58 protein-coding genes and 1 pseudogene are annotated in these 55,443 nt (G+C 66.8%); 46 read left to right on the top strand and 13 right to left on the bottom strand.

The genetic code is table 11. From position 1 onward, the window contains the following. From OV207_RS32520 to OV207_RS32500, 5 genes and pseudogenes are all read right to left on the bottom strand, one after another. Positions 1 to 514, bottom strand: a pseudogene (locus OV207_RS32520) (hypothetical protein); the annotation flags it as partial. A 26-nt stretch (positions 515 to 540) separates the two neighbouring features. Next, on the bottom strand, positions 541 to 2,058 hold the full coding sequence (locus OV207_RS32515; RefSeq protein ID WP_267558925.1) for a DEAD/DEAH box helicase: 1,518 nt from the start codon (positions 2,056 to 2,058) through the stop codon (positions 541 to 543). A gap of 91 nt (positions 2,059 to 2,149) precedes the next feature. Next, on the bottom strand, positions 2,150 to 2,887 hold the full coding sequence (locus tag OV207_RS32510) for a hypothetical protein (protein ID WP_267558923.1): 738 nt from the start codon (positions 2,885 to 2,887) through the stop codon (positions 2,150 to 2,152). A gap of 6 nt (positions 2,888 to 2,893) precedes the next feature. Then, complete coding sequence (locus OV207_RS32505; RefSeq protein WP_120582197.1) at positions 2,894 to 3,235, bottom strand: hypothetical protein; 342 nt, start codon at positions 3,233 to 3,235, stop codon at positions 2,894 to 2,896. Between the two features lie 205 nt (positions 3,236 to 3,440). Beyond that, a complete protein-coding gene (locus OV207_RS32500) occupies positions 3,441 to 4,199 on the bottom strand; it encodes a sigma-70 family RNA polymerase sigma factor (protein WP_267558920.1) in 759 nt (252 codons plus the stop codon). A gap of 1,449 nt (positions 4,200 to 5,648) precedes the next feature. Between OV207_RS32500 and OV207_RS32495 the strand changes: the two genes are divergently transcribed. The 7 genes from OV207_RS32495 to OV207_RS32465 all read left to right on the top strand — a co-directional run bounded on the left by OV207_RS32495 (position 5,649) and on the right by OV207_RS32465 (position 11,458). Next, on the top strand, positions 5,649 to 6,257 hold the full coding sequence (locus tag OV207_RS32495) for a hypothetical protein (protein WP_267558918.1): 609 nt from the start codon (positions 5,649 to 5,651) through the stop codon (positions 6,255 to 6,257). 130 nt (positions 6,258 to 6,387) lie between these two features. Continuing rightward, a complete protein-coding gene (locus tag OV207_RS32490) occupies positions 6,388 to 7,563 on the top strand; it encodes a RecB family exonuclease (RefSeq protein ID WP_267558916.1) in 1,176 nt (391 codons plus the stop codon). Further along, the gene (locus OV207_RS32485) at positions 7,563 to 8,219 is read left to right on the top strand and encodes a 3'-5' exonuclease (protein WP_267558915.1); all 657 of its coding nucleotides are present in this window, start codon (positions 7,563 to 7,565) and stop codon (positions 8,217 to 8,219) included. Before OV207_RS32490 ends, OV207_RS32485 begins: the two co-directional genes overlap by 1 nt. Beyond that, on the top strand, positions 8,216 to 8,554 hold the full coding sequence (locus OV207_RS32480) for a hypothetical protein (RefSeq protein ID WP_267558913.1): 339 nt from the start codon (positions 8,216 to 8,218) through the stop codon (positions 8,552 to 8,554). Before OV207_RS32485 ends, OV207_RS32480 begins: the two co-directional genes overlap by 4 nt. Further along, on the top strand, positions 8,530 to 9,360 hold the full coding sequence (locus OV207_RS32475) for a hypothetical protein (protein WP_324291583.1): 831 nt from the start codon (positions 8,530 to 8,532) through the stop codon (positions 9,358 to 9,360). Before OV207_RS32480 ends, OV207_RS32475 begins: the two co-directional genes overlap by 25 nt. Before the next feature lie 8 nt (positions 9,361 to 9,368). After that, entirely contained in the window at positions 9,369 to 10,262 is an 894-nt protein-coding gene (locus OV207_RS32470; protein ID WP_267558910.1) for an AT hook motif domain protein, read from the top strand. Between the two features lie 140 nt (positions 10,263 to 10,402). Next, a complete protein-coding gene (locus OV207_RS32465; protein ID WP_267558909.1) occupies positions 10,403 to 11,458 on the top strand; it encodes a hypothetical protein in 1,056 nt (351 codons plus the stop codon). A 1,206-nt stretch (positions 11,459 to 12,664) separates the two neighbouring features. On the opposite strand, the gene OV207_RS32460 is transcribed toward OV207_RS32465, so the two are convergent. Next, the gene (locus OV207_RS32460; RefSeq protein ID WP_267558908.1) at positions 12,665 to 13,279 is read right to left on the bottom strand and encodes a tyrosine-type recombinase/integrase; all 615 of its coding nucleotides are present in this window, start codon (positions 13,277 to 13,279) and stop codon (positions 12,665 to 12,667) included. A gap of 80 nt (positions 13,280 to 13,359) precedes the next feature. Between OV207_RS32460 and OV207_RS32455 the strand changes: the two genes are divergently transcribed. From OV207_RS32455 to OV207_RS32445, 3 genes are all read left to right on the top strand, one after another. After that, complete coding sequence (locus OV207_RS32455) at positions 13,360 to 14,394, top strand: terminase large subunit domain-containing protein (RefSeq protein ID WP_267558906.1); 1,035 nt, start codon at positions 13,360 to 13,362, stop codon at positions 14,392 to 14,394. Then, positions 14,276 to 14,794 (top strand): terminase, encoded by a 519-nt coding sequence (locus OV207_RS32450; RefSeq protein ID WP_267558929.1) that lies wholly within the window; start codon positions 14,276 to 14,278, stop codon positions 14,792 to 14,794. Before OV207_RS32455 ends, OV207_RS32450 begins: the two co-directional genes overlap by 119 nt. 447 nt (positions 14,795 to 15,241) lie before the next feature. Continuing rightward, positions 15,242 to 17,251: a DUF4365 domain-containing protein gene (locus tag OV207_RS32445; RefSeq protein ID WP_324291584.1), complete on the top strand. Its 2,010-nt coding sequence runs from the start codon at positions 15,242 to 15,244 to the stop codon at positions 17,249 to 17,251. Between the two features lie 12 nt (positions 17,252 to 17,263). On the opposite strand, the gene OV207_RS32440 is transcribed toward OV207_RS32445, so the two are convergent. From OV207_RS32440 to OV207_RS32425, 4 genes are all read right to left on the bottom strand, one after another. Further along, positions 17,264 to 18,139, bottom strand: coding sequence for a hypothetical protein (locus OV207_RS32440; RefSeq protein WP_267558905.1), 876 nt, complete (start codon positions 18,137 to 18,139; stop codon positions 17,264 to 17,266). A gap of 134 nt (positions 18,140 to 18,273) precedes the next feature. Next, positions 18,274 to 18,480 carry a hypothetical protein gene (locus tag OV207_RS32435; protein WP_267558904.1) on the bottom strand — a complete coding sequence of 69 codons (207 nt, stop codon included), beginning with the start codon at positions 18,478 to 18,480 and terminating at the stop codon, positions 18,274 to 18,276. 397 nt (positions 18,481 to 18,877) lie between these two features. Beyond that, positions 18,878 to 21,265, bottom strand: coding sequence for a hypothetical protein (locus OV207_RS32430; protein ID WP_267558902.1), 2,388 nt, complete (start codon positions 21,263 to 21,265; stop codon positions 18,878 to 18,880). A gap of 302 nt (positions 21,266 to 21,567) precedes the next feature. Continuing rightward, complete coding sequence (locus tag OV207_RS32425) at positions 21,568 to 22,182, bottom strand: hypothetical protein (RefSeq protein ID WP_267558901.1); 615 nt, start codon at positions 22,180 to 22,182, stop codon at positions 21,568 to 21,570. Between the two features lie 246 nt (positions 22,183 to 22,428). Here OV207_RS32425 and OV207_RS32420 point away from each other — a divergent pair, with 246 nt between their 5' ends. The 30 genes from OV207_RS32420 (at position 22,429) to OV207_RS32275 (ending at position 47,391) form a co-directional block, all read left to right on the top strand. Beyond that, positions 22,429 to 22,629 (top strand): hypothetical protein, encoded by a 201-nt coding sequence (locus OV207_RS32420; RefSeq protein WP_267558900.1) that lies wholly within the window; start codon positions 22,429 to 22,431, stop codon positions 22,627 to 22,629. Next, positions 22,626 to 24,425 carry a phage portal protein gene (locus OV207_RS32415; RefSeq protein WP_267558899.1) on the top strand — a complete coding sequence of 600 codons (1,800 nt, stop codon included), beginning with the start codon at positions 22,626 to 22,628 and terminating at the stop codon, positions 24,423 to 24,425. Before OV207_RS32420 ends, OV207_RS32415 begins: the two co-directional genes overlap by 4 nt. Then, positions 24,422 to 24,703 carry a hypothetical protein gene (locus tag OV207_RS32410; RefSeq protein ID WP_267558898.1) on the top strand — a complete coding sequence of 94 codons (282 nt, stop codon included), beginning with the start codon at positions 24,422 to 24,424 and terminating at the stop codon, positions 24,701 to 24,703. Before OV207_RS32415 ends, OV207_RS32410 begins: the two co-directional genes overlap by 4 nt. Continuing rightward, positions 24,684 to 25,772 carry a head morphogenesis protein gene (locus tag OV207_RS32405; protein ID WP_267558897.1) on the top strand — a complete coding sequence of 363 codons (1,089 nt, stop codon included), beginning with the start codon at positions 24,684 to 24,686 and terminating at the stop codon, positions 25,770 to 25,772. The genes OV207_RS32410 and OV207_RS32405 overlap by 20 nt, the downstream gene beginning before the upstream one ends. A gap of 275 nt (positions 25,773 to 26,047) precedes the next feature. Then, positions 26,048 to 27,331 carry a putative sensor domain DACNV-containing protein gene (locus OV207_RS32400; RefSeq protein ID WP_267558895.1) on the top strand — a complete coding sequence of 428 codons (1,284 nt, stop codon included), beginning with the start codon at positions 26,048 to 26,050 and terminating at the stop codon, positions 27,329 to 27,331. A gap of 642 nt (positions 27,332 to 27,973) precedes the next feature. Then, positions 27,974 to 29,329: an XkdF-like putative serine protease domain-containing protein gene (locus OV207_RS32395; RefSeq protein WP_267558892.1), complete on the top strand. Its 1,356-nt coding sequence runs from the start codon at positions 27,974 to 27,976 to the stop codon at positions 29,327 to 29,329. After that, entirely contained in the window at positions 29,326 to 30,018 is a 693-nt protein-coding gene (locus tag OV207_RS32390; protein WP_267558891.1) for a hypothetical protein, read from the top strand. Before OV207_RS32395 ends, OV207_RS32390 begins: the two co-directional genes overlap by 4 nt. 44 nt (positions 30,019 to 30,062) lie before the next feature. Next, positions 30,063 to 30,674: a phage major capsid protein gene (locus OV207_RS32385; RefSeq protein ID WP_267558890.1), complete on the top strand. Its 612-nt coding sequence runs from the start codon at positions 30,063 to 30,065 to the stop codon at positions 30,672 to 30,674. 101 nt (positions 30,675 to 30,775) lie between these two features. Next, positions 30,776 to 31,003 (top strand): hypothetical protein, encoded by a 228-nt coding sequence (locus OV207_RS32380; protein WP_121755093.1) that lies wholly within the window; start codon positions 30,776 to 30,778, stop codon positions 31,001 to 31,003. A gap of 8 nt (positions 31,004 to 31,011) precedes the next feature. Next, complete coding sequence (locus OV207_RS32375) at positions 31,012 to 31,389, top strand: hypothetical protein (protein WP_121755092.1); 378 nt, start codon at positions 31,012 to 31,014, stop codon at positions 31,387 to 31,389. Position 31,390: 1 nt separating this feature from the next. Continuing rightward, complete coding sequence (locus OV207_RS32370; RefSeq protein ID WP_267558889.1) at positions 31,391 to 32,029, top strand: hypothetical protein; 639 nt, start codon at positions 31,391 to 31,393, stop codon at positions 32,027 to 32,029. Further along, positions 32,029 to 32,553 (top strand): hypothetical protein, encoded by a 525-nt coding sequence (locus OV207_RS32365; RefSeq protein ID WP_267558888.1) that lies wholly within the window; start codon positions 32,029 to 32,031, stop codon positions 32,551 to 32,553. Before OV207_RS32370 ends, OV207_RS32365 begins: the two co-directional genes overlap by 1 nt. Next, positions 32,550 to 32,843 carry a hypothetical protein gene (locus OV207_RS32360; protein WP_267558887.1) on the top strand — a complete coding sequence of 98 codons (294 nt, stop codon included), beginning with the start codon at positions 32,550 to 32,552 and terminating at the stop codon, positions 32,841 to 32,843. The genes OV207_RS32365 and OV207_RS32360 overlap by 4 nt, the downstream gene beginning before the upstream one ends. After that, a complete protein-coding gene (locus OV207_RS32355) occupies positions 32,840 to 33,484 on the top strand; it encodes a hypothetical protein (protein ID WP_121755088.1) in 645 nt (214 codons plus the stop codon). The genes OV207_RS32360 and OV207_RS32355 overlap by 4 nt, the downstream gene beginning before the upstream one ends. Before the next feature lie 7 nt (positions 33,485 to 33,491). Further along, on the top strand, positions 33,492 to 34,088 hold the full coding sequence (locus OV207_RS32350) for a hypothetical protein (protein WP_267558886.1): 597 nt from the start codon (positions 33,492 to 33,494) through the stop codon (positions 34,086 to 34,088). Next, complete coding sequence (locus tag OV207_RS32345) at positions 34,088 to 34,990, top strand: IPT/TIG domain-containing protein (RefSeq protein WP_267558885.1); 903 nt, start codon at positions 34,088 to 34,090, stop codon at positions 34,988 to 34,990. The genes OV207_RS32350 and OV207_RS32345 overlap by 1 nt, the downstream gene beginning before the upstream one ends. Beyond that, entirely contained in the window at positions 34,987 to 35,316 is a 330-nt protein-coding gene (locus OV207_RS32340) for a hypothetical protein (protein ID WP_267558884.1), read from the top strand. Before OV207_RS32345 ends, OV207_RS32340 begins: the two co-directional genes overlap by 4 nt. Continuing rightward, the gene (locus tag OV207_RS32335) at positions 35,313 to 36,848 is read left to right on the top strand and encodes a phage tail sheath protein (RefSeq protein WP_267558882.1); all 1,536 of its coding nucleotides are present in this window, start codon (positions 35,313 to 35,315) and stop codon (positions 36,846 to 36,848) included. Before OV207_RS32340 ends, OV207_RS32335 begins: the two co-directional genes overlap by 4 nt. After that, on the top strand, positions 36,739 to 37,530 hold the full coding sequence (locus tag OV207_RS32330) for a phage tail sheath family protein (RefSeq protein ID WP_267558880.1): 792 nt from the start codon (positions 36,739 to 36,741) through the stop codon (positions 37,528 to 37,530). Before OV207_RS32335 ends, OV207_RS32330 begins: the two co-directional genes overlap by 110 nt. An 11-nt stretch (positions 37,531 to 37,541) precedes the next feature. Beyond that, entirely contained in the window at positions 37,542 to 38,003 is a 462-nt protein-coding gene (locus OV207_RS32325; RefSeq protein ID WP_267558879.1) for a phage tail protein, read from the top strand. Between the two features lie 46 nt (positions 38,004 to 38,049). Further along, complete coding sequence (locus OV207_RS32320; protein ID WP_267558876.1) at positions 38,050 to 38,982, top strand: serine/threonine protein kinase; 933 nt, start codon at positions 38,050 to 38,052, stop codon at positions 38,980 to 38,982. A gap of 90 nt (positions 38,983 to 39,072) precedes the next feature. Further along, a protein-coding gene (locus OV207_RS32315) for an IS5 family transposase (RefSeq protein WP_267558874.1) occupies positions 39,073 to 39,848 on the top strand; the annotation gives its coding sequence in 2 pieces (ribosomal slippage) (positions 39,073 to 39,415 and positions 39,415 to 39,848; 777 coding nt in all). A 73-nt stretch (positions 39,849 to 39,921) separates the two neighbouring features. Continuing rightward, the gene (locus OV207_RS32310) at positions 39,922 to 40,695 is read left to right on the top strand and encodes a hypothetical protein (protein ID WP_267558873.1); all 774 of its coding nucleotides are present in this window, start codon (positions 39,922 to 39,924) and stop codon (positions 40,693 to 40,695) included. Between the two features lie 191 nt (positions 40,696 to 40,886). Then, positions 40,887 to 43,580 carry a phage tail tape measure protein gene (locus OV207_RS32305; RefSeq protein ID WP_267558872.1) on the top strand — a complete coding sequence of 898 codons (2,694 nt, stop codon included), beginning with the start codon at positions 40,887 to 40,889 and terminating at the stop codon, positions 43,578 to 43,580. A 15-nt stretch (positions 43,581 to 43,595) separates the two neighbouring features. Continuing rightward, a complete protein-coding gene (locus OV207_RS32300) occupies positions 43,596 to 44,108 on the top strand; it encodes a peptidoglycan-binding protein (protein ID WP_267558871.1) in 513 nt (170 codons plus the stop codon). Further along, entirely contained in the window at positions 44,108 to 44,449 is a 342-nt protein-coding gene (locus OV207_RS32295) for a hypothetical protein (RefSeq protein WP_267558870.1), read from the top strand. The genes OV207_RS32300 and OV207_RS32295 overlap by 1 nt, the downstream gene beginning before the upstream one ends. Next, positions 44,446 to 45,729, top strand: coding sequence for a phage late control D family protein (locus OV207_RS32290; protein ID WP_267558869.1), 1,284 nt, complete (start codon positions 44,446 to 44,448; stop codon positions 45,727 to 45,729). The genes OV207_RS32295 and OV207_RS32290 overlap by 4 nt, the downstream gene beginning before the upstream one ends. Positions 45,730 to 45,739: 10 nt before the next feature. After that, positions 45,740 to 46,318, top strand: coding sequence for a phage baseplate assembly protein V (locus tag OV207_RS32285; protein WP_267558868.1), 579 nt, complete (start codon positions 45,740 to 45,742; stop codon positions 46,316 to 46,318). Between the two features lie 7 nt (positions 46,319 to 46,325). After that, positions 46,326 to 47,000, top strand: coding sequence for a hypothetical protein (locus tag OV207_RS32280; protein WP_267558867.1), 675 nt, complete (start codon positions 46,326 to 46,328; stop codon positions 46,998 to 47,000). A gap of 10 nt (positions 47,001 to 47,010) precedes the next feature. Further along, the gene (locus OV207_RS32275; RefSeq protein WP_267558866.1) at positions 47,011 to 47,391 is read left to right on the top strand and encodes a GPW/gp25 family protein; all 381 of its coding nucleotides are present in this window, start codon (positions 47,011 to 47,013) and stop codon (positions 47,389 to 47,391) included. A gap of 210 nt (positions 47,392 to 47,601) precedes the next feature. Here the strand turns inward: OV207_RS32275 and OV207_RS32270 are convergent, their stop codons facing one another. From OV207_RS32270 to OV207_RS32260, 3 genes are all read right to left on the bottom strand, one after another. Beyond that, positions 47,602 to 47,904 carry an HNH endonuclease gene (locus tag OV207_RS32270; protein ID WP_267558865.1) on the bottom strand — a complete coding sequence of 101 codons (303 nt, stop codon included), beginning with the start codon at positions 47,902 to 47,904 and terminating at the stop codon, positions 47,602 to 47,604. A gap of 23 nt (positions 47,905 to 47,927) precedes the next feature. Further along, positions 47,928 to 48,236, bottom strand: coding sequence for an HNH endonuclease (locus OV207_RS32265; protein WP_267558863.1), 309 nt, complete (start codon positions 48,234 to 48,236; stop codon positions 47,928 to 47,930). Between the two features lie 209 nt (positions 48,237 to 48,445). Then, complete coding sequence (locus OV207_RS32260) at positions 48,446 to 48,859, bottom strand: helix-turn-helix domain-containing protein (RefSeq protein WP_267558861.1); 414 nt, start codon at positions 48,857 to 48,859, stop codon at positions 48,446 to 48,448. Between the two features lie 251 nt (positions 48,860 to 49,110). Between OV207_RS32260 and OV207_RS32255 the strand changes: the two genes are divergently transcribed. From OV207_RS32255 to OV207_RS32230, 6 genes are all read left to right on the top strand, one after another. Next, positions 49,111 to 50,640 carry a baseplate J/gp47 family protein gene (locus OV207_RS32255; RefSeq protein ID WP_324291582.1) on the top strand — a complete coding sequence of 510 codons (1,530 nt, stop codon included), beginning with the start codon at positions 49,111 to 49,113 and terminating at the stop codon, positions 50,638 to 50,640. Between the two features lies 1 nt (position 50,641). Beyond that, positions 50,642 to 51,172, top strand: coding sequence for a hypothetical protein (locus OV207_RS32250; protein WP_267558858.1), 531 nt, complete (start codon positions 50,642 to 50,644; stop codon positions 51,170 to 51,172). 7 nt (positions 51,173 to 51,179) lie between these two features. Beyond that, the gene (locus tag OV207_RS32245) at positions 51,180 to 51,875 is read left to right on the top strand and encodes a hypothetical protein (protein ID WP_267558856.1); all 696 of its coding nucleotides are present in this window, start codon (positions 51,180 to 51,182) and stop codon (positions 51,873 to 51,875) included. Positions 51,876 to 51,879: 4 nt separating this feature from the next. Continuing rightward, positions 51,880 to 52,275 (top strand): hypothetical protein, encoded by a 396-nt coding sequence (locus OV207_RS32240; RefSeq protein WP_267558855.1) that lies wholly within the window; start codon positions 51,880 to 51,882, stop codon positions 52,273 to 52,275. A 9-nt stretch (positions 52,276 to 52,284) separates the two neighbouring features. Next, a complete protein-coding gene (locus OV207_RS32235) occupies positions 52,285 to 53,622 on the top strand; it encodes an Ig-like domain-containing protein (RefSeq protein WP_267558853.1) in 1,338 nt (445 codons plus the stop codon). A 64-nt stretch (positions 53,623 to 53,686) separates the two neighbouring features. Further along, on the top strand, positions 53,687 to 55,443 hold a 1,757-nt coding region (locus OV207_RS32230; protein ID WP_267558851.1), incomplete at its 3' end, for a hypothetical protein.

The raw sequence follows: 55,443 nt of genomic DNA, 5'->3' as shown, positions 1-55,443 counted from the left end.
CGCGCTCGTGGCGATCGCCCTCCAGGGACTGCGGCGGCAGGGCGAACCACAGCTGCGCCCCGTTGCCGCTCATCATCAGCCGCGGGCGGACAAGCCCCTGCGCTTCGCACCAAGCCGCGGCGGCTTCCGCCACCTGGAGCGTCAGCGAGAGCTCGTCCTCGGTGCTGGCCGTGTCCTTGGGACGCACGGGGTCCAGGTCCACCACCGTGGCCGTCACGACCTCGATGTCCTTGCTCCCCGCCCCAGTCCGCAAGGAGCGCAGGACGTTGGGGGCGAGCTCCAGCAGGCGCCGAGGCCGCGGCTGAATGCCCACGTACACGTTGCCATCGGCATTGGCCGCCGCGCAGGCCGCGACGAAGGCCTCCTCGTCGTCGAAGAAGCCCAGGCCGACGATGCCCCCGCCGCCTGGGCGGATGACGCGGACTTCGCTTACGCCGTGCTGTGCGTGCGCCAGCCACCGCCAGGTGGCGCGGATGGCGTCGGGGTCTGGAGTGGTGTCAGAAGGTGTCGTCATCGAAGGTGCTCACTCCCTGTGGTGGTTCAATGCACGTCGGCGTTGGCCGTCACTCCCAGCACCGTGGCGTACTGCTGGCGGCGCTCCGCATGGTGGCGCCGCAAGAGCGGCACCTTCCCGTCGACGAAGTCGATGAGGACGGCGCTCTTCTTCTCCGGGTGGGGACGCATGAGGCGTCCGAGACGCTGGACGGTGCGTCCACGCGCGCGGCCGGGGTACGCCAGGAAGACGCGAGAGAGGCGCGGCAAGTCGAGCCCCTCATCCGCCAGGCTGGTGGCCACCAGGACACGGACGCGCCCGGCGCGAGCCTGGTCCAGGAGTGCCTTGCGCACCTCGCGCGGCACTTCGCTCGTCAACGCCGCGGCCGACAGGCCCGTGGCCGATAGTCGCTGCGCCAGCAGCTCGCAGTGGTCCACACGCCCCGTGAGGACAAGGCACAGGTGGCCTGCCCACGCTTCGCTGGCCACAGCGCCGAGAACGAGGTCATTGCGCGCCTTGTTCTCCGCCAGCGCCTCCAGCATGGGCGCGTAGTCCGCAGCGCGGCAGTACGGGTAGTCGAAGGCCGTCTCCACGGCGCGCACCTCCGGCACCACCAGCACTCCGCGCGCGACGAGGTCCTCGTGCTTCACCACGGCCAGAGGCGCGCCCAGGTAGAAGCGCAGGAGAGGCGTCAGCCCGTCCTCCCGTTCGGGCGTGGCCGTCAGCCCCAGCCGGTAGCGCGCCGGGCAGCGGTCAACGATTCGATGGAAGGCGCTGGCGGCAATGTGGTGGGCCTCGTCGAGGACGAGCAGACCGAAGTGATGGAGGAAGGCGTCGAGCTTCGCCTCGTCCCATCGAGAGAGGGACTGGACGACGGCGACGGTGACGGGCCGCACCTCCTCTTCCCCGGCGCCCACGAGGCCGGCCACCAAGCCCAGGCGCTCGCGGATGTGCTCTCGCCACTGCTCCGCCAAGTCCAAGGTGTGGACGAGGATGAGCGTCGGCGTGCGCAGGCGGGCAATGGCCCCCACGGCGAGGACGCTCTTGCCGGCGCCACAGGGGAGCACCGCGGTCCCCTGGGTGGCCTTCGCCAGCCGCTCCACGGCCGCGGCCTGGTAGTCGCGCAGCGGCACCTCTGGCAGCTTCGCCAGGCGCTTGGGCGGCAGCACCCGCGCGTCCTCGAAGGACAGCGTCAGGCCCGCCTCGTCCGCGGCCCGGCGCAACAGGTGAATGGCCCCGCGCGGCAGCACCAGCTCCCGCTCCTGCTGGCGGAAGAAGTACAGCGTCTGAGGCTCCGCCCCCGGGCGCTTGCGCAGCCGTACCAGCTTCCAATAGGCGGGGTTGGGGAGGGCGAGGACCTGGCAGAGGCCCTCCATCATCTTCGGCGGCACGTCGCCCGCCGCGAGCCTCAGCCCAGCGTCCACGCGCACGCGCAGCGTCTGCTTGCCTGTGGTCGTGGCCGCGTTGTCCGCAGGCGCAGACGGAGCCGTCCCTATGTTGGAGTCCTGGAGGCGAGAGACAACACGTCCCCCGTCCCCGCGCATTTCGGAGAAGTCTTCCACCATTCTTGTTGTCCTCAGTGAGGCGCGTCGGGGGCACGCAACAGGCCCCCCCCCTTCGCGCAGGGCTACGGCAACCGACTTCAGCGGGGCGTGCTCACGGCCCGAAGGGGTCCACGTCCGCGACACTCTCCGCGGAGTACTCGGCCACGAGTGAGTCGACGAAGGCGCGCGCCAGCTCTCCCTTCGAAGCGGGCAGGTCGCGAATGCGCTGCACGCCGAACTTCTGGAGGAACCTGTCTACCGCCTCACGCGGCAGCGCCTTCAACGCCGTAGCCATTGCCTGAGCGAGCTTGACGTCGACGGGCTCCCCCGCCTTCGGACTGGAAGGGGCTGCGGGCGACGTGCCGCTCGCCGCCGCTGCCGCCTCGGCCGCATATAGCTTCGGCAAGTCATGCAGACGCAGCGCCTGGAAGTCCGTCACCTCCGCCGGGGACAACTGCTTCTCCGGCAGGAGGGAGTACGTCGTCTTGGGGTCCTTCGCCGCACCATGGCGCTTCACCTCGAAGGCCCACGTCTCCAAGCCGTACTTCGCCCGCACCTGGAGCAGGTTGGTGAAGAAGGTGGAGGCCTGCTCCATCACCTTCACCTCGCGCGTCCCGTAGACGGCGACGTTGAGGGCCACGCGCAACGAGGGCTTGTGCCCCTGGGCCTTCAGCTTCTCGTCGAAGGGGACGAACTTGTTGTCGAGGAAAACCACCTCGCGCGGGTGCGGCTCCCCAAGGAAGACGACGACGGCGATGTCCCCGTCGTTCGCCAACTTCAGCCAGGCGCCGCCCTGCTGCTCATGCTGCTTGGCCATCGCGGCCGTCTGCTCCCACATGTTGCTGGCCATGGTGCTTCACTCCTCCTTCTGGCGGTGCGTAGTGGGGGAGGGGCGCTCGCGCCGGTACACCGAGAACAGCTCAGTGCCGTCATCCGTGGAGCCCGCCGCCTCGATGTTGAAGTCCGCATCGGTGTCCACCACGTGCTGAATTTCCCAGCGACGGAAGAGTCCCGGCAGGCGGATGTAGTCATGGGCCTGAGCCTCGTCGCACTCGCAGCAGAGGCACGCGCTGCGCACCTCCGCTTTCGGCTCTGAGTCACCCCGGCTCACCACCCGGAGGCGGTGTCCGTCAATGCGAGCGACGAAGCGCACGAATGTTTCATCGTGCTCGAAGTTGTTTCGCGCGGCTGTTTTCATTCAACCCCTCCAAGTTGTAGGCAATACAGTAGCGTTGCTGTCCGCCGGGACGGACAGGGCGTCTCGAAGCAAGATTGGATTGGGGCGCGAGGCGGCCCCTCTACTCCCTCAAAGCCAGGTGGCGCGAGCCGGGGACACGCGATTCGCGCATCCCGTCAGTCGTCCCCACCCGCTGCCCTCTCGGCTGTTTCGGAATCCACAAACTCTAAAAAGCACCCCCACCCGCCGATTTGGGACAAGGAATCTTTTCTGGGCATTTTTTCTTCATTTTCCGCAGACGCCCCAGGGCCCGCTGGACGCGCTTGCGCGCCGTTTCGGGCGACAGCCCACGGCTCGCTGCCACCTCGACATAGTCCTCTTCGCGAAGAAGGACGGACACCACCAGGTCGGTGTCCTCGCCCGTCAGCGGGAGGAGCCACGCACGCAGCTCCTCCACCTCGGCGTTGAAGGAGCGGGCTCGAGAGGCAGAGGGGGTGAGCCACGGCACCAAGAGCGCCCCGCCGTCCGCGTCCGCCAGTAACTGAAGGCGCGCGCGGTGGCGTTGCTCCACCAGCTCCTTGTGCCAGGCCTTGAGGACGTCGCGCTCCGTCCCACGCACGAGTGTCCCAGCCACGCGCTGGACACCGGCCAAGCTGACGCGCGCCACGAGACTCATGAAGGACGCGACAATCGAGGAAACCACTTCCGCGGGCGGGTGGCCCGTTCGCCTGAGACATCGGCGATACACGCCGTCCAACCCCGGCCACAGGCCCAGCCACAACAGGGCCACGAAGAAGCGGGCCGAGGCTCCCATCTGCACCAACGTGACGAGGCCCGCGAGCAGCCCATCCTTGACGTGAGAGTCGCCTTCGCGCGCCGTGAGAAATGAAACAAGGGCCTCCGGCTCCTCGAAGTCGGAGAGTGCCTCCCAGTTGCGCCGCACCAAGCGGTAGGCGCGCCTCGCCTCAGCCGTCCGGATGGCCACGCCAAGCTCTTGATGAAGAGCATTCCAGCTACGACTCACAGATGAATGCCGCCCCGGCCCTGCGCTCGGCGCACAGAGAAAGCCAGGTGAGTGGGTAGAGAAGGCCGAGCCCCGGTGGAGGAAATGACGCCAGCGCCTCCGCGGTGTCCCTCCTTTGGCGGGGGACTCGAGGCTGCGGCGAGCCAATCGAAGGAAGAGAGGACGCCACCTGCGCGTCCAAGCCCCTCCGAAACCTCCGTTACGGTAACGGACGAGCGCCCTTCCGACTGGGGGCCCGGCAACGGGAAAGTGGTGTCCCCAAGAAGACGGGGGTGCCACCTCCACACAGGCCGCGCCCAGGTCGAACGACGCCCCCGCCCGCCGACACCACCGGCAGGGCCAGGCTAATCACAACAAATCTGCACACCCTCTCAATTCTGAAATTCAAGCAACTTCCTCACAGCCCAAGGGCGACACATCACTGAGACATGCCCTCACGCAAGACGCACGACACGCTCCAACAGCGGAGGCATCAAAAGTCGGGTGGCGTGAAGTCGGGGACACAGCACCGCGCGTCTTGCGACTTTCATGCCTGGGGCGTTGCCACTCGGGCTCCGCCTTCACGAGAGGGACTGAGCCGTCCACACATCCGGACGTGCACCGAGTGAAACATTTTCTCTCTCCGTATCATCGCCCATCGTTCCACAGGAGCGCACCCGGCAGCAGTCGCATCCTGCGCACCTCACACCGGGGAGCGACGGCGTTGGAAGGCCGCAGGTGACGCGGAAAACGTCACCCCCAGCCCTGGGGGCGGCTACCACCCCTTCCACGAGCCTGGAGGCCGTTTCCGGCCGTCCTGTGGGCATTCACAGGCCATGGCATGGACGTGCGCCCCCCTCGACAAGCGCCCGCTCGCATGCGCCTTCACAACCAGCCACAGCGACTTCACTTGACGTCTCAATAGTGGCAGTCGGTGGCAGGCCGTGGCAGCCCTATCTGCCACCCTCTTCTTCTATAAATTCAATATCTTATCTTGAAGTGGCAGAGGTGGCAGTGTTTCAAAAAATACCCCTACGTAGCGGGCGCGCGCATATTTGAATGACACTATTCAATAGGGGGTCAAGAGGACACTCTCCCTAAGCGGCATTACCCCAGAAAACACTGCCACCACCGCCACCTCCGCCACTCCTGCGATTTCACTAGGGAATTTCGTGGCAGCCTTTTGAGTCGAGCCTGCCACGGCTGCCACCCTCCGGCTCCGCGTTGGCCTTCCAGGTGCGCGAGCGAAATAAGCGTCGATGCAGGTGTCCCCGAAATCACGCCGAAGGCCTTTGCTCTGCCTTACGCCCGCATGTCATTCGCTCGGGGAAAATCAAAAATAAATTTGGGCGAAATGATTTCTTGTCCCAAATCAAAGGGATGGGGTGCTTTTAGGGTGTATCGGCAAACACGCGCCGCCGACATCCGCGCATGGCCCTTACCCACCACCTCCAGCCCACCCCCGCCACACAACGTCCGCCTGGCGTAACGTGCGAAGCGTATGTCCGCGGCGAGGGCAAGCACTGCCTGCACTACCGTCCTGGTGGTGGCTGCACCCTGCCCGGCGTGGGCACCTGCACCGAGTGGCTGAAGGTGAATCGGCAGGCCCGGCCTCATCGTGACGTGGCCGCGCCGCCCGCCCCCGTGCCTCCGGCGAAGTCCGCTCTGGTTGCGGTGGATCTCTTCGGCCATCCGCTGAGCGAGGCTGGCTCGAAGAAGATCGCCCCAGCCCCCGCCTCCAAGCCCGCGCCACCAGATGCGTCTCCCGATGTGAAGAAGCTGGACGCGGAGGCCCCGCTCTCCGGCCTGCGCGGCCTCACCGACGAGGACATCGCCAGCTTCAAGGCCCTCAACGCCGAGGTGTGCTTCCGCTCCGAAACCTACGGCGAAGTGTGGCTCGTCCCGGCCTACACCGGCCAGGCCCGGAAGGAACTCACCCCGGAGCACGCCGCCACCCTGGTGCGCGTCCTGTCTGCCTTCCCAGGCTCTCGCGTCATGTCCCTCGAGAAGCGGCCGGCCTCCGCGGAGGTGTCGCCATGAGCGTGCCCCGCGTCTGTGAAATAGACACACGGGGCCGCTCCCTGCACCCGCTTCGACTTGATGTCTCGCTCGGAAAGAGCGTGATGACTGTCTCGCGACACGCCACTGCATCGGCCCGGAGGCCCACGCCATGAGCGGACTGCGAAACGAACACCTCTCGTTCAGCCGACTGAGCCGCTTCGATGCCTGCCCGCTGTCCTACAGGCTCCACTACCTCGACAAGCGCACCGCCGAGCCCGGCGTCCCCCTGAGCTTCGGCAAGGCACTGCACGCCGTCCTCGAGCGACTCCTCCAGGAAGTCGTCGACACCGAGTACGTGGGCCCGCTCTCCGAGGAGCGCGCCCTCCAGCTCTACCGTGAAGAGTGGGCCGCCTCGGGCCTCTCCGGCCTGGACCTCTTCCAGCAGGGCCTCGGCATCCTCCAGGACTTCGTCCGCCAGCAGGGTCGCGTGGACTCCCGCGACATCCTCGCCATCGAGAAGGAGTTCCGCCTGCCGGTGGGGCCCTTCACCGTCCTGGGCTTCATCGACCGCGTCGACTGGGTGGACGACGAGACAGTCCACGTCATGGACTACAAGTCCAACCACCAGCTCTTCACCCGCGAGGAGCTGGACTCCAGTCTCCAGCTCAGCCTCTACGCCCTTGCCGCGCGCCGCATGTGGCCCTGGGCGAAGAAGGTGCGCCTGTCCATGTGGATGCTGCGCCACGGCGTGCGGCAGGAGACGACGCGCACCGAGGAGCAGCTGGAAGCCGCCCTCGCGTACGTCGAGACGCTGGGCCAGCAGATGGAGACGGCGGAGGCCTTCCCCGCCCGCCTCAACCCCAACTGCGCGTACTGCGACCACCGGCGCGACTGCCCCACCTACGCCCGCGCGCTGACGGGCCAGCGTGAAGTCGTCTGCAGGGACATGTCCGACTTGGAGTCCGTCGCTCGCGAGCGTGAAGAAGTCGCCCAGCTCGCGAAGATTCTCGGCGCGCGCAAGGCGGAGCTGGAGGGCGTCCTCCGAGCCCACCTCGCTGAGCAGGACGAGCTCGTCCTCGCCGGCACGCGCTACCGCATGTTCAACACCACCAGCCTCGATTACCCGCTGGAGCCCACCGTTGCCGTGTTGGCCCAGGCCACCGGCCTCCCTCGTGAGGAGCTGGTGCAGCGCCTCGCCAGCGTCGAGAAGAAGGCCCTCGACGCGCTGCTGAAGGACGCGGGCAAGCGCCTGGGCACCGCACACGTCGCGCTGCTGAAGGCCGAGCTGGACTCCCTCGCCACCAAACACCACTCGCCCCGCTTCTGGGCCAAGGAGGTCGCATAGTGCTCGCTCATCCTGCTTCCGACACCACCCCTGTCTCCGCTCTCCCCCCGCCGCTCTTCCCCAGCCTCCCGCCGCACCTGCGGACGCTCGCCTTCATTGACTTGGAGACGACGGGGCTGGATGCCTCCCATCACGAGGTGCTGGAGGTGGCCGTCCTCCGCGTCGACGCCCGCAGCCTCAAGGTGCTGGCGGAGTACGAGGCCCGCGTGCAGCCCACCCGGCTGGCCGACGCCCACCCCGAAGCCCTGGCCGTGTGCGGCTACTCCGACGAGGAGTGGCGGGACGCCCTGCCTCTGCAGGAGGTCCTCGCCACCGTAACGCCTCTCCTGGCGGGCACCCTCGTGGCCGGCCACAACACCAGCTTTGACTGGGGCTTCCTCGTCGAGGGCTACCGCCGCACCGAGCTGACCCTGCCCAGCGTCGACTACCACCGCCTCGACACCGCCAGCCTCGCGTGGCCGCTGCTCGCCACGGGCGAGGTGGAGTCCCTCTCTCTCAACGCCCTGGCCAAGCGCTTCGGCCTCCACCGGCCCACGCCCCACCGAGCCATGGCGGACGCCCGCTGCGCGCTGGAGTTGGCCCGCTGCCTCGCCGTGCGCATGGCCCGGGGCGGGCACATGGAGCGGCTGCTGGAGGAGTCGGGAGGTGTCTCGTGAGTGGAGCTTCCTCTCGTCGCAAGGGCGCTGACTTCGAGCGCGCCCTCGTCCATCGCTTCCGCGAGGCCATGCCCGAAGCGCTCATCCGCCGCGGCCTCCAGTATCGCACCGGCCAGGAAGTGTCGGACGTCGAGGTGCCGTGCTTCTGGGTGGAGTCGAAGGCCCACCAGCGCACCAACGTCCGCGAGGCCCTGCGCCAGGCCGTGGAGACGTGCCCGGCGGGCCGCTGGCCCCTGGCCGTGTGCAAGGACGACGGGCAGACGCCCCTCGTCACCATGCAGTTGGACGACTTCTTGGAGCTGGTGCGCGAGTGGTGGGAGGCCCGTCCTCAGTGAGTGACTTCTTTGGCCACCTCCTGGGCCTGCTGCGTGTGGAGGCGCTCGCCCCTCGGCACCAGGCCGTCTTCGCGGCTGCACGCACTCAGCGGCCGGCATTCGCGCGTCATGCCACGCTCGAATCGGTGCTGGCCGCCATGGCTGACGCGCGCGAGGAGACGTACCCGGAGCGGGAAGCCCTCACCCGGGCCCTGGTGGCCGAAATGCAGGCTTCCTCCAGCCCCGCGTGGACGGCTGCCCTCGCCACCGCCTACGCCCCCATGTTGCGTCGCCTGCGCCGCCGCCTCCTCGGTAACGCGGTGCCCAGAGAGGACCTGGACCAGCTCGTCCTCGCCACCTTCCTCTCCGTCGCGCGCGCCTTCCCCCTCTCGCGCTGGGGTGACTGGACTGCCGTCCGCCTGCGCCAGCAGACGGCGCGCGAGGTGTTCCGTTACCTGCGCAAGGAGCGCGCGGAGCAGCACGAGACGTACACCCAGGAGCAACTCGCCGAGTGGCTGCCTGACGTGCGGTCCGTCACTCCGGTGGAGAGCCCCAGGCGGCCCAGTGTCCGCCGCAGCTTCGTGAAGCGTGACGCAGTGCTGGTGCATCTGGCCCAGGCCACCCTGCCTCGCAGCGACGTCGAAGTCCTCATGGCGACGGTCGTCCGGCGCGAGAAGCTGCGCGCCTACGTCAGCCGCCTCGTCGAGGGCGACGCCGCCGAGGCCGAGAGGACGTACCAGCGACTGAAGCGCCAGCGCACGCGGCTGATGCAGCGCCTGCGCACCCAGGCCGTGGACGCGGTGCCGCAGCCCTCCGGAGGCTGCTGAGGGAAGGCATGGCCCAGAAGAAGCCCCTCAAGAAGCTGGGGCGCCCCACCAAGGCCGAAGGCCCTCGGCTGCCCCATGCCGAGGTGGACAAGCTCCTCGTGGAAGGCGAGGAGGTGCCCACCACGCGGGGCCGTGTGAAGCGCCGCTTCCCCTCCCTCCGCGAGGTGGCCCAGCGCTTCGGTGTCGCCCACAGCTCCGTCGCCAAGTACGCCCAGCAGCATGACTGCCTCGGCCGCCGCAAGCGCCTCCTCGCGGGGCAACCTCCACCCGAGGTTGTGGAGCCTCCCGAGACGCCACCGGCTCCACCGCCCGCGAAGCGCAAGATGGGTCGCCCCCGCAAGTCCGAGGAGCCCGCGCTCCCGCGCCAGGAGCTGGACAAGGCCCTCGTCTTCGGCGACGTGAAGGCGCTCCCCGACGGCTCCACCATGACGTCCTACGCCTCGTACCGCGAGCTGGCCGACCGCTTCGGCGTAGCCACCTCGCTCGTCGCCAACTACGCCAAGGAGCACAACTGCCTGCGCCGCCGCGAGGAGGCCAAGACGCGCATCGCCACCAAGGCGGACCAGAAGCTCATCGAGCTGCGCGCCACCGCCATCGCCGTCTCCAAGGACGACGCCCTGAAGATGATTGACGGCTACCTCCTCGGCTTCGAGGAGGCACTCGCCGAGGGCCGCGTGCGCGTCGACAATCCCACCGACTTCAACACCATGGTGCGGCTCAAGGAGTTCGTCCAAGGCGGCGCCGACTCCCGCCAGGAGCTGCACGCCAGCTTCTCGCTGGAGGGCCTCCAGGCCCGGCACGCTCTGGCACTACGAGCTGCCCGTGAGACGACACCTGCCGAGCGTGGTGAGGTGGATGCCGAGGTGGAGAGCAGCGACGCAGCCTCTACTGGTCCTATTTGACCCAGGACTAATACTACCTGGACACTTCGGGCGTTCCCCTCGGAGAATCGCTGGAACTCCGAGGGAAGCGACCGAGCAGTACTAGGCGCATTGATAAGTCCACATCGCGATCCGGATCCAAATAGGAATCACACGACCTCATGCCTCAGCCCAACACGACCTACACCGTATTCTACGCATGGCAGTCGGATATCAGCCCGGCAAGTCACGGTTCTGCATTCATCCGAAACACCCTGCAAGCCGCAATAATAGAAGTTGAGAAACTGCTTGGCGACGGAATTCGATTAAATCTTGACGAGGCAACGCGCGGCGAAGTTGGAAGTCCCGACATTCCGCAAACCATCTTCAGGAAGATATCTGAGTGCGATATTTTCATTGGTGATCTTACAACAATAAACAAGGACTCGGCTAGCGGGCGCAAGGTGCAGAACCCCAACGTTCTTGTCGAGCTTGGCCATGCAGCCGCATTGCTGGGGTGGTCTCGCGTGATAATGGTGTTGAATGAGGCATTCGGCGGACCTGAGGACCTGCCGTTCGACGTCGACCGTAGGCGGGCTTCTAAATTCAAGCTTCCGCCGCCGTCAGGAGACCCCAACAAAGATGCCAGTCTGAGGTCCAATGCCACTGGAATGCTTTCGGCCTTGCTGCGCGACGCTATGAAGGAGATCCTCCTAGCGTCTCCGGAGAAGCCGGTTGTTGTCCACGCGAACCCCGTCGCGATCAAGAGGGAGCGAGACTTAAGAACGTTTCGGAGATTATTGCGCTTTCTTAATCCAGACGTCTTTGACGAACTCGGCAGAAACGCTCCGCGGCGTCTGGAGGACTGGGTGCTTGACTTCTGGAGTGACTTCGATGGACTCTGGAACTCTTCGTCGACGCATGTTTATGACGAACTGGCCAAATCATTGCTGAGCGAACTGCACAGCAATTGGGACACATTGGTCTCACATCAGCATTACGTGTCAGGCGTAGGGGATTTTATTGTCTGGGAAACGCCTGGCGATATGTTTCCGTCACCTCAATCTGAGGCTGACTTCAAAGAGGCAAATCGCCAAGTACAACTTGTGCGGACGCGCTTTTCTGAATTCATGGCGCACTTGCGCGCTCAATATGTGGAAATTGATCTCGATGAGGCAAAGCGAGAGTCGTGGGCGCATCATCACCGCGTCCATCAACAACTAACGAGCCAAGACTAATACTACTCGGTCAGATGAATCGAGCGAGGCAGTCCCGTGTTGACGGAGCCTGACGCCCGCCCAACTGCGCAAGCTCGACCGAGCGCTGACCAAGTACCTGGACTCCATGACGGTGAGAGTGGGGCGCGCCGAGAGACGTCGCGCCCCCGCCGACCCCGCCTGAGAGTGCCCTCTGGTAAGTGAACGCGGGCACTTTCGCGTTCAGTTTCGCCGTTCACTTTCGCCGCGCTAGGCCTAGCCTGGTCACTTTCCCCCGGGAGCTCCACTTGGCGCGCAGAAGCACACGTCTGGCGCCACAGCCTTCGTAGTTTCGCGAGGTTACGGCGGACAGCCACCAGGTCCTCGAGCGCCGCGGTACGAGTTTGGGCCTGAACTCGCGCCCGGAAGCACACTCCGTCCAGCGGGCCGGACGCCAGCGCGCCGTTCACTTCCCCAGCCCGGGACGCCCTGCTCCGCTGCGCCCCGCTGGCCGCCACGTGGCCCACCTGGCGCTCGGCCCCGGTTAGCTCCGCGCACCGCGCCTGTCGCCGCGTGGCGCCCCATTCGTGCGCGCGTGTCCCCCAGCACTTCGGGCCGCAGGCCTTTGTCTTCCTCGTGAGTCCCACGAACCCCCGAGCTGCCCTCGAAGCCCCGGCCCTCCGCCCCGCGCGCACCTGGGCGCGCGTGCCGTTACCAGGGCCGAGCCGAATGGCCGAAAATGGGTAAAGGCGGCCATTCGGCGTCACCGCCCCGACGCTGTTTCGCGCGCTTACGAGGCCTCCTGGCGGGCCGAAGCGCCGAGGCCAATGGCCGCTTTCCGCTGGTTGGCGCCATGCCGCCCGTCACGCGGCCCAGCTCCTCCCCAGTCACCTTCACCGCCTGCCCCGGCCGGGCGCAACCATGCCTACCGATGACGCCAGCACGCCCACCCCGCCTACCCCTGACGCCAGGGTGGGGGGTGGTGCGATCTTTCGTGCGGGGTGCGCCGCCGGGGCGTGTACCTGGGGCCCTTTTCGAGAGGGTCAGCTCCGAAAAAGTGAACACCCCTCCCCTGTTCATTTGCGCCCGGTAAGTGAACGCCTCGCGCTGTTCACTTTCGCCGGCTGCGGCTGCGCCAGGGATGGCCTGCGCGAGCGTTGCGCCCGGCCGCCCCTCACCGCCTCCGCGCGGCACCCTGGCCCAACCAAGGGCTCTCGCGGGCGCTCAGCGCGGAGGCGGCATTCCCCATCAGCAGGGCAGGTCCTGCGTCACGCGCACCAGCTCGTCGTCCGAGGGGTGCGTGTAGATGACCGTGGAGTCGATGCTGCGCTGGCGCGCGAAGCGCTGAGTGAGGCGGATGTCCTTCGTCCTCCGGTACACCCCGGTGCACGCGGTGTGGCGCACGGCGTGGAAGTTCAGGTGCCGCTCCAGGCCCGCGCGCTCCTGCCACACCGCAAAGCCGTGGCGCACCTGCCGCGTGGACAGGCGCATGCCCTTGCGGCTCAGGAAGAGCGGCGCCTGGGGCCCCACATCGTGTCCCTGCGCCCGCTTCAGCCGCAGCAGCTTCTCCAGCTTCGCGCGCACTGTGTCCGAGAGAACGATTTCCTGGGGGCCCGGGTGTCGACGGCTGCCCTTGAAGACAGTAAGCGTCACGTGCCGGCGCGCGCGCCCGCGCTCGTTGAATATGTCGCCGATGTTGAGGGCGACCAGCTCGTGCTCACGCAGGCCCGAGGCCAGCGCGAGGCTGTAGAGACAGTGGTCCCTGAAGCCCTCCTTGTGCGCCCCCGTGGCGCGCAGCAGGAGCGCAACCTCTTTCTCCGTGAGGGTGCGAGGCGGGCGCGTAACAGCGGCATAGGCAGACATGGCGACTCCGTCGTGAAGAGGACGCGGCCATACGCGCTCTGGTGCCGAGAGAAAGCAACGGAACATGCAGGGAGGACAGCGTGACGCTCGGCATCGTCAAGCGCACCGAGGATGACCTCACACAGTGGCTGGCCACCGAGTCCGGATTCATTTCCGGGTTGTGCCAGTACGACAACGAACCTGTGGTGCTGGAGCCGTACCAGCAGTCCTTTCTCGGCAACCGCTCCCGATTCAGGTGGGTGGCGAAGAGTCGCCAGGTGGGCTTCTCCTTCCTCTTCGCCCTCGAGGCCCTGGCGCGGTGCCACCTGCGCGACGGCCACACGGCGGTCTTCGTTTCGTACAACCTCTCGGACGCCGTCGAGAAGGTGCTCATCGCCCGGCAGGTGTACGAGGAGCTGCCGCTCGCTTACCAGAAGAAGCTCGTGACGGATGCCAAGACGGAGCTGGCCTTCGAGTCGAACTCCCGAGGCCGCCGCCTCTCCCGCATCATCTCCGTTCCCGCCAAGCCTCCGCGCGGCAAGCGCGGCGATGTCTACCTCGACGAGCTGGCGCACCTAGTCAACGACCGCGAAGTCTATACAGGCAGCACCGCCCTCATCCTGCGCTCGCATGGACAACTCACAGGGGGCAGCACCCCGCTCGGCCGGCGAGGCATCTTCTGGGAGATAGATACCCAGGAGCTGAGGAAGTACCCGCACCACACCCGCCAACTGGTGCCCTGGTGGCTGTGCCGCTTCTTCAGCCTGGACGTGAAGCGCGCCTCGGTGGAGGCCCCCTTCATGTCCACCGAGGAGCGCGTCGCTCGCTTCGGGCGCCCCGTCCTCACCGAGCAGTTCGACTCCCTGCCGCAGGAGGACTTCCAGCAGGAGTTCGAATGCCTTTTACGTCGACGAGTCCTACAGCTTCCTCCCCTACGAGCTCATCCTCCCGTGCACCACCGACGAGCTGCCGCTGGCCCAGGACGCCTCCGACGTGCCTGTGCCCCAGGGCCGCCTGGTGGCGGGCTTCGACGTGGGCCGCACGCGAGACCGCTCGGAGCTTGCCGTCTTCGAGGAGGTGGAGGGCCGCTTCACCTGTCGCATGCTGCGCAGCTTCGAGAGCGTGTCCTTCGCTGAGCAGGAGGCCCACCTGCGGCGCCTCCTCTCCGTCCTGCCCGTGGCGCGCCTCAGCGTCGATAGGAGCGGCATCGGCATGAACCTCGCGGAGAACCTCGCTCGGGACTTCCCCCAGGTGGTGGCGGAGAACTTCACGAACGAGTCCAAGGAGCGCTGGGCCACCGACTTCAAGATTCTCCTTCAGCGAAGGGACGTCACCCTGCCGCGAGAGCGTGAGCTTGTCGGACAGATTCACTCCATCAAGCGCCGCGTGCTGCCCTCGGGGAAGGTGTCCTTCGACGCTGAGCGCACCAACCGTGGGCACGCGGACAAGTTCTGGGCGGTGGTCCTTGCGTGCCAGCGCGAGCGGGGACCGGAGCGCCACTGCGGTGGCGAAATTGGCGTGCGGGTGATTGGGTAGTTAGGAAAGTGCAACACTCCGACAGTGGCTGCCGCTGCGGGCTCTACAATCAGGTGCGGAACAGTCGAAGGCCATTGCGCGGGAGGTCCCGCCACACAGCCCTCACGACCAAGCACTAAGGAATTCCCAAAGAGGAAGAATCAATGTCCCTTCCTCCCACGCCAGCATTGTGGCTGAAATAGATGGACAGGCCCGCTACTGTCGCTCGCTCAATTCTTGGCGCACTGCGCCGGCGCGTGTCCCAGGAGGCACCTAGCACGGAGCATCCCAGCAGATCGGTCCTCGCAGAACAACATTCACTCTTCTACGAGCGAAGTCTGAAGGCCCCAAGACTGAATCTGCTCCTCCAGGCGACGGCGGGCCTGCACCAACGGAGTTCCCTGGTAAGCTACTGACTCGAGGTTTAACAGGAGGTGCGTTACGCCTGCCCATGATGAGAATGGACCACTGCCACAGGTTGACCGCAAGAACGAGATCAAGAGGAAGAGCATCGCAAGGCTTCAAGGCCTCCTGCCCGAAGACCGTCTAATCTTCCGCGCAGAAGACGCAGACGATTTCGGGGTTGATGGAACACTTGAGTTGGTAACAGCAGGAGGGGCAACCAACTTTCGTTCGCACGCCCAACTCAAATCAACAGAGAGCCTGCGACAGAATGCCGACGGAAGCATCTCTCTATCCGTTGACGTAGCCAACATAAACTACCTCCTAAATGGATCCTGCCCCATTTATCTCCTGTACGTAGTACCCACGAACGCGATGTATCTATCTTGGGCACGCACGGAAAAGAGACGCCTCGACAATGAAAACAACAACTGGACGAACCAAGAAACGGCAACAATCAGATTCTCCAAGCAACTAGACGCCTCCGCCATAGATGAGATCTGCGACCGCATACGAGATGAAGCTTCGCTTCGCCGCAGAGTCTCAGATGTCCTGGGCCGCAACTCACTTAGCCCTGGAGCCCTAGTTGAGGTCAAGAATGGTAAAATCGCATTTACCGACATAGCGAAAGAGGCCGAATCCATATCAGCCAGCGGATTCGCACTGGTGACCGCTGGGTTTGCCACACAGATCATCAACCAGATCGACAAGTTAGCAGGCACCGCCAACAACAACGGAAAGCTTGCCCTAATTCGGGCCTACGCAAGCTACAGGCTAGGCAATCTACTTGAAGCTGAGGCTTGGATCTCTCGTTCAAAGCTACGACTGGAGACCATCGAAGCACAAGACCAAAACCTCCTACACCTGCTCTCAAAGGCATTGGACTTCCATCTTGGCCGCATCACCAGCAAAGAGTATTTCACATTCGAATCAGAACTAGCCACCACAGAAGGCGGAGAGACGCACCTCATATACAGAATAAACAGCCTGCGCTGGCAGATTCTCGAAGAAACCGATAGCGCCAAGAGAAGTGCGTTGGTGCAGCAGTTTCTGTCACTAACCAACGATGCAAGCACGACTATCCGCACGGATGCACTAAAGGCTCAGATCGAGCTCCAACGTGCCGAAGCCGAGGGGTGGGAGCGCATCGGGTCCTTTGTCAGCAAGGCAATGAGTATCCGAGCCCAGGCCAAAATGCCCCCATCGCTCCGAGATCCAAGAGTGAAGGAGGGCTTGGCAGCAGAGATTGAGCTATGGCGGCGATGGGAGTCTCAGATTGCACATCAAATCTCATCCAATGCCGAACGCTTTGGGCCGCTCATCACGGCAGATTCGCTATACATCCGCGCATCCATCAGAGCCCAAATGATTCACATGCAGTCGCTCGTCTCCGTAATCGACCGAGAGACCTTTCGCCCAGAAGACTCAATGCTCGCCGGCATCATTCAACTAGCCGAAGCAGCAAGAGACATATACTCGAAATGCGAAGCATGGGATGGCGACAGCAAGAGCACGCTCATCATTGCCGAAGTTGAAAGCGTTCGTGGGAATATCGACATAGCCAAGAAACTCGCATCCAGCGTCCTACCGAAAGCCCAAGCCCTACGGTACGCACAAACCGAACAGCGCGCATTGGCTTTAATTAAAGGAGAAACGTACCTCAAGACTACCAAGGAGCAGTGGGAAAAGATTGAAACGGCCGATCCGGACTTCGCTGTTTCCCAATGGTCGGACGCTGACGTCCGGAAGTATGCAGCAGGGGGCATACAGCTTCTAGGCTTGTCCTCCGAGCGCTTAGTGAATGCTGAGAAGGACTACGCTGCCATGCGCGTCAACGCGAGGGCAAGAATCGACTGGTGTCGACACCTTGCAATCCTGCAGAACCTCACCCACACCAGGAGTCGCGAGTCTTTTTACGCCGAAGACCCACCTCGAATTTGCGCTTGCACGCTACTTAAGCATCGGTCGCAAATCGAATCACAAGAACCCGAAATGCTAGTCTCCGCATTCAAGCGCGCATATTGCTTGACATGCGCGCACCGTGCCCCCAAGGGCGCGAACAGCACCAAGCAATAGATTCATAGAAACCTATGGTACTTTCTTAGTCTTCGATGGGCTCATCGCAGTGGCGGCTGCTACCATGTCCGCCAGGTGCTTCGCGTCGGAGGCGGGGTCATCGTAAGCGCGTTTGAGTAGCTTTTTAAATGTGGTTCGGATCTGAGTGAGAAGCTCGGGCGTGGCGTTCAGCTGCAAGGTGATATCGCCGCCGTTTGTATGCAATGTGCCATTACCGAGATCTTTAATCGTGGTCAGGTAGAGCGGATTGAGCCCTCTAGCCCAGTCGGGCGCCTTACTGTTGGGAATATTTAGATCCGCATCGAGAGCAGAAATCTTCTTACCGAGCATCGGCTCGTTGTACCCCGCGAGAACGAGCATTTGCTCAAGTGCCACTCGATACATGCCTACGGCAGCGCTGCGCGCGCTCACTGATTCGCAGCGGTCTGCCTGATCGAGATAGTATGCAACCGGCTCCGGTGTGTGTTCCGTCCTCAGTCCTCCGTGCTTGCTCGGAAAGACCGCAACGTCCTCCTCCAGCACTTCGTCTACTTCGTGCTTATAGACGACCACTGTGAAAAGGGTGTCGCACTGGACGCAATGCAGGAGCACGAGGGTTGGACTCATGCCGTTTTCAGTCAGGTGCTTTAGCGCAGTGTCCTCCGGATCCTCATCCGGCGGGTAGACTGTACCGTAGACATCAGGGGGCGGTGGGGCGGCGATTACAGAGTGCTTTGGATTCGCGGTCGTCAACCCACTGATGACGAGGGCCTGTAGCCGCATGCGCCGTTCATCAGCACATTCCGGGCAATAGAGGCTTTCTACTAAAGCCTGTTGGCCCGCCTTCAAGCTGAAGAAGTTTTCCGCTATCGCCGTGCGCAGTCCAACAAGGGTTCTCAAATTGGTCATTAGGATCTTTCTACTTCCGCAGTCCGGCCTCCGCGGGACAAGGTCGCTCTGCGCGTCAACCAACGTTCTTCCTGCCTTCCAGCTGGATTGGCAGCGGATATTACCTACATAGGCGAAAGCCTACCCCAGATGGCTCACAGCCTCGATATCCTACGGTCCTTGACCTTCAGCCAGGCCTGCCGCCGGAAGAGGTACGTCGAGCAGATGCGGCGCCACGTCCACACCTCGCTCCGCGTCCACCAGGCCGCAGGCGGCTGGAGGCCGACGTCCCGCAGATTGCCGAGGCCACTGTAGCCGACGCCATCGAGCCCATAGGCAGCGTTGGACTCCAGCACCAGCACCTTGTCTGTCTCCGGGTGGAACTCCACGACGAGGAAGGTGTGCCCCGAGCTTCACTGGCTGCGCCCCCCCTGGATGAGCGTCTACGGGTGGGACGGCACATCCGCCGACGGTGCTGGCAGGGCCATTCCGGACTCGACGGTATGTAGCCGTCACGGAGGAGGAGAGATCGTATCTGAACGCCGTACCCCGTCCGAGAAGCGGAGAAGCAGCGGCCTGCCGAGCGTGGGGAGCCCGCCAGACGGACACTGCGTCAGCGTTCGCCGCGCCCAGCCCCCGCGCCCGGCTTGCCCGTCGCCGCCAGCCGCTTTTACGCATCGCCGCTACCAAGCCCACACCGTGCGCACCAGCCACCGCGCCATCCGCGCCAGCAACCGGCTGCGGCGTCTGCTGAGAGCGTCACGAACGACTCGAGCGTCGTCTCCAGGTCCGGGGTGACGTCAGGCGGCTGAGGGCTTCGCGCGCACGCTCTTTCCGGTCGACTTCATGTGGGCAGGTGGGTTGACCAGATGCCGTACAGCACGAGCACATAGGGCAGATTAGCCGGCCGCATGCGCAAGTCTCGTTGCGGCCAAAGGTCAGCGGCCAGTGGCCGCATTCCACTTCCACCATCCGCTTCTCCAGCGTGCCTCCGCAGTGCGCGAGCAACGTCCGCCGCTTGCCATCGCCATACGTGCCCGTCAGCACGCCATTCGGGTGGAACGTGAACCGCTCGATGCGCTGGAACTCCGCGGCCGACAGGTGCTGATCCAGCACGCCCAGGGCATCGAGCAGATGGTCTAGGGTGTGAGCGGGATCGGCAATGCCGATGCCCGCGGCCAGCGGCGCACCGCCGGTTCGAGTCGACAGGTATGGCCCCTCGGTCACCTCTCCGTCCTGCTCGTCCTCGTCGACCGCCTCATGCAGCTCCTCGAACGGTTCGTCTGTCTCGGCAGTAGGCTCTGGGCATGACATGAACAGCGCCTTCAAACGACCTGCATCCGACGGGCGTCCCGACCGGCGCCATCGCAACCACGCATGCAGGGTGAATAGGTAGAGCCAGGGCAGGCGTGGCACGGACGACGGAACGGCATCGCCGGTCTGCGTCTTGCGCCAGGCTTCCCCGAGATCGCGCAGGAAGGCACGCTGCTGATCATCGAGTTGCGCAAAGCCCGGCGACTCCACGTTCCAGATGGACCAAAGCAGTGGCGGCAGCTCCCGATGCCACCGGCGCGCGAGCACCGACACGCCGTCGCCTGCAGCGGCCCGCAGCGCAATCAGCGCGTCATTGCGCTTGCGGTAGTGCGCGGCGGGATAGTCCCACGCCCAGGCAGGCATTTCCTTCAGGGTGGTGCACGCGGGCGTGTGCGCGTCGAAGACGTCGCGGAAGCTCCGCAGCAACTGCTCCACCTCCGCCGCGTGCGTCACCCCCAGCACCACCATGTCCTCAACCCTGGAGTCACGGCTGGAGACCGACAGCGTTCCGTCGTCGTCGCACCGCGTGTGTGGGCTGCTGACGCCACAGAGGGTCACCTTCCGTCCCGCGGCGTCTGCCTTGAACGTCTTCACTTTCCAGCGGCCGCTGCGCATGCCGCCGTTCACGGTGCGCCTACAGTTCTTCACGTCGACGCCGTGGCGCCCGTCGACCTGCAGGTCCATCGCTACCCACTCTTTCAGTGACGGCTGGAGCTGCTCGATGGAGACATCACGCACCCCGAGTCCCAGCGACTGCAGATAGCGCGACGCCCACTTCTCGGCGGCGCGCGCCGTGAGCATCTGCGCGCGGACCGGCAGCTCCGTGTTCTCGCCGAGCGCTCGTGATGGCACCCACTTTTCAGCCAGCTCACGGTCCTGCGCGTCGAGGTCCTTCAGCAACGCGTCCGCCCGGATCGCCGCCTGTTCGCGGCTCCAGCTGGCCACCGACTCCAGGGTTTGCAGGGCAGCGGCGATGTCCGGATACCACCGCCGCAGCAGTGCGCGGACGACGGACGACGGTGCAACGGCAAGCGGCTTCCAATCGTCCATGGCCGCGTCGGGCGCGTTCTTTCGGCTCGCCGGTGCGGCGGCCAGCTCGCTCACCGCGTTGGCGATCCGTTCCCACCAAGTCGCGCGGTCGCCGACACCCAGGTCGATGCCTCGGCGCGCCCACTGGAGCCTCTCTTCGGGTTCGCCGCTCGGGCCGGTGTTCTGGGCGAGTTCGACCAGCGTCGCGCACCGGGCGGGCAGCTGCCGCCACAACGTCTCCAGCCAGGCCGCCTTCACCAACAACCGGCGCTTCGCGTTCCAATCCACGAGCAGGGAGAGCGCCGCTTCGGGATCGTTCCGCAGCGCATCGAGGAAGACGTCGCCACGCGCCGCAGAAGGTGCCAGGTGCAGAATCGGCCGCAGCGCCGGCTCGTGCCAGATGCTGCCCGGCATCAGGGACACGATGGGGTCGAGGAGGTCCATGTCGCCCGGCCGCTCGTCGAGCAGAACAAAGAGCAGCGGCAGCGCAACGGGCAAGGAGGGCACCAGCGTACGCAGACGCTCGACGTCGAGCCTTCGACTCCCTCCCCGTAACACCTGGTCCCATAGGAGCGAGGCTGCGCGCGCATCTCGGAGGTCGAGCGGTCGAGCGCGCAGGGCCGAGCGCTTTCCGTCGCCCTTCTCGATGACGCCCAGAAGGAGCAGCGCCTGGGGACGTCGTTCCTGCGCCGCGCCCAGGGCGGCCAGCCGGGTTTCGTTGAGGAAGATGTCGTCGCGAGATTCGCCGGTGAGCGGCTGCGCGAAGCCGAACCCTCTGGGCAGCACCTCCTTCAGAACGCCCACCACGTCCTGCGCCGTGGGATGGCGGCGGCTTCCGGCGGCTTCCGGTCGAGGCGGACGGCCCGGATCGGCGCTTCGACGTCTCTCCATGAGTGCTTGTGCCAGCGAAGGTGAAAGAAGGACAATGCTCCGTTTCCTCGGACTCTGCCGGGCGACGACGGTCGGGGGCAACCCCACATCGCTGCCACGGGACCCGGCAGAGATTCTTGGTTCAGGCGGTCGGGGAGACGTTCAGGCGCAGGGCATACCAGCCCCTTCCCGGGGGACGCTGCAGGCAGCTCTCTCCGCGTCTCCCGCGCGGTCGGTCAAGCCCCAAGGACGGCTGCGGCGGCGACTGCGCCCGCGTGGGCTGCGAGTGCGACGATAGGCCCCCCAGGTTGCCGAGCACCTCCTCCGCCGCCCGACGGTCGCTGATGACCGTCCGCACGCGCGACGCGGTCCCACGCGCCATGCGCCTCGAAGAAGGCCTTCACCAGCAGGGCCTCGACAAAGGTGCAGCAGTTGTTCAGCCGAGGCGGCGCGAGTTGGACGCGAACGCCCGGCAGCGCCCGCGGGTAGTACGCCCTGCTCCCGTCATACCTGTAGTCGAGGAACGCCCCCAGGAGCACGAAGAGACGCTCCTCCGGGACGGCCAGCGGCTCACTTTCGAACGACAGCCTGGCCATGGCAGGCGCGCGCTCCCGGGGGACGAGCGTCGCGTAGCGCTGGGTGAGCCAGCGCGTGCACACCCAGGTGTCGAGCGCGCTCAGCTTCGGCACCAGCAGTCGGGCGTAGTCGGTGTCGGGCGTGGGGTGGCGGGCCTTCTCCTCGAGTACGAGGTAATCCCCCGCCTCGACGTAGCCTCCTGGCTGCATGCTCGTGTCCGGCAGCGCGAAGCCACGCAGGCGCGCGGGCAGTCTGGCGACACGGTAGGTGGCCAAGCTGTCTCTCCTCCGCGTTGAAGATTGCTTCAGCGTGTTCGACAAGGCCGGCACCGCAGAGCCCTCCCTGGCGTGTCGCAGTTCGTCTCGACACAACCCCAAAGCACGCACACCCGATGTCCCCGAAATCGGGCCCGAGGCCTTTGCCCTCGCTGGAGGTGAGGCGCGCGGCTCCCCACCGCCCTCTCACGTCGAGGGCGTCCCTCCCACCGCGCGCCTTGCCTCCACCTGATGGGGGAGGCCCGTGTGCAGCGCGACGTCAAAGTCTTCGTTCTCTCCGGATCCTCGGGCGCGCCACACCCCGAGCCGGGCTTCACCGTCGAGGCGTCCACCCTCGACGGCTTGCTGGAGGCGCTCCACGGCGAGCTGGCGGCCCGCGGCCAGCGCGTGCGCTCCGTCTCTCACACCCCCACGGGCCTCTTGGCTTACGTGGAGGACCGCCCGTGACAGTGCCCGCGGAGGTCCACCAGGCCGAGGAGCGTCTCCAGGACATCCTCAAGGCGGTGGTGGTAGGCGCCCGTGTCGACGAGCCGGCCAGCCGCCCTGGTGGCGAGGAGGCCTTGGCCTTCAGCGATGCGGGCGCCCTTCAGCCTCCATATGACCCAGAGGCCCTCTGCCTCCTCGTCGAGCACTCCAACTCGCTGAGGCAGAACGTCGACGCCTACGCGACGAACATCGACGGTTTCGGATTCCGCTTCGAGCCCGCCATCGACTTCGACGCCGACGGGGCACAGGGAAAGGTGGCCGACGCCATGGCCCTGGAGCGCCTGTCCGCGCGTGACGCGGGCACGCTGCCTCCTGGGACGCCCCTACGCCCCACGGATGAGGAAGTCGCCGCGCATGCGGAGGAAGTGCGTCAGCAGGCCAGGGTGGAGAAGGCCCGCCTGGAGTCCTTCTTCGACTTCTGTTGCTTCGACTCCAGCTTCGTCGAGCTGCGCCGCCGTACCCGCCATGACTTGGAGGTGACAGGCAACGCCTATTGGGAGGTGCTGCGAGACGGAAAGGGCGACATCGCCCGCTTCGTCTACGTGCCCTCATTCACCGTGCGACTCCTCCCACTGGACAAGGAGGCCGTCGAGGTGCGCGAGCGCGTGCGCATCTCCGCCGTCAGCTTCGACACCGTCACCACCCGTAGACGCCTGCGCCGCTACATTCAGGTGCAGGGCAGCGAGCGGGTGTACTTCAAGTCCTTCGGGGACTCGCGCGTCATCTCTCGCCTCACCGGCCGCGCCTTCCCAGACGTCGCAACCCTCAAGGCCGCGGACGCTTCGGACGGCCCCGCCACGGAGCTCATCCACTTCGCCATCCACTCGCCGCGCTCGCCCTACGGCATTCCTCGCTGGGTGGGCACTCTGCTATCCGTTCTCGGCTCCCGGCAGATGGAGGAGGTCAACTACCTCTACTTCAACAACAAGTCCGTCCCGCCCCTGGCGCTGCTCGTCTCCGGTGGGCGTCTCTCCGACGCCTCGGTGCCGCGCATCGAGCGCTTCATCGAGGAGAACCTCAAGGGCAAGGCCAACTTTCACAAAATCCTCATCCTTGAGGCGGACGGTGCCGGCACCGGCGATGGAGGCCGAGCGAAGATTGAGCTGCGCCCCCTGACGGACGCCCAACAGCAGGACGCCCTCTTCCAGGAGTACGACCAGCGCAACATCGACAAGGTGGGCAGCGCCTTCCGCCTGCCGCCGCTGCTGCGCGGCGACGGACGGGACTTCAACCGCTCGGTGGCGGAGGCGCAGCTGCGCTTCGCGGAGGATCAGGTCTTCCAACCCGAGCGCGACGAGTTCGACTTCCTCCTCAACCGCAAGGTGCTCGCGGACATGGGCGTGCGCTTCTGGCGCTTCCGCAGCCAGACGACGGCCACGAGAGACCCGGAGCGCATGACGGAGATGGTGGAGCGCTTGGTGCGCGTGGGCGTGCTGACACCCGAGGAGGGTCGCCAACTTGCCGGCGACATCTTCCACCGCGAGTTCCGCAAGATTGGGGACGACTGGGTGAAGCGCCCCATCACTCTCACGCTGGCGGGCATTCAAACCGGCGTCGAAGACTTGAAGCCCCGGACGGACAAGGGCTCACTGCTGGGCCAAGCGACACGTCTCTTGGGGCTGCGAGAAGAGCTTCGGGCTGAGGAAGAGCGCCTGGCCCAAGGGCGCCTGGCGCTGGCCCGGCGCTACATGGACACCGAGCAGGTAGCCGTCCCCTGGGCGGAGTTCGACACCTGGTTCTCGGAGAAGGCCCCATGACGCCCGAGCAACTCCAGCGCGCGTGGGTGCTCCAGGCCCAGGCCGACGCCGAGCGCGGTGTCCTGGAGTGCCGCATGTGCCGTAGGCGCGGCCCTCTTGAGGAGACGACGACGCTCTGGCGCAACGGCTTCCTCGTCTTCGCACTGTGTGACAGGTGCACGGCGAGCCACGACGTCGTCTTCTCCCCCACTGCGGCCGGCGTCGAATTGCGCGCCAAGCGCCGCAGTCCCGTGGAGCTGGTGGCGCAGGAGGTGCCCCGTGTGCACGGCCCCCGCTGACAGCCTCCTCCTCCTGTACGAGGCGCGGGCGGTGGCGGACACCCTCCTGGAAGACATCCTGCGGCTGCCGGTGGCCAAGGCCCTGGACGTTGGCACCGCCGCGGGCATGGACCGCGCCGTGGCCCTGCTTGCCGCGCGCCTCCGTCGCGCTGTCGGGCGCGCGGATGTGGACGCCATACGAGAGGCGGTGGCCGTCCTCGACGTGGACTGGAGAACGACGACGGCGGCCCAGCGCAGGCGCCTCGTCGCCCAGGCCCTGGAGGCCGCTGGCCGGCGGACAGCCGTCATCCCCTCCCGCATCCAGGCGCCCCTCGGTGACGCAGCCGAAGAGGTGGTGGCGTCCACCCGCAGCCACGCCCGACGAGAGCAGGGCCTCGCCCTCGCCGCCCGCTTCAACGCCGTCGACAGGCGCGTGGCCCAGCACATCGTCCGCGCCCAGGGCAACTTCGTGCGGGACGAGTACGGGCGCCGGCTGGACGCCTTCGGCCAAGAGGCTCGGCAGCTTGTGGCTGAGGGGCTGGAGGCGGGCCTGGGGAGAAGCGACATCGCCGAGTCCTTGGAGCGGGCCGCCCGCAGCGCGCTCATCGCGCGGGCCCCCTTCTATTGGGAGGTGGTAGCGAGCCACTTCATCGGACAGGGGCGCTCCTTCAGTCAGATGAGCAGCTACGCCGAGGCCGGCATCCGCCGCTACCGCATCGAGGCTGTCCTCGACGAGGCCACCACCCAGGTGTGCCGCTTCCTCCACGGGAAGACATTCTCCGTAGGCGAGGCCCTCCAGCGCTTCGAGCGATTGGAGTCCCTCAGCCAACCCGAGGACGTGAAGCAGGAGCTGCCCTGGGTGAGGGAGCGCCTCGACGCGGATACCGGGCGAGCCCTCCTCTACGTCAACCGAGGGGGCCTGGAGACGCGCCTGGCCGAGGTGCTCCGCTCCGCTGCCGGCACACGCGACGACGTTGGCGAGTTCCGCGCGCTCGCTTCGGACAGGCAGCTCGCGGACGCGGGCGTGGGCTTCCCGCCGTACCACGGCCTCTGTCGCACGACGACGCTCGCCGTCACTTACGGCACCTAATAAAAGTCAGGTCTGTGCTGGGCAGCGACCATGGGCCTCCTCAGCTTGTGGGTATGGTCTGCGAACTCGGCCCCGACGCCTTCTGGCAGCGCATGGCGCTGCGGCTGATTGATGCCTCCGAGGAACCTCCCTGCGCCGCCCCCCTCCCGACGACCTACACAGGATTCGGGACTTGCCCCTGCAGAAGTCAGGGGACAGCGGCGAGCGCAGAGGGAGCATGAATCCGGACCGATGCCGGGTAGATTGGTCTCCATCCTGTGACGAAGGGACGTTGAATGGCCGAGCCTGTCTACCCCACCGAATTGATGCAGCGCCTGACGGAAGCATGGGAGCCGCCTCACCGGCGCCCATTTTGGGAAGAAGGGAAGCCGCCTCAGGCAGGTGGCCACTCAATTCAACCATCGAAGCTCAAAACGGTTCTGGACGCGGCCTTCTTCGCGTCGCTTTCTACCGAGGAGGGCCATCGTCATGCCCTCGCCCTCGTGCTCGTCGAAAACCACTCTCAGCTTACGGAACTCAGAATCCCATGGAGGGTGCACGCCTTGAGTTCACCCGTTGCGCTAGATGCGGACCGGCTGACCAAGCTCGCGCCCGCGTTACAGGGAGGCAATTGCTTTTTGATCGTGCAGACCGCCGATAAAGAGCCAGCGATCGTTGGGATAGGCGATGCACCCGACGCAATCTGGTTCCTCGGCGAGGATCAATATCCTCGCGTTCGAGTCGTCGGGCCTGGAGACATGGTGTTCTACCGAGGGGATAGCGCTGCGTTCCGGTATCGAGCAGGCGTCATTAATGAGATTCGGCCTGACTTCTTCACTTCAAACGATGAGCCCGCTGACGCGATGATTGGAATCGGGCAGCGGCTTTTCGCGCACTGGACCTCTCCAGACCCTCAACGCCTGCGCGATATCGTCATCCCCTTCCTTTCGGATCTCATCGAGCAGGTAGCCGAGTTGGGGCATGGTGGGATGATCGCGATTCTAGCGCCTGACGACCCCGAGTCCGAGGTGCTGCATCAGGCGTGTGCGTACCCCATCGTCCCCTTGGATCTGGGGGCATCCCTCGTGGGCGCCCATGAGTCTGCGCTGGTCGCTGATATGAATGACATGCGCATCATGGGACCGGGGCCAAACCATGCTCCGATTCGGGCGCGAACCTCCCAAGAGTTGGACGAGGAAGCGGAATCTCAGAAGGCGAAGGATACGGCTGGGTCACATCGCCGCACCGTCGCGGGGCTGACGGCCGTTGATGGAGCGGTACTCTTGACGCATGACCTGAAGGTACTTGGGTTTGGATGCAAGCTCCCGGGCCTCACAGGCCCTGCGCCCCTCGTCATCCACGCCCCCTCGGATTCCAGTCGCGGGCTCGAGCCGTATGATTTGACCAAGCGAGGCACTCGCCACACGTCCGCAGCTTTGTTCGCGAACAAAAAGCAGGGGCGAATGGCCTTTACCGTGTCCGCGGATGGGCCTGTCGCCTGCTTCTTGCGGAGCCAAAGGTTTGGTGCGGTTATCCACTGGCCCGTGCGTGTTGGAGTCTTCGCCGCCAGGTTGTGGTGAGTGGAGCACTTCGCACAGGCACAGGTCGCGGTACTTTGACCAGATGGCCACCTCGCGTGGGCACTGACTGGTCACACAGCAGAAGGTCGGGCCTCTGCGGTAGGGCTATGTCGCGTTCCGGGCTGGCAACTTCGAGCTGGGTCGTTTCTACAGCGGCCGAGGCGTCGTCTTCCGGGCCGTGAACTCGTGACTGGAGCCGACGGATGGGTGGCCCCTAGCCGAAGTCTACGATGACGCGGACGGCATCAACCGATCGTTGGATGGCGCCGGGGGCGCCATCCTAGAGCTGTACCATGCACTGGGACAGTTGCTGACGCGCCCGCTGGACAGTCTCTTGAAGATGCGCGACCTGTCATCGGGGATCGTGGCACTCATCGCGTCATCTTCCGACTACTAGGAGCGCGTCTTAGCGATGTCCCCGATTTCGCGCCGCAGGCCTTTGTCTTCGCTGGAGACGAAACGCCATGCCGGCCACCTCGACACCTACCCTCACCTCACCTCCGACACCGGAGGGCAACACGACGACGCAGGCGTCGACCTCCACGGCCAAGGCCGATGGGACGCCCGTCGTCTGGCCCCGCGACCTCAACCTCCCCACCTCGGGAGAGCTGGCATGGGGCTTCGACCCTGAGGGCCTCCGCGATGGGTAACGCCCTCACGAAAGCCCTCGCCCGGGCCCGAAACGTCCTGGAGTCCCTCCAGGGCGGTGAGCCGGTGGAGAAGACCATCTGGGGCAGCCCCGCTGGCAAGAAGCGCCTGGCGAAGCGCCTGGTGGCCATGCTGCCCGCGCACAAGACGTACGTGGAGCCCTTCGCCGGCAGCGCCGCAGTCCTCTTCGAGAAGGCCTCCTCGGACGTCGAGGCCATCAACGACGCAGACGCGGAGATTGCGGACGCCTATCGCCTCCTCCAGAAGCTGACGCCCGCGAGCCTGGCCAAGTTGAAGAAGCTGCCGTGGGTGGGCGACGAGAAGACTTTCAAGAGCCTCTTCGATGCCAAGCCCAAGGGCGAGGTGGAGCGCCTGCACCGCTTCCTCTACCTGACGCACTTCAGCTACGGGAAGCTGCGCGGTCGCAGCTTCAGCCCCAACGGCGCGGGCGTCGAGGCGAAGACGCTCTCGCGGATTGAGCAGTTCGTCCCGCGCCTCAAGCGCGTGAAGGTGTACGGCGGCGACTACGAGAAGGTGGTCCGCAAGTACGACGGGAAGGACACCGTTTTCTTCCTGGACCCGCCCTACCCTGGGTACAACGTCGACGTCGGCGAGGGTGACTTCGACGAGGAGCGCTTCTACGGCGTCCTCAAGTCGCTCAAGGGTCGCTGGCTCATGACGTATGGCATCCGGGGCAAGCTGCCCGGGCTGCTGAAGAACTCCGGCTTCGTGGTGAAGCGGATCCGCACGCCTCGCACCATCGCCGCCATGCGCGGCGTGGGCGGCTCCTCCGTGCTGACGCAGCTCCTCGTCTCCAACTACCAGCCCGCCGCGAAGGCGCTGGAGAGTGACGGGGACTTCGCCCTCGACGACTGGCAACCGGAGGAGCCGCCCGGCACCGCCCCCTTCGTCGCCACGACGTCCCTTCTCAAGGGCGTCGCGCCCGACGACGAGCGGTACGTCCTGGGCGTCGTCCTGGATCCGGAGACGGTGGACGCGCAGGGCGACATCTACTCTGCCGCGGAGATTCGCCAAGCCGCGCACCGCTTCATGGAGGAGTTTGGCGGCCTGGGCCTCATGCACCAGATGCGCGTCAACGGGCACGTGAAGGTGCTGGAGAGCTACCTCGCTCCCGTCGACTTCAACCTGGGCGAGGTGCACGTGCGCAAGGGCACCTGGCTGCTAGCGGTGCGCGTCCTCTCGGATGAGCTCTGGAGCCGGGTAAAGGACGGCCAACTGACGGGCTTCAGCATCGGCGGCACCGCGCGCCGGCTCCCCGAGGCCTCTCCCTCTTCCGAGACGCCCCCTTCCGACACACCTGCCGCTGACTCCCAGCCGGAGGCCGCATGACGAGCACCACCCAAGGCCCCGCGTCCGTCCACCGCCTCATCGACATGGTGGTGGAGGAGGTGTCCCTCGTGGACAGGGCCGCCAACAAGCACCGCTTCCTCCTCGTGAAGCGAGACGGAGACACCATGGACGACGCTCCCCAGGACACCTCGCAGGCCGAGGGCGCCAACAGCGCCACCTCGGACACCTCCAAGGCCGATGACGCGCTCCTCGCCACGGCCCAGCAAGCCCTCGAAGCGGTGACGGCCCTCGTCGAGGCATTGGCATCCACGGACGGCATCGACGGCGTGCGTGTGGTGGAGGTGGCCCAGCACCTGCGCGCACTGGCCGACACGTTGGAGGACGAGGACGAGGACGACGAGGAGGACGTCGAGGCGCGCGCCAAGGCCGCCAATCCCGCGCCGCCTCCGCAGCCGACTCCGCCCGCGCCCGCGCCGGGCCTCGACGCATCCGGCCTCACGGAGAGCCTCACCAAGCTCACCGACGCTGTCCGCGCGCTGGAGGGCTCCGTGAAGGAGCAGCACCAACGCCTGGGCCGCGTGGAGAAGCAGTTCGGCCTGCCCAACAGCAGCGCCCCCGCGGAGCGCCCGCCCAAGCCCTCCGCCGAGGACGTCGGCTGGCCCCTCGACATGAACAAGCCCCTCAACCGGGAGAGCGTCGACAAGGCCCTCTCCTTCCACGACGTCTGACGTCCCCACCCGCCCCAGGAAGCCTCAACGCCCAAGGAATTCCCATGAGTCGTCTCGACAACCGCACCCTCTTGGAGAAGGCCGACCTGGCCCTCGCCGACCTCACGGCGGGCGGCGGCATCCTCCAGCCCGCCCAGGCGCAGAAGTTCATGCGCCTGCTCATCAAGCAATCCGTCCTGCTGCAGCAATGCACCGTCGTCCCCATGGCGGCCCCCAAGCAGCAGTTCAGCAAGCTGAAGTTCGGCAGCCGCATCCTCCGCCCCGGCCAGGAGGCGACCGCCATCCCCGCGGCCCAGCGCGTGAAGCCCGACCTCTCGCAGGTGGAGCTCGACGCGAAGCTCTTCAAGGGCGAGGTGCGCCTCTCCGATGAAGTGCTGGAGGACTCCATCGAGCGCGGCGAGCTGCGCCAAACGCTCATGGAGATGATGGCGGACGCCATCAGCCGCGACATGGAGGAGATCCTCGTCAACGGGGACACGGCCTCCGCCGACCCCTTCCTCGCCACGCTGGATGGCGTGCTGAAGCAGGCCACCAGCAACGTCGTGGACGCGGCCGGCGCCCCCATCTCCAAGGACGTCCTGGGCGACCTGCTCAAGTCGCTGCCCTCGGAGCACCTGCGCGACAAGAGCAGCATGGGGTTCCTCTTACCAGCGTAGACGCGGACCTGGACTACCGCAGCACGCTGGCGGAGAGGGCCACGGCTGTCGGCGACAAGTTCCTCGAGGGCGACGCGCCGGTCCTCTACTCGGGCGTCCCGGTGCGGCCCATCCCGTTGTGGCCGGAGAACCTCGGCGCGACGAATGACCGCACGGCCATCCTCCTTTGCAACCCGAAGAACATCCACGTCGGCATCTGGCGACAGATTCGTATCGAGTCGGCGCGCGACATCTCCGAGGGGACGCTGAAGGTGGTGGCCACGCTGCGCTTCGACGCGAAGTTCGCGGAAGAAGCGGGCACGGCCAAGGCCATCAACGTGCAGCTGTGAGGCCCACCATGGACAACACCTATCTCGTCCGACTCAAGGCCTACGACGCGCGCCGAGGCCACGTGCTGCGGCGCTACACGTATGCCGGCATCAAGTTCCAGGAGGAGCGCGGCTGGTATCGGGTGGAGAAGCCAGTGGCGGACTACCTGCGCTCCGTGCACCAGTTGCCCGGCGACACCTACTCGCCGCTCGCCTTTGACGTGTGCACGGAGGCCGAAGCGAAGTCCCTCGACGCCACCGAGGCTGACGAAGCCAAGGTGAAGCGCAGCGCCAGCGACGAGCTGAAGCTGAGTCCAGCGCGGCCCGCCGGCACGCTGACGACGGAGGACCTCCCGAAGGCCAGCGAGGAGAAGGACTCACGCCGCGGCAAGCGGGAGAAGGACTGACGTGTACGCCACGGTGGCCGACATGCGCGCCGAGGGCGTCACTGCGGCCATGGCGGGAGACACCCGCCTGGCCGTCCTCCTCGACGAGGCGACGCACACCATCGATAAGGTGACGGGGTGGCACTTCGAGCCGCGCTCGGCGACGTTGCACCTCGACGGGCGTGGCACCCCCTCCCTCTGGCTGCCGGTGCCCTCCATCCGCCTCTACCGCCTGGCCCTCTACGGGGCGGACGTGTCCTTCTCGCGGGAGCACCTGGTGGTGGTGGGTGCCCCTGTGGGGCCAGGCTTCGACGGGCCCCGCCTCACCTTCCGGCATGGCCGTGTCTTCCCGCGTGGCGAGGGCAACGTCACCGTGGGCGCGCGGTGGGGCTACACCGAAGCGGACGGGACGCCCGAGGGGCGCACGCCGCCCGCCATCCGTCGGGCCTGCATGCTCCTCGTCCTGCGCAGCCTCTCGCCGCTGGCGGACGAGGCTTCCCTGGAGGAGCGCACGCGCTGGCGCGTGGTGGAAGAGAGGACGCGCGAGCAGAGCTACCGCCTCGACAGTGTCCGCCCCGCGGTGCGACCTCTCACCGGAGAGCCGGAGGTGGACACCCTCCTCTCCCCCTACGTGAAGCCCTCCTTGCCCGGGGCGGCCTGATGAGGGGCAGGCTCATCTTCCCCTTCCTGGCCGAGTTGCACCGCTTGGACACCACCGCCATGGAGGGGCCCGGCCCGGGCCTCCATGCCAGCGGGTACGACGCGGACTTCCGCGAGCCGGTACTGGTGGACTCGGACGACGACGGCTTGGCCGAAGCCTTCCGTCGCGAATTCCCGCCCGTGCGTGTCCCCTGCCAGGTGGAGCCGGATGCCTTTGAGTCATTGCGCATGACTCCTTCCGGCAACAGCCCCCGGACGAGCTTCGAACTCGTCTTCCACTTCCGCGACTTGGAGCGCCTCGGCCTCGTCGACGCGGCCACGGGCGACGCCCTCATCCGCCCCAGCGACAGGCTGGGCGCCCTCTACGACGTCGCGGGCACCCTCGTGCAGGCCGTGAGGACGCCTCCCGGGCTCTACGTGACGGAGGCGCGCCCCACGGGCTTCGGACTCCACCGCCGGAGGCCTCGCCGCAACCTCCTTCTCGTCACTTTCAACGACAGGCCCCAAGCCCGAGGACTCACGTGAAAGCACTGCTACTCGCCCCACTTCTCGCCACCGCCCTGCTCACCCGCTGCCGCGCGCCGGACGGGTGCGCGCCGGTGTCCACGCGCTGCGCCGGCAACGTCGCCGAAATCTGCAACGGTGACGGCAACTGGCAGCCGCTGGCCGACTGCGACGCGGTCAGCGAGAACAGCAATGCCGCCTTCACCTGCGCCTACGTCAACGAGGAGGGCATCGCGGGCCACACCTGCCTGCCCACCGCCATGGACGCGGGCACCGCCGACGTCGGCGCCACGGAAGGCGGTGTCCTGTGAAGGGCTACCTCCAGTCCCTGCCTGGCGTGGGCGCCCTCTTCCAGCGCGGCGAGATTCAACCCGCCGAGGTGTGGGCCTTCTACCAGCACATGCAGTCGCGCCTGCGCACCAAGACGGCCAACAAGGCCGACTCCCTTGAAATGCAACTGGCGGCCGAGGCGCTGCAGCGCATGAGCATCCTCGACAGGCAGCGCTTCCTGGAGAAGTACGCCACCACCGTGGGCCGCACCCTCTACCTGCCCTTCGAGGTGGGCGTGCCGAAGGGGAGCTGGGACTTGTGGGCCCAGGTGGTGGTGTGCGTCCACGAGCACCAGCACGTCGTCCAGCACGACGAGGAGGGCCCCAGCTACGAGCTGGCCTACCTCACCAGCACCTCCGCTCGCGCCCGCTACGAGGCAGAGGCATACACCTGCAACCTGGAGCTGCACTACTGGCGCTACGGCACCCTGCCCGCCGTGAGGCCCATCGCCGAGGGCCTCAAGCACTACGGCTGCCGGCCGGAGGACGTGGAGGTCGCCGCCCACACCCTGGCCCTCACCTCGGTGTCCGTCCGCCACGGCGCGGTGGTGAGTGAGGCCACGCACGTGGCCCTCGAGTGGCTCAACTCGCACGTCCCCCACCTGCGGGCCAAGCAGGGCTGAGGCGTCCATGGTCGTCTCTCGCACCGGAGACTGGGCACGGGCCCGCCAACTGCTGGCGGCGGGCTCGTCGCGCCTTGAGGGGGCGATGCAGGCGGCCCTACATCAGGAGGCACACGCCCTGCGCAAGGAGGTGGTGCAGGGCCTCACCCAGCAGGCGCCGGGTGGAGAGTCGCTCCGCCCGCCCTCGCCCCTCACGCTGGCGGCGCGCCAGCTCGCGGGCTTCAGCGGAACGAAGGCCCTCCTCGTCTCTGGTGTGCTGCGCAACTCCATCTCCGTCGTCGTGGAGGGCGACGAGGCCTTCATCGGAGTGCCCCGCTCGGCGAAGAGTCCCGACGGCGAGTCCCTCGTCGACGTGGCGCAGCTGCAGGAGTACGGAGGTCCGCCCGTCGTCATCCCCATGACGCCGAAGATGCGGCGCTTCCTCTTCGCGCTACTGCGCCAGGCCGGCCAGGCGCGCACTGGCGGCAGTGGGCGCGGCGTCATTGTGACGCAGACGCCCGCGCGCCCCTTCCTCCGGCCGGCCTTCGCACGGTTTCGCCAGGGCGCCAGCCGCCGCTTCCTCGCGCGCGTGGCGAAGGAGCTGGGCCTCGGAGGGCCCGGGTAATGGTCATCCCCGCCCTCACCTCCGTGACGCCCACTTCGGGGCCCACCAGCGGCGGAGACATTCTCCGCCTCGCTGGTACTGGCTTCGCCGCGCGGGTGGCAGTGCGCCTGGGCGGGCTGCGCGCGGAGGTGCTCTCTGTCCGTGAAGAGGCAGGCACCCACTTCGCGGACGTGCGGACGCCGGCCCATGAGGTGGGCGCCGTCGACGCGGAGCTGCACAACCTCTCCGCGGACGGACGCCCCATTCCAGGAGAGGCCGCTGTCCTTCCGGGGGCGTACCGCTACCTACGCCCGCGTGTCGCGAAGGAAGCGGACCTCACCCGCCTCGTGCGCACCCTGCTGCGTGAGTTGAAGCGGCAGGTGGTGGCCAACGTCAGCGCCAGCGTCTCCGTCGACTACGACGACACGGTGGCCGACGGCCTCAACGTCATCGCCATGGCCTCGTTGCCGTCCGTTGTGCTGTCAGGCCCTACGCTGCGCGAGAGTCGTCGCTACTCCACCAACGTCTTGCACGAGGACGTCGTGCAGGGCCCCTCCGGCGCGGAGCTGGTGCGCCGTCGCCCCGCGTACACGGTGGACCTGGCCTTCACCCTTACGGTGGCCTCTGAGCGCACCGCCGAGCTCTTCAACCTCATGGCCGCCGTGGCCACCTTCCTCAACCGCAACCGCTGGCTGACCATGCCGAGGGACGCAGAGGACGCCTCGCGCGGCACCGTGCGCTGGGAGATGGACGCGGACGGCGAGGTGCGCACGCAGCTCGGCAGCCGCGACGACGTGCGTGCCTTCACGTGGGGCCTGGTGGTGCGCGGCTTCGACGTGGACGAGGGCCTGCCCCTCGACATCGGCAAAGCCGTCGCCAGCACTCACCTCGAAACAGACTCCCTCTCCGAAGGCACCTCATGAGCGTCACCCTCACCAATGCCCTGGGCAGGCTCATCACATTCCTGCTGCCCCACGAGTCGTACTGCGTGGCGCGCGGCGCGTGCGCCTGCGGCGTGCAGCCTGGCCGTGGCGGCCGGCGCCTGCCCTCGTCGCTCACCCTGGCCACGGGCGTGACGCTGGAGGACGTGCCCGAAGCGGCCCTCTCCGTGCCGGCTGTGGCCGCTGCCATCCGCCAGGGCGAAGTCACCCTGAAGCGGCAGGCCCCCACAGCCCCGCCGTCGTCGCCCCCCTCTACCGCGCCGGAAGCGTCGCCGCGCGCGTCCCGGAAGAAGCGAGGTGCCTCGTGAGTCGTGAGCTGCTGTCGTCGAAAGTCGTGTTTGAGGAGGAGGAGCCGCGCGTCCGCGGCATTCCTTCCGTGCCCACCTCCGTGGCCGGCGCTGTCGGTCTGGCGGAGCGCGGCCCCATCGGTCAGGCGGTCCTGTGCACCTCCATGGAGGACTACCAGGCCACCTTCGGCGGCTTCACACCAGACTCCGACCTGGCCCTCGCCGCCATGGGCTTCTTCGAGAATGGCGGCAGTCATCTCTGGGTGGTGCGCACCGTCCACTACGAGGACGCCTCCAACCCCGAGTCGCACACGGCCACGCGCGCGGCAGCGGCCCTCACCACGGGCGGAGGGCCCACGCCCGCTGTCTTGCGCGGCACGCTGCGGCCGCCCTTCACGCTGGCCGACGGACAGCGTCTGGAGGTGTCCGCCAACGGCGCCGCGGCGGCGGACGTCGTCTTCTCCGGTGCCGCGGCTTCCGTCGCCGCTGGCCGACCGGGGCCCTACTCCCTCACCGCTGGGCAGTCGCTCCGCGTGCGCGTCGACGACGGCCGGGACGTCTTCATCGCCTTCAACGAGGGGGACTTCGAAGACATCGCCCAGGCCACTGCTCAGGAGGTGGCCGCCGTCCTGAACGCGAGCATCGTCGGCGGGCGAGCCACCGTGGCGGATGGTGTGCTGAGGATTGCCAGCGACATCCAGGGCGCCTCCAGCCGTCTGGAGGTGGGCGACGAAATCGCAGGCACCGTCTTCGGCTTCCCCGGCGGCCCTCAGGTGGGCAGTGGCAACGTCCAGAGTCTGCGCGCCGTCGAGTTGGCCGAGGTGCGCGCCCTCGTGGAGGCGGCGGTGGCGGGTGTCCGCGTGGCGCCGTCCTCCCTGGGGACGCTGCAGTTGCTCACCCAGTCCACGGGGCCTGGCGCCTCCTTGCGTGTGCAGGGCGACGCAGGCTCCGGCCTCGGCCTGGACGCACTGCCGCACACGGGCGACGCCTCCGGCGCCACCGACGTCCTCCACCTGGAGGCCAAGGACGCGGGCGCTTATGCCAACCGCATCGAGGTGGAGGTGCGTCCCTCCACCAACGGTGCCCCCGACACCTTCGACGTCCTCGTCCTCGAGGACGGAGCCTACCGCGAGTCCTTCCCCAACCTCTCCTCGTCCGAGGACGACGCGCGCTACGTCGAGCGCATCGTCAATGACGAGCGCACAGGCTCCACCTACGTCCAGGCTTTCATGGTGCAGCCGGACGCAATTCCTGACGTGCAGACGGTGGCCCTCTCGGCCGGCGCGGACGGCCTCGTCGGCCTGGACGACACCGACTTCATCGGCTCCGAGGCGGGCCGGAGCGGCCTTTTACGCGCTCGACGAAGTGCAGGACCTCTCCCTCCTCCTGGTCCCCGGGCGCGCCACTCCCGCCGTCCACAACGCCATGGTGCGCTACTGCGAGGTGGCGCGCGATGGCCTCGTCTTCGCCGTCCTCGACTCGCCCGCGGGCTACAGCGCCACGGACATCGTCGCCTACGTCTCGCAGGAGGCCGCCCTCGAAGGACTCTCTGAGCACGCGGCCCTGTACTGGCCGCGCGTCAAGGTGCTCAACCCCGCCCGCAGCGTCTACGGCAACGTGGAGCAGCTCGTCGTCCCGCCCTCCGGCATCATCGCCGGCGTCTTCGCGCGCAACGACGGCGCGCGCCCCGGCGGCGTGTACGACGCGCCCGCGGGCATTGAGGCCGGCCGCATGTTCGGCGTCCTCGGTTTCGAGACCAAGGAGGTCCTCGAAGAGAAGAAGCGGGACATCGTCTACCCTCGCCGCATCAATCCCCTCACCACGGGGCCCGGCCTGCCGCGCTTCATTGACGGCTCGCGCACGCTGAGGGCCAGCGGCAACTTCCCCTACGTCGCCGAGCGCAGGGGCGTGTCCTTCATTGAGCGCAGTCTCAAGACGGGGCTGCAGTTTGCGCGGCACCGCAACAACACAGAGGGACTGCGCGCCCAGGTGCGACGCTCCATTGCGGCCTTCCTCCTCACCCAGATGAAGAATGGCGCGTTCCGCAGCCAGGAGCCTGCCAAGGCCTTCTTCGTCGACGTCTCTGACGCCCTCAACCCACCGTCCGTCGTCTTCGCCGGCAAGCTGGTGGCCCGCATTGGGCTCGCCACCAACAAGCCCGCCGAGTTCATCATCCTGCGCATCGCCCAAGACACCCGCGCCCTCGAAGCCGAGTTGGCTTCGGCGGGCTTGTAAGGAGACTGGCCATGGCCATCATCGGACAGCCGCGCAGCTTCCATAAGCGCTTCAAGTTCCTCGTCGAAATCGACGACATCGGCCACGCGGGCTTCCAGAAATGCTCTGAACTGTCCGTCGAGGTCGCCAACATCCAGTACTTCGAGGGCGGCAGCCTCATCCCCAACAAGTCCCCCGGGCGCCTCACGTTCTCCGACGTCACACTGGAGAGAGGCGCCACGCAGGACCACCAGCTCTTCGACTGGTTCCAAGACGTCGTCCACATGTCCAGCGGACTGGGCCTGCCGGACGGCCTCTACAAGCGCAACTCCGACATCGTCCAGCAGGATCGGGACGGCACCACGCTGCGCCGGTGGAGCCTCTCCCGTGCATGGCCGGTGAAGTTCGTTGCAGGGGAATGGGACAACGAGTCGGACGAGAACGTCATCGAGTCCGTCACCCTTACCTACGACTTCTTTGAACTATCAATGTAGGCTACCATGGGGTGCCCTTCAAAAAACAGACCACCGCGAGGCCCCCATGTCCGATGCTCTCTCACTTGAAAATGGGAAGTCACTTCAATCGGCGACAAACGATTGGTATCGCATCATCCAGCGGCTTGGATCTGGAGGGAATGCGGTAACCTATCTAGTCGTCGCCACATCCGGCACCAATAAAGGCATCCTCTTTGCCTTGAAGATCTTTCGACGATTATCAAAGCCCGAGCGAAAGGAGAGCTTCAGGCGAGAGGTCGAGTACCTAAAGCAACAAAAGCATCCAGCAATCATGCGCACCTTCGACGAGGGACTATTCCGCTATCGCGTCGACGGCCAAGAGAATGAGTATCCCTTTGTGGTGGCCGAGTATCTTCCACAGACTCTCTACCACATCATCAGGGCGAGCAACACCAGCCAAGCAGAGCGCATCAACATTGCAGTCCAACTGATCTCCGCGCTGGCGTTCCTAGAAAAGAGTTCCCCACAGGCCGTACATCGCGACATCAAGCCGCAGAATATTTTCGTTAAAGGACGAGCTTGTGTCCTCGGAGACTTTGGCCTGATGAAACTTCTCGATGAATCCGACGAAGTAGACCGGCCAGTCTTTAAAGAAAGCACCGGACCGGGAATGCCGTTTCTTTACCGAACTCCCGATCTAGTCGCGTATGCCAAAAATGAATCAGCCCTCACAGTAAAAACTGACGTTTTCCAGTTAGGACTCGTGCTAGCTGAACTCTTCACCGGACGAAACCCGGCAAAGCGCCCTCCACCGGATGACCTCCTTGTGCCGGTGGAGCTGTTCCCGATTGGTTTCTGCCCAGGGCGATTCGGCCCTTTGATTTTTCAGTATTTAAACCAAATGCTAACTCAGGATCCCGCGCAGCGACCGACTGCCTCCCAGCTCATGGACAAATGGCTCGGCCTGTTCACGAACGTCTGTGAGGAGATGCACAACATCGAGGGACGCGTCTTTTAGAGCCGGTCTCAGAATTGAGCGAGCAGGCATGAGGGCGCAGGCCGGGCCGCTGATCGACATGGAGGGGATGGCCATGTTCGAAGCTGACCGGTGGACCTGACGGATGAACAGTGGAGCCTGATTGAGCCGCTCCTCCCCGCGCGGAAGTTGAAGCGGGAGGACCGGCCTGGGCGAACGCCCACGCCCTCCCGTGCGCTGTGGGACGGCATCCTGTGGATTCTGCGGACCGGGGCGCAGTGGAGTGAGCTGCCGAGGCAGAAGTACCCGCCCTACAAGACGGTCCACCGCTGGTTCCAGGGCTGGGTGAAGGACGGCACCTTCCGCACCGTCCTGCGTGCCTTGGCCCTGGACCTCAAGGAGCGCGGAGGCTTCAACCTGGAGGAGGGCTTCGTCGACGCGTTCTTCGCCTCGGCGAAAAAGGGGGGCCCTGCGTCGGAAAGACGAAGCGGGGCAAGGGGACGAAGGTCATGGCAGCTGCAGACGGCGCTGGTCTTCCTCTCGCCATTGGCGCGGCAAGCGCTTCTCCCCACGAAACCAAGCTCCTCGAAGCCACGCTCGACGAAAGCCTCCTCGACGAGCTTCCCGAGCGGCTCATCGGCGACAAGGCCTATGACGCCGACAAGCTCGATGAGCGACTGTGGCACGAGCGCGGAGTGAAGCTGATTGCCCCGCATCGTCGCGGGCGTAAGACGAAGACCCAGGATGGGCGCGAGCTGCGTCGATACCGACGACGCTGGAAGGTGGAGCGACTCTTCGCCTGGCTCCAGAACTTCCGGCGCCTTGTGACTCGCTATGAGGTGAAGGTGGAGAACTTCCTCGGCTTCCTCCACCTCGGCTGCATCCTCATCCTCTTGAGGCAATTCTGAGATCGCTTCTAGTCTCATTGATTGATGTCCCCGATTTGCCGCCCGAGGCCTTTGTCCTTCCTGGAGGAAGGACATGGCGGACATCATCTCATGCCCCTCGGGGCTGACGGGCCGTATTCGGGGAATGCGAGTGCGGGAGGAGCGCGTCCTCGCGGACAGGAAGCTGGCGAAGAGCGGCGGCCAAGTGGATGAGCTGCTCTCCGCGTGCTGGGAGGAAATGCAGGAGGCAGGTCCCTACGCCTTCGCAGACGGGAAGGTGGATTGGGGCCAGGTCCTTCAGGGGGACCGCTTCTACGCACTCCTCCAGGTGCGTGTCCTCACCTACGGCTCCGAGTACGCCTTCGCCGTCCCCTGTCAGGCCGCAGCCTGCCGCGCCCGCATCGACTGGGAGCTGGACCTGACGCAGTTGCCGGTGCGCGCCCTCTTGGACACCAGCCGCGCGGCCTTCATGGCCGGCAACCGCTTCGAGACGACGCTGCCCGACGCCGGCACGCGCGTGCGCTTCAAGCTGCTGACGGGAGAGGACGAGCGGCGCCTGCCTCAGCTCCAGCGCGCGGCCCCTGAGAAGCTGCTGTCCTCCGTCCTCGCCTACCGGGTACTGGACGTCGACGGCGTGGACGCGCGCGACAAGCGCCGGTTCCTCGAGGACCTCACGCTGCGCGACGCCGACTTCCTCGTCGACGAGTTCGACCGCGTCGACTGCGGCGTGGACACGACACTCGAAGTCGAGTGCCCCGAGTGCTTCATGCGCCAGGAGGTGGAGCTCCCTTTCGACCGGGGCTTCTTCCTCCCGGGGCAGGCCCGGACAGCGAGGCGCCGGGAGCGCTCCACCTCTTCCCCGGTGTGACGCTGGAGAACTGGCGCGAGGGCCTCTTCAACCTGTGCTGGCACCAGCACGGGGGCAGCGGCCTCGCAGTTCCTCTCGGTGATGCATTGGAGCTGCCCACCTCGGACAGGGACTGGTTCCTCGAGCGCATCGGCCAGCAACGCAGTCGCGAGGCGAAGGCCTTGGAGAAGTCCGCGAAGCGGAGGTAGCGCGTGCTCAACAACCTCGGCCTGGGCTTCGTCTTCACGGCGCGAGACTTGGCCTCTGGCACCTTCCAAGGAGTGGAGCGCAACTTCATGTCCCTCGACAGGCGCGTGGGGTTGGGCACTGCTCGAATTGAGAGCGCCTTCCAGCGGCTCGGCGTTGCCATGGCCCTCTTCACAGCAGGCGCCGTCACCATCGGCGCGTCGCTGTCCTTGGCCAACACCGCCGGCCAATTCGAGCAGGCTGTGGCGGGTGTAGCCGCCGTCTCTGGCGCCTCAGCCGAGGTGCTTGGGCAGCTACGAGACGCTGCCATCCAAGCAAGCCTCGCCACGCAGTTCACACCCACCGAGTCCGTGCTGGGCCTGCGCGAGCTCACCCAGGCCGGCTTTAGCGCCGCTGAGTCCATGGAGCTGCTGCTGCCGGTGTTGGACCTGGCGGGTGGCTCGTTGGGAGAGCTGACACCCCAGGGCGCAGCAGGCCTCGCGTCGCAGGCGATGAAGGCCTTCGGCATCTCCACCGACAAGGCCGCCATCTCAGTCGACCAGATGCTCCAAGCCGTCAACGTCTTCGCCCTAAGCGCGAATGAGTTGCCTCTGGCCCTCGGCACCGCCGCGCGTGGTGCGCAAGCCCTCAATCAGTCCCTGCCCGAGACACTCATCGCCCTGGGCCTCGTGAAGAACGTCGTCCCCGGTGTGGAGCGCGCCTCCACCGCCGTGGCCGTTGCCATGGAGCGAATGGCGGATCCACAGGTACAAAAGCACCTGCGTGGACTGGGCGTCGCCGTCACCGACTCCAAAGGCAACTTCCTCAGTTTCCTCGACATTCTCGACAAGCTGTCGCCCGCTCTCGAGCGCATGACGACAGCGCAGCGCTCCGCCTTCCTGCTGAAGGCCTTCGGCCGCGAGGCGCTCGGTGGTGTGAATGCCATCCTCACGCAGTTCTCCAACGGCATCCGCAAGGACACCGGCGAAGTCGTCCGCGGCGCAGCGGCCCTCAAGCACCTGCGCGATGAGTTCGAGAATGCAGGCGGCACGGCCAAGGCGTTCCGCGAGCAGATGCTGGACACCTTCGAGGGCCAGAAGACGTTGCTGGCCGGCAACCTGGAGACGCTGGCCATCGTCCTCGGAGAGCCCTTCAGCCAGGTACTGAAGCCCCTCGTCACCCTCGTCGCCAGCGCGGTGCAGCAGGTGCTGGGTGTCTTCCAGGCATTGCCCGGCCCAGTGAAGCGCGCCTTCGCTGCCTTCGCGCTCGGGGCTGGTGGCCTGGTTACCCTCGTTGGCACCGTCATCGCCGCAAAGGTGGGCCTGGCGCTGATGGTGGTGGGCCTCAAGGCGCTGGGCCTCACGTTGGGAGGCCTCCTGGCCACGGTGCTGCCAGCGGTAGCCGCTGTTGCCCTTCTGGGCGTCGCCGTGGTCGGCCTCGCCTACGCCTTCCGCCACAACCTCGGCGGCCTGGGCGACTTCGTGCGGCGTGTGCAGGAGCAGGTGACGCTCGCCTTCCGCGGCCTCGCCCAGCTCTTCGAGGACGGGGGATTCTCCGGTGCGGTGCGGGAGGAGTTGGGCCGCGCGGAGAACGCAGGGCTGAAGGACTTCCTCATCAACCTCTACCTGTGGGGCCATCGCCTCCACAGCTTCTTCTCCGGCATCGCCGACGGCTTCTCGGCCGGACTGGAGGCCGCGCGCCCCACCCTCGACGCCTTCCAGGCGACGCTGGGGCGGGTGGGCGGAGCACTGGGCTTCCTCTCCGAGAGGGACGACGCGGCCACCGCCGCCGCGAAGTTCGCTGCCTTCGGCGCCTCCGGAGCCACGGTCGGTCGTGCCCTCGCCCGCGTCTTCGACTTCGTCGTCCTGACCCTCACGGCCGCCGCGGAAGTGGTGGAGGGACTGGCGGGGCAGTGGGGCTACATGAAGGCCGGTGTTGACGTCCTCCTGGGCAGCCTGGCGCACCTCGGCCGCGTCCTAGGCGGCGCGCTCTCTGGCATCCTGGGCACCAGCTCCGCCGCGAGAGAAGGCGGCAGCATCTGGGTGGCCATGGGGCAAGCCATCGGGTTTGCCATCGGCAACATCACCACTGTCGTCGGCGTGTTGGTGTCCGCCGTCTCCCTCGTGGTGTCCGTGGTGGGAGGCGTCCTCAACGCAGCCCTGGCGGCCTTCTCCGGCATCCTCGACGTCTTCTGGGGCGTGGTGTTGACGTTGGGGAGCGCCCTCACCGGCGACTGGGCCGAGGCCTGGACGGGGATGCGGCTCATCGTCTTCGGCACGGTCGACGCGATCTCCGGCGTCCTCTTGGAGCTGGTGGGCGCCATCCTCAGCGTCGTGGACGCTGTGGCGAGCCTCTTCGGTGCGAACACCGGCCTCCAGCAAGCCCTGCGGACGGCTCGGCTGGGCCTCCACCGGGACTTGTCCGTCGCCTTCGGCCTTGAGGACCCCACCGGCAGCGCCGCCACACCCGCGTCCGTCGTCACCACGGCCTCGCCCACCTCGCCGGTGGACTGGCCCCTGGAGTCCTCGTCCATGCCGGCGGTGGCGGCCCTCCAGGCCTCGCTGCCCCAGGCCGAGGTGCTCTCCTCGCAGCCGGCCTCGCCTCCCAGCGCGCCTGTCCTCGTGAGTGTCCAGGTGGACGGAGAGGTGCTTGCCCAGGCCACGGCGCGCGCCGAGAGGGACGCAGCCTCCCGCAGCTTCTCCCCCATGCCGGCGTACTGAGAGGCAGGCCCCGACATGTCCATCGCCGCCGGCCTTGCCCGTCCCCCTCGCTGCCTCCTCGTGAATGTCCTCACCGGCGAGGCCATGGAGTGCCTCTTCAACCCCACGCAGCTCACCGAGAAGCTCCAGGTAAATTGGAACCGCCTGGCGGTGCCGGGCCTCTCCCACCAGGTGCTCCAGTTTCAGGGCACCTCCAACCGGCAACTGGCAGGCGTGGAGTTCTACCTCGACGCCTTCTTCGCCACGCAGCAGGCCGACGCCTCCAACATCATGGGGTTCCGCGGCTTCTTGCGTGCCCTCACCGTGCCCCCGGCGGGCACCGAGGGTGTGCTGGCGACAGCACCGCCGCGGGTCCTCGTTCTCTGGCCCGGCGTCCTCACCGTCGAGTGCGTCGTCGCCAGCGTGGAGTTCCAGTACCGCCAGCTCGCAGTGGACGGACGCGTCCTCGTCTACACCGCCATCGTCACCTTCGAGGAGGTGCTGGACACCCGCGTCACCTCCGAGCAGCTCCGTCAGGAGGTGCCGTAGTGGCTCCTCATGCCGGCAGCCGCTACTCCTTCTCCTTCGGCCTGCGGGACGAGGCCGGCCGCCTCTTCCTCTCCGAGAGAGTCCCCTACGGCTTCCAGCCGCACGCGGACACGCGCGTCCACCTCGTGGCGCAGGGCGACTCCCTCTGGGGCCTCGCCGGCCGCTACTTCGCGCCCCTCCCGCGCGCCTGCGGCTTCTGGTGGGCCATCGCCGACTTCCAGCCGGAGCCCATCATCGATGCGACGCTGGAACTGGAGGCTGGGCGGCGCGTCTACATCCCCTCGCTGCGTGTCCTCACCGACGTCATCCTCAGCGAGCAGCGGCGGAGGGCCAGCGAATGACGCGGCCCCTCGACAGGAGCGCGCCTGGCGTGCGCCTCACGCTGCTGGCACACGAGAAGGCCCGCAGCGGTGAGCCCCTCTCCCTGGAGGGCCGTGTCCTCGGCCTCACCTTCGAGGACTCCGCGACGAAGGCCGACAAGCTGTCCCTCCAGTTGGACAACTTCGACCTGGCGCTCTTCGACAGGGGCGAGCTGGTGGGCGGCGCGGTGCTGGAGGTGTCCTGGGGCTACCCGGGTCTCATGGCCCCGCCGCGGCGAGTCGTCGTGAAGAAGATGAAGGGCTTTCAGGTGCTCACCGTCGAGGGCCAGGCGCTCAGCGCCCTCATGCACCGCGAGGCGAAGACGCGCACCTGGAAGGGCAAGACGCGCGCCCAGGTGGTGCGAGAGGTGGCCGCCGAGTACGGCTATGAAGAGGACTCCGTCCACGTCGAGGACACCGGAGAGTCCTTCGACACCATTCACCAAGCCGGGGAGACGGATGCGCGCTTTCTCCGGCGCCTGGCCGCGAGGGAGGAGTTCGAGTTCCACGTCGACGACAAGGGCCTCACCTTCGGCCCGCGCAACCAGGCTGCCGCGCCCACCCAGGTGCTGTGGTGGTACGCGGACGCGGGCCGGGGCGACATCCTCTCCGTCAACGTCGAGTCAGAGCTGGGCCGCCGCGTGGGCCAGGTGGGCGTCCGTGGCCGGGACGCCATGGCCAAGGCAACCATCGAAGCCCAGGCGAGCAGCGCCACCGTGGAGCGCACCACTCTCGCGGACTACCTCGAGGTGGTGGACAAGCGCACGGGCACCACGTCGCTGCAGCTCCGCAACAGCACCACCAGCGTCCAGCCCACCTCCGCGTCGACACCTGCCCAAGCCCAGCGCGAGTCCGAGGCCCGCTTCCGCCGCGCGGAAGCCGGCACTGTGAAGCTGTCCCTCCAGGTGGTGGGCAACCCCTCCTTGCGCGCGAAGTCCGTCGTGGAAGTGCGCGGCATCTCCAGCTTCCTCTCCGGGAAGTATTACGTCACCGAGGCGAAGCACGTCCTCTCCGCGTCTGGCTACACCACGGACTTGAAGCTGTCGCGCGACGGCACCGGCCGCCGGCAGCAAGCCAGCCCCGAGAAGCAAGGCCAGCCCCAGGGCGGTCAGCCCAACATCAGCGCACCCGAGACGACTGGGGCACTGAAGGAAGTCGAGGCCTTCGAGCGGGACACCGGCACCCGGTACATCGAGTACCGCCGCGACGGGCAACCCATCGGTGTCGAGGACCCGGAAGCCGGAATGAGTCTCCCCAGGTAGCGAGCCCACCATGAGCACCTTCGACGACGACATCCTCGCCCATGACACGCGCCTCCTCGGCATGTACGTGGGCTACGTCACCAGCCGCGACGACGAGGCGCAGCTCGGCCGCGTCCGCGTGTGCATCCCCGGTGTCCTCGAGCCCGAGTCCGCCTGGGCCTGGCCCCTGGGTACCTCCGGGGGCGGCGCCAAGGGCACGGGCTTCTTCGCGGTGCCGCACGTGGGCGCGGAGGTGGCCGTCTTTTTCAATCAAGGGGACGTGGATGCGCCCTACTACCTCACGGCGCACTGGGGAAAGCCGGGCGGCCAGAGCGAGGTCCCCGAAGAAGCCCAGGTGTCTCCGCCCGATAACCGCGTCCTCGCCACGCCCACCTTCCGCGTCGAGCTGGACGAGTCCGAGGGGAAGAAGAAGCTGAAGCTCACCAACCGGAAGACGGGCGACTGCCTCACCTTCGACGCGGAGGAGAACACCGTCACCCTGGAGGCCACCACCGCCCTCACCCTGCGCGCGGTCGGCGCCATCTCCTTGGAGGCCGCCCAGGTCACCATCGCTGGCCGTGTGGTGCGCCCCATCGCTGAGCCGATCTGAGGCCCGCATGCCATTGCCCATCTGCATCCACATCCCCCCGCTGCCCGAGGCGCCCACGCTCACCCTGCCTGGCGGAGCCACGCTGCAGCACCACCAGATCCTGCAGGCCGTCCAGCCGGCGCTCGCGCCGCTCACGCCCCTCTTCGACATCATCGGCGCAGTGCTGGCCGTCTCCGAGGTCGTGAAGGCCATCCCGGACGCGCTGGGGCCGCCACCGGACCCGACAGCCATCGCCGCGGCTCTGCCGAACCTGGCCGAGAAGGTGTCCAAGCTGCTCCGCCTTGTCCCCCAGCTCTCGGTGCCACTCGCGGTGGTGGGCGTCATCGACATCGTCCTGGGCGAGTTGGGCCACGCCCGTGGCCAGCTCCTCCACCTGCAGCTGCGCCTGTCGAGCGTCGGGCAGGCCCGGCTGCGCGCCGCCCAGCTTGGAGACGCCGGCCTCCTTACGGTGGCCGGCTGCGCGGAGGCCAACGTCGAGCAAGAGGCCGCCAACGTCGGCAAGGCCCTGGCCACCCTCTCCCAGCTTATGGCCCTCCTCAACGTCCTCCTCGGCCTGGTGGGCGGCCCCCAGGTGCCGGACTTCTCCAGCCTCGATGGAAGCGCCCTGGAAGAGGCCATTGCCCCCCTCGACGCCATCGTCCGCACGCTGCAGCAGGTGCGCGCGGCCATCCCTATTCCGTGAGGAGGACGTCATGAGTCGAGCGCTCCAGAATCTCCTCATCCCCTTCCGGAGAGACAGGAAGCGGGACTTCGCCTCCGGCATCGGGGCCGAGTTGATCGCCTCGAAGGTGCGACAGGTGCTGCTGACGGAAGGCGCCACGCCCCACTCCACCGGCGAGCTGCCCTGGCGCACCAGCTTCGGGGCCGGACTCTCGCGACTTCGGCACCAGCGCAACGACATGGTGCTGGCGGAGCTGGCGCGCGTGGATGTCCGTGACGCTCTCGCCCGCTGGCTGCCTGACGTCCAGCTCGTACATGTTGGCGTCGAGCAGGACTCAGCCGGCCTGACGCTTCACATTCATGTCCGCACTCACAGCACAGCCGTCACAGTGGACGTGAACCACCCCTGGTGAACATGGCCCTTTGAGACTTCTCTTGCGGCGGGATCTTCTCGCTAACAAGACGCGCCTGTTGCGACATAAGCCAAAGCCTGATGCGTCCTTCACCAGCAGATCTGAACACCAGCGTCCCTCGGTAGATTCAGCCACTTGGGAACTCGGGATGCGACAGACCGAAGCATCCCGAGTCCCTTACCGAGCAATGTTCGCCGATGCACTACCCCGTTACATCAAGGGTCGACCGGTAAAGTCCGTCACCGCGAAGCAATTCGATGCCCAGTGTGACGTGCGACCGCACCGGAAGCAGGCATTCCGATGCCGCCCATGAAGGCGAGAATGCACCGCTCGGGAGACCGCGACCAAATTCTCTGGCCGATTGTCTCCCTTTTCTCCGTTGATATGGTGAACCACTCGCCTGCGACGGATGGGCCCACCAAGCTTCTTCTCCATCACTCGCCGGTGCACGAACTGTGGGCGCCCAGCCTGATCAACAAAGACTTTGTAACCATTCTGCTCTTGGAATCGCATCTTCTCGCATCCCCTTTCCTGGGTTAGCCGAACAGCCATTCCCAAAGGCCCGGCTTCTCAGGAGTGGGCACGTGTTGATTCTGCGCACGGCGTGCCTGAATATATGACTTTCCGTTCCGCCCTCCCTTTTCCTGATTGCATGGAATGCATGCAGGAAAGAGGTTGTTCAGGTGGTTCGTCCCGCCATTCATCCTGGAGCGCGAGTGGTCGACCTGCCAAGCCCCACGTGCCCCATACAGGCCGTAGTTGCTGAATGAGATTTTCTTTCCACAGTAACGGCACTTCCCGTCACACTTGTCGTACACAGCTTCGACGTCTTCGTTCGAAAGCATGCTTCGTCACTCCGTTGTTCCAACATTGCGTGCGGCCTTCAACGACCGCGGTGAGCCGCTCGCTGGAGTCGCCTTGACGGAGGACGTGCCTGATGGCAGATACCATCAGTGTTCGCGCAGTCCTGCCGGGCCACTCAAGCCGAGCAGTAGTTGTCCCGAGGGGTTGGAGTTCCAGCTCCACCCCCTCAATTTTCACGGCATCCTCAGTCTCATCGTCCTTTCGTCGTCTTCCCCTCTCCTTTCTGACCTCCGGCGACATCCGTCGCCGATGACGGCGCTTGAGTCGGGCTTGGCGTCCCAGGTGGTGCGGAGACGACTGGTGTCGTCGGCGCGGACGTGTCGCTTGAGAACAACTGCTCCAGCAGCTTGAAGAGGGCAAAGAGCCCTCCCCCAAGCAGGAGCGCCGTTCCAAGGGACGCCTTGAGATTCTCGCCACCACTTTTCGCGCGGGCTTGATTCAGCGCCGCGAGAATGCGGGTCGCGTTCGGATCCGGCTTTACCTCCCCCTCACCTTCGGCCTCCCACCGGTACAGCGTCGAGGGGTTCACCCCAAGCAACTGAGCGAAGTCGCCTGGGCTCATTGCGAGTGTCCCCCGAAGCTCTTTGATTGCGTTGCCCGTCATTTGCGTCGCTCTGGCCTTTCGTGCGCATCTCGCACGCCTCGCATATGCGAAACTCTACCGAGGACCTGAACGGCCGTCAAGCGCACAGCCAAGCGAACACATGACGCCATGCGTTACACATGGGGGGCAGGGAATCAGCCCCTAAGCGATGGGAACCGCTTCGCGCTATTCGCGTCTGAATGCAGCACGGAGGGGACCAAACCGATGTCCCCGTCTCCGCCAAGTGCCGTGCGGCAAGGCTTTGTCTCCCGGTGGAGGCCTTCGCCGACGTGCCACTTCTTCCCGCGTCCACCGACTACACCCACCGCGACTTCGACGCCCTACGCGCGCGCCTCATAGCGCTCGTGAAGAGCGTCTTCGCCGACTGGAGCGACTTCGAAGTCGCCAGCTTCGGCAATGTCCTGCTGGAGATGTACGCCTTCGTCGGCGACGTCCTTGGCAGCTACCAGGACAACCTCGCCCGTGAGTCGCGACTCTCCACTGCCACCCAGCGCCGCAACGTCATCGCCCTGGCGCGCATGCTGGGCTACCGGCTTCACGGCGCGCAGGCGGCCACGGCCGAGGTGGAGCTGCGCCTGCCCCAGCCTCCCGCCGCCGCCGTCACCTTCCCCGCCGGCACCATCGTCCGCACCCAGGAGGTGACGGAGGCCGTCCGCTTCCAGTTGCTCTCGTCCGTCACCATTCCGGCCGGCGCCAACCCGCCGCGCATCCTCGCGGTGGTCGAGCACTCGAAGACGCACACCCAGCTCTTCGACGCCCGCGGCCTCGCAGACTTCGAGGCGCGCCTGGACTTCGCGCCCTACCTCGACGGCTCCGCCCGCGTGTCCACCGCCCAGGGCGGGTTCAGCGAGGTGGACACCTTCCTCAACTCCCGCGCCTCCGACGCCCACTTCCTCGTCTCGGTGGATCAGGGAGACAGGGCCACCGTCCGCTTCGGCACCGGCACCAACGGCCTACCGCCCGCTGGCACTGTGGCGGTGGTGTACAAGACGGGCGGCGGCGCGGCAGGCAACGTGGACGCAGGGCGCCTCGTCGTCGTCGAGGGGAGCTTCAGGGACGCCCACGGCCACGCCGTGCAGGTGTCCGTCTACAACCCCACCCCCGCCTCGGGTGGCGCGGACAGGCAGACGGTGGCTTCCGCAAAGCTGCTCGCCCCCGAGAGTCTCCGGGCCCTGACGCGCACCGTCTCCCGCGAGGACTTCGAAATCAACGCCCGGCGCCTGCCTGGCGTGGCGCGTGCCCTCATGCTGACGTCCAACGAGGACGCCACCATTGGCGAGAATGCCGGCATCCTCTACGTGGTGCCCCAGGGTGGCGGGGTGCCCACGCCCGCGCTCAAGGCCCAGGTGCTGCGGCAGGTGACGGAAGTCTATCCCTGCACCCTCACCTTCCAGGTGAGCGTCCAGGAACCGGTGTACCGGCGCGTGGACGTCTCCGCCCGCCTCTTCTTGCGCCAGGGCGCTTCGGCCCAGGACGTCACCACGCGCGTCCGCCAGGCACTCGCCGCCCACTTCCGCGTCAGCGAGTTGGACGGCACGCCCAACCCGAGCATCGACTTCGGCTTCAACCTCAAGGACGCCCAGGGCTTCCCGGCCGGAGAGGTGGCCTGGTCCGACGTCTTCAACGTCATCCGCGACGTGCCCGGCGTCCGGAAGCTGGGCGACGCGCGCATGGACCTGACACTCAACGGCCTGCCTACGGACGTGAAGCTGACGGTGCGGGAGCTGCCGGTGCTGGGCAGCGTTACCCTGCAGGACGGGGACACCGGAGGGCTGCTCTGACATGGCCCTCCTGAACCCCAGCTTCGAGGACGCGGGCGACCAGCCCGGAGAGGCAGCGCACTGGACGCTGACGGCGGTGACGCACCTCGAAGCCCTGGCGGGATTCGGTGTGCCAGAGGAGGCGTGCGAGGACTTCGAGCGCTGGTACGTGTGGCGCGCCGCCCTCTCAGACGTCCCTGTGGCCCTCGCCTTCTTCTCCGGCCAGCGCGAGGGCTTCGAGTCCTTCTCCCGTGGTTGGGACAACGACGGCTTTCTCTTCGAGCTGCCGCCCGCGCAGCTCGTCCCGCACCGCTTCGAGGGGAGCGTCGTCGAGACGTGGGGCCAAGGGCCCTTCCTCACGGACTGGGTGGCCGCAGCTTCCGTGGAGGGCCTCTTCAGCGACTCGCCGCACGAGGACTTCGAGCAGCGATGGCTCACCAACGAGGCCTACGCCTGGCGCTGGGAAGACGTGACGGCGCGCGTGGCCCTCTTCAACACGACGCAGCCCACCGAGGACTTCGACACCAGGTGGCCGCTAGCCGCCACGCAGTGAGGCCACCATGGCAAGCGCAGACTGGACCTACCTCAATGGCGGACTGGACATCGCCACCGTGGACAGAGGCGTGACGGCGGGCATTGCCCGTCCCCCGGGCGGCGGCAACTTCCTCTTCGCCTTCAACTCCCTCTCCGCCGCGCAGGGCGCAGTGGGTCTCTTCGCCAACCTCCCTGACTTCGCCCCCATGGCCCGGGGCGGGAGTATCCGCGGTTGCATCCAGCGCGGGCCCGGTGGAGGCCCCACGGGCTTCTCCCCCTTCCTCTTCCTCTGCGGCCAGGGCACCTCCGTCAACGACTCCGCCTACCTCCTGGGCCTCTCCGACGACGAGCCGCACCGGGTGGTGCTGCGCAAGGGCGCGGTGGCCACGGGGCTTCCCGACGCGGACGGCCCCGGCGTCCTGCTGAAGTCTTCGGCCAGCTTCTCGCAGGGCACCTGGCTGCATCTGCGGCTGGACGTCATCGTCAACGCTAACGGCGACGTCGTCCTCAAGGCCCTCCAGAACGACCTGGCCGCGCACCCGCTCGGTACGCCTCCCGACTGGCAGCCCGTGCCGGGCATGGCCGACTTCATTGACGACGCCCTCGGCATCAACTCCGGCAGCCAACCCCTCACCTCCGGCCGTGGAGGCTTCGGCTTCGCGGTGCGGGACGTCACTCGCCGGGCCTACTTCGACTCGCTCGAGCTCTCCCGGCAGGTGTGAAGCCATGGCCCTCACCGCCTTCACCAGTCGCCTGGGCCTGGGGCAGGGCCGCATTCGGCCCCAGCGGACCACGCCTGCCTCGGGCGAGTACCTCTTCGTGCTCGGAGACGAGGAGCCTGGGCGCCGCTTCGAGCTGGCCCGCGGGGACTTCGCCGAGGTGACGCAAGCAGTGGACGTCACCAGCGTGGAGCTGGTCCGCACCGCTTTGCGCCTCCGTGTGCCTCCAGGCGTCCCGGCGGGCCTGGCCTGGGAAGCGTCCCTCGTCGTCGACGGGGTGAAGTACGCCCGCTGCCTCGGGCGCTCCGGCCGCGAGCGCCTCGTCACGGACCTGGCCGCCAACGTCTCGAAGCTCTCCGGGGTCCACACGGTGGGCGTCCGCCTGGAGCTCGTCTCCCCGTGAGGTGTCGCTATGGCCACGGTTGAGCTGCCCGCCCTCTACGTCGACACCGTCTCCCTCGTCGCCGAGACGCGCCGCCCCCTCCTCCTCAACCGCGCTCCAGGCCCCGGGGAGCAGGACGTCCCCGTCGATGCCGCCCTGGAGCTGGAGCTGGTGGACGTCGGCACGGACGGCATTGCCCGGACAGCCACGCGCGTCTGGGTGGACGGAGTCCTCGCCTTCGCGGGCGGGGACAGCGTCGAGGTGCAAGCCGCCTTCGTGGGGCCTCTGGCGGAGGTGACGCAGACGGCGGACACCCTGCGTGTGGTGCTTCACCCGGCGGTGCCGCTGGCCAGCCAGGCCACCGTCTCCGTCCGCGTCGTCTCGGCCACGGCCGGCGGCGAGCACCTCCTCGACGAGTCGTACACCTTCACCGTGGAGGACAGGACGGCCCCACGCCTTGTGGGCGCGCAGGCCGTGGGGCCCAAGTCGGTACGCCTCGCCTTCGACGAGGACGTGCGGGTGCCACCCACGGCGCGCTTCACCTTCACGTATCGCGGCGCGCCCGCAGTCCCAGTGGTTTCCATCGAGGCCGCGGTGGACGGATCGCTCCTCCACCTCGTTCTCGACACGGAGCTGACGCCGGACGTGGTGTACGAGGTCCGCGTGGAGGGCGTGACGGACGCGCACGACAACCCGGTGCTCGCCCCCTACCACCGCGCCACCTTCTCAGGCTTCCGTCCAGCGCGGCCGCCCTCCCGGAGCTTCCAGCTCTGGGACATGCTGCCCCGCCACAACCGCCGCGACGACGTGACGGGCGACCTGCACCGCTTCATCTCCTGTCTGCAGGAGGTGACGGACTTGCTGCTCTCTGACTTGGACGCCTTCCCCAGCGTCTTCGACCTGGAGCGTGCGCCAGAGGCCTTCCTGGACGCCATCCTCCAGGACCTGGGCAACCCCTTCGCCTTCGAGCTGGACGTCCTCGCCAGGCGCCGCCTGGCCGCAATCCTCGTGGAGATGTACCAGCAGAAGGGCACCGCACTGGGCCTGCGCAACGCCATCCGCTTCTTCCTCGGCATCGAGGTGCGGGCCATCTCCCCCTTCGCCTCGGACACCCTCGTGCTGGGCGAGTCCGAGTTGGGGAAGGACTGGGTGCTGGGGCCCTCGGAGCGCTTCGTCCGCTACGCCTTCAACGTCGAGGTGGATCGCCTCCTCACACTCGCGGAGCGCCAGCGCCTGCGCACCCTCGTCGAGTACCTCAAGCCCGCGCACACCCACTTCGTGGACCTGGTGGAGCCCCTACCGCCCATTCTCCCCGAGCACTGGGAGCTGGGCCTCAGCGAGTTGGGCGAGACGACGACGCTGCACTGACGTCCGCCCGGCCTGTCCCCGATTCCTCGCGCCCGGCCTTTGCCCTCCACTGGAGGGTGCAGACATGAGCAACAGGCTGGATTTTTTCTTCAGGCAGAAGGTGACGGAGGCCGAGTTGGACCTGGCCTTCTCACAGTTGGAGCAGGCGGACCGTAACCTCGCCTCGGATTTGGGCGTCCACGGCGTCATCTCCGGGGCGGTGCCCGCGCCGCACTCCCCTGTGCCCAACCTCTCCGTCGACCTCACAGCCCCGGCCCGCGCCTACGACAACCTCGGCCAGCGGATCTTCTTCGGCACCGGGCAGACTGTGGACTGCGCGGTGGACGTCTCCGGCATCCCCACTGACGTCTCCACGGCCGGCAGCGAGAGGTGGCTGGGCATCTTCCTGCGCTTCACCCGCCTCCTGTCCGAGCCGCGCACGGACGGCAACTCCCAGCAGGTGTACTTCCGCCGCGACGAGTCCTTCGAGCTGTTGGTGCGCCAGGCCCCGGAGGGCCCCGTCGGCCAGGCGCCCAAGCCCGCCCTCCAGCCCGACGAGTTGCTGCTGTGTGACGTCCGGCGCCGCCCCGGGCAGACGCAGCTTCTCGCCGCGGACTTGGACACCTCTCGCCGCCAGGCCTTCATCTTCGCTCGGGGTACCTCCGTGGCCGTGGAGAGCGGCGCCTGGGACATCCTGAGCCCCGGTGCGAAGACGGTTCAGGCGACGCTGGATTCGGTGGACGGCGAGTTCGCCGGGCACTTCTCCGGCGACACGCGGAGACACGAGGCCAGTGCCGTCGACTACGCGCCCCACGGCTTCATCTCCTCCACCACCGTGCAGGAGGCCGTGGACGAAGTCGTCGACAAGCTCTCCTCGGCCGTCGCTGGCACACCGGGCGCCTCGCGCGTGGGCGCGGATGCGGTGCCCGGCACACCCAACCTCCTGCCTGCGGGCACCGTAGATGCGCAGCTCTCCTCGCTGCTGAGCTTCGTCAACGCCCACCAGGGCGTGGCTACCGGGGCCCACCACGCCAGCGCCATCGGCGCTTCGCCCCATGGCTACGTCAGCAGCACCAGCGTGCAGGCCCAGTTGCAGGAGGTCGTCACCCGCCTCGGTGAGACGACAGCCGGAAGCCCCGGGACGTCTCGCGTCGGAGGAGACACGCTCGCCGGGACGCCCCACTCCCTGGCCGCTGGCAATCTGCGGCAACAGGTGACCGCGCTGCTGGGTTTCCTCAACGGACACGTCACCCAGGGGGCGGGGGCCCACGCAGCCTCCGCCGTCTCCGTCGCGGACACGGGCGATCTCCTCACGGCAGGTACCGTCGAGGCGGCCCTCAACGAAGTCCTTGGGGCCTTCAGCGGTGGGCACTTCCGCGGAAACGAGACGGCGGCAGGCCAGCACAAGGTCATCGTCCAGCCCGTCCTGGGCTCCGGTCGCGTCCTGCTCTTCGACTCCCGGGGTGCTGGCAGCTCGGCCTGCCGGCTGCGCCTCTTCGCCGACAACGCCTCCGTGTGGTTCACACTGAATGCCAACTGGAATGGCACCGCCTGGGCCCGGGACGACACCGCCCTCTCAGCTGGCGGCTTCCGCCTCTCACGCAATGAGGCCGAGTTCCTCCACGACAACAGCATGGCCGCCACCTTCTCCTCGTGGACGCGCACTTGGAGGCTGTCCATGGGCACTGCCGCCAACAACTCCGCCTTCGAGTTGACGGGCAGTGGCCTGCGCGAGGAGGGCCGCTTCGGACTGGAGTACTGCAACAGCGACACCGTCGCGCATGACTTCCTTGCTGGCGGCGGCTCGGTGACGTTCCGCAGTCGCTTTCCCACCGCGCCCTC

Source organism: Corallococcus sp. BB11-1, from assembly GCF_026626625.1.
Lineage (GTDB): Bacteria > Myxococcota > Myxococcia > Myxococcales > Myxococcaceae > Corallococcus > Corallococcus soli.
The sequence above is the reverse complement of the archived record's forward strand: the minus strand, read 5'-3'. Positions and strand labels throughout refer to the sequence as shown.

Bases quoted from the DNA above. Each gene is read 5' to 3' on its own strand.
- OV207_RS32515 (WP_267558925.1), bottom strand. From the start codon at position 2,058: ATGGTGGAAGACTTCTCCGAAATGCGCGGGGACGGGGGACGTGTTGTC.
- OV207_RS32510 (WP_267558923.1), bottom strand. From the start codon at position 2,887: ATGGCCAGCAACATGTGGGAGCAGACGGCCGCGATGGCCAAGCAGCAT.
- OV207_RS32505 (WP_120582197.1), bottom strand. From the start codon at position 3,235: ATGAAAACAGCCGCGCGAAACAACTTCGAGCACGATGAAACATTCGTG.
- OV207_RS32495 (WP_267558918.1), top strand. From the start codon at position 5,649: ATGGCCCTTACCCACCACCTCCAGCCCACCCCCGCCACACAACGTCCG.
- OV207_RS32490 (WP_267558916.1), top strand. From the start codon at position 6,388: ATGAGCGGACTGCGAAACGAACACCTCTCGTTCAGCCGACTGAGCCGC.
- OV207_RS32470 (WP_267558910.1), top strand. From the start codon at position 9,369: ATGGCCCAGAAGAAGCCCCTCAAGAAGCTGGGGCGCCCCACCAAGGCC.
- OV207_RS32465 (WP_267558909.1), top strand. From the start codon at position 10,403: ATGCCTCAGCCCAACACGACCTACACCGTATTCTACGCATGGCAGTCG.
- OV207_RS32460 (WP_267558908.1), bottom strand. From the start codon at position 13,279: ATGTCTGCCTATGCCGCTGTTACGCGCCCGCCTCGCACCCTCACGGAG.
- OV207_RS32440 (WP_267558905.1), bottom strand. From the start codon at position 18,139: ATGACCAATTTGAGAACCCTTGTTGGACTGCGCACGGCGATAGCGGAA.
- OV207_RS32410 (WP_267558898.1), top strand. From the start codon at position 24,422: ATGACGCCCGAGCAACTCCAGCGCGCGTGGGTGCTCCAGGCCCAGGCC.
- OV207_RS32400 (WP_267558895.1), top strand. From the start codon at position 26,048: ATGGCCGAGCCTGTCTACCCCACCGAATTGATGCAGCGCCTGACGGAA.
- OV207_RS32395 (WP_267558892.1), top strand. From the start codon at position 27,974: ATGGGTAACGCCCTCACGAAAGCCCTCGCCCGGGCCCGAAACGTCCTG.
- OV207_RS32390 (WP_267558891.1), top strand. From the start codon at position 29,326: ATGACGAGCACCACCCAAGGCCCCGCGTCCGTCCACCGCCTCATCGAC.
- OV207_RS32385 (WP_267558890.1), top strand. From the start codon at position 30,063: ATGAGTCGTCTCGACAACCGCACCCTCTTGGAGAAGGCCGACCTGGCC.
- OV207_RS32375 (WP_121755092.1), top strand. From the start codon at position 31,012: ATGGACAACACCTATCTCGTCCGACTCAAGGCCTACGACGCGCGCCGA.
- OV207_RS32365 (WP_267558888.1), top strand. From the start codon at position 32,029: ATGAGGGGCAGGCTCATCTTCCCCTTCCTGGCCGAGTTGCACCGCTTG.
- OV207_RS32350 (WP_267558886.1), top strand. From the start codon at position 33,492: ATGGTCGTCTCTCGCACCGGAGACTGGGCACGGGCCCGCCAACTGCTG.
- OV207_RS32345 (WP_267558885.1), top strand. From the start codon at position 34,088: ATGGTCATCCCCGCCCTCACCTCCGTGACGCCCACTTCGGGGCCCACC.
- OV207_RS32340 (WP_267558884.1), top strand. From the start codon at position 34,987: ATGAGCGTCACCCTCACCAATGCCCTGGGCAGGCTCATCACATTCCTG.
- OV207_RS32325 (WP_267558879.1), top strand. From the start codon at position 37,542: ATGGCCATCATCGGACAGCCGCGCAGCTTCCATAAGCGCTTCAAGTTC.
- OV207_RS32320 (WP_267558876.1), top strand. From the start codon at position 38,050: ATGTCCGATGCTCTCTCACTTGAAAATGGGAAGTCACTTCAATCGGCG.
- OV207_RS32310 (WP_267558873.1), top strand. From the start codon at position 39,922: ATGGCGGACATCATCTCATGCCCCTCGGGGCTGACGGGCCGTATTCGG.
- OV207_RS32300 (WP_267558871.1), top strand. From the start codon at position 43,596: ATGTCCATCGCCGCCGGCCTTGCCCGTCCCCCTCGCTGCCTCCTCGTG.
- OV207_RS32290 (WP_267558869.1), top strand. From the start codon at position 44,446: ATGACGCGGCCCCTCGACAGGAGCGCGCCTGGCGTGCGCCTCACGCTG.
- OV207_RS32285 (WP_267558868.1), top strand. From the start codon at position 45,740: ATGAGCACCTTCGACGACGACATCCTCGCCCATGACACGCGCCTCCTC.
- OV207_RS32280 (WP_267558867.1), top strand. From the start codon at position 46,326: ATGCCATTGCCCATCTGCATCCACATCCCCCCGCTGCCCGAGGCGCCC.
- OV207_RS32275 (WP_267558866.1), top strand. From the start codon at position 47,011: ATGAGTCGAGCGCTCCAGAATCTCCTCATCCCCTTCCGGAGAGACAGG.
- OV207_RS32270 (WP_267558865.1), bottom strand. From the start codon at position 47,904: ATGCGATTCCAAGAGCAGAATGGTTACAAAGTCTTTGTTGATCAGGCT.
- OV207_RS32265 (WP_267558863.1), bottom strand. From the start codon at position 48,236: ATGCTTTCGAACGAAGACGTCGAAGCTGTGTACGACAAGTGTGACGGG.
- OV207_RS32260 (WP_267558861.1), bottom strand. From the start codon at position 48,859: ATGACGGGCAACGCAATCAAAGAGCTTCGGGGGACACTCGCAATGAGC.
- OV207_RS32250 (WP_267558858.1), top strand. From the start codon at position 50,642: ATGGCCCTCCTGAACCCCAGCTTCGAGGACGCGGGCGACCAGCCCGGA.
- OV207_RS32245 (WP_267558856.1), top strand. From the start codon at position 51,180: ATGGCAAGCGCAGACTGGACCTACCTCAATGGCGGACTGGACATCGCC.
- OV207_RS32240 (WP_267558855.1), top strand. From the start codon at position 51,880: ATGGCCCTCACCGCCTTCACCAGTCGCCTGGGCCTGGGGCAGGGCCGC.
- OV207_RS32235 (WP_267558853.1), top strand. From the start codon at position 52,285: ATGGCCACGGTTGAGCTGCCCGCCCTCTACGTCGACACCGTCTCCCTC.